The following is a 57,549-nucleotide window of genomic DNA, read 5'->3' as shown; positions in this document are numbered from 1 at the left end:
CTCGGCCCGGCCGTCGCGGATCGTCACGGGCGCCTCGGCGTCGGCGACCAGCAGCCGCGCGGTGGCCCCGCGCGCGCCGGGCGGCAGCGCGACCGTCACGGTCTGCGGGGGCAGCGGGAGGGTCTGCCTGATGGCGCCGCGCATGGCCATGGGGTTGGTGAGGTTCACGACGGTGACCGCCACGCCGTCCGCGTCGCGGCGTACGGCCAGGTCGGCCAGGCCGGGACCCGTCACCGTGGCCTCGGGCTCGCCGCCGAGTGCCCACCGCACCGCGTTCGCGATCAGCCGGCCGTGGTCGGCCTGCAACGCCTCCCAGAAGATCGCCCCGATGTCGAACGGGATGTAGACCACCCGCCCCGGCCCCTGCCGGACGACGACGGCCGGGGCGTCCGGGGCCCGGCGGGCGTACAGCTCCTCCATGGGCAGGTCGGGAAAGTCGGGCACGAACCGGAACGGCACCCGCGTGTCCGGCCTGGCCTCGATCCCGAGCAACCGGCTGCCGCCGATCACGCGCTTCGCGCCACCGAAGCCGTCGTTCACCGGATGGTCATCGGTCAGCGCGATGTAGTTGTTCTTCACCGGCCCTCTGACCGGCGTGACCAGGTCGGCGCCGAACACGTCTGCAAGGCCGAAGTTGGCGCGCGGGCCGCCGTGCTCGTCGTACAGGGAGGACTGGTGCGCGGCCACCAGGCCGCCGCCGGCGGCCACGAACCGCCGGATCGCCTCGCACTGCTCGTCACTGAGCTGCTCCGCGTTGGCCAGGACCAGCACCTTGTACGGCCGCAGCCGCTCGGCCGACACCACCTGGTCGGCGATGAACTCGAACGGGATCCGCGCCTCCACCAGCGCCTGGTAGAACCCGTCCTCGTCGGGGAAGGCGTGCGCCGCCCCGCTGCGCATCTGCCCGGCCCTGCTCGGGTCCACCAGCGCGATCTCGGCGGTGACCGGCAACTTCGACAACACCGGCTCCAGCCGCGCGTGCAGCTTGAACGCCTCCACCACGGCCGGCACCCAGCGGGGGTCGGAGACGGTGGCGTTGAACTTGGTGAACCACGGGAACGCGCCCTGGGCGAACCCGTCCACGATCCAGGTGCGCGTCTCCTCCGGCGGGGCCACCGAGTCCTTCCAGCGGTGCTGGTGGTGCTCGGGCCCGACGGAGGTGATGAGCCCGATCGGCCGGTCGGGGTAGAGCCCCCGGCTGCGCTTGGCCACCCGCCCCGCCGCCCAGGGGGCCTCGATGCCGGAACGGCCCTGCTTGTCCACCACGAACATCGGGTAGACCCGCCGTACCAGGTCGGGGTCCAGGTCACGGGCGGCGAAGGCGCCGAGGTTGGGAATGAAACGGGCGTGCGGGCGCAGGTCCTTGACCGCCGCGTCCCAGATCGAGACCAGCTCGCTGAGCCTGCGCCGCCGCCAGGCCACGTACGCCGGCCAGGCCGGGTCGCCGCCGTCGTGCTCGCGCTTGGGCAGCTCGAACCCCGTGTCGTCGCGGAACGAGCGGCGCGCGGCCTCGCTGTAAGAGATGCCGTAGTAGCCCTCCCAGCGGTTGGCGAAGATCGCGTCCACGTCGTACTCCCGCACGATCTCGCGGGCCACCTCCGTGATGAACTCCCGGTGGTAGCCGGTGAACGCGCAGGTCAGCCAGATGTCGGGATAGGACCAGTGCGGGATGGGCGCCCCCTCCTCATCGCACGCCAGCCACTCGGGATGCGCCCGCGCCGCGTCGGCGTGCACGGCGTGCGGGTCCACCCGGGCCATGACGTGCATGCCCAGCCCTCTGGCCGCCTCGACGAGCGCGCCGAACGGGTCGGTGCCGCCGAGGTGCACGCTGCGGTGGTGGTACGGGATGCGGGTCGGGTAGTAGGCGATGTAGCCGCCGGCGCTGAGGCAGACCGCGTTCGACCTGCTCTCCCGCATCACCTCGGTCCAGAAGCCGACGTCGAGATGGGCCGGGTCGTCCTCGGCCAGGGTCAGTTGCGTCCAGCGGGTCGCCGTTCTTGGCCAGTCGGGAGTTCGCATCGTGACACACCTCTCGTCAGGCAACTTGTCAGACTTGCCAAATTGTCTAACAAGAGTGCAAGACGTACAAGAGTCGGGTGTGTCGGATGGGCAACATGAAGTCGTGGCGGGTCTATGATGTTGGAAAGTAAAGCGGCGGGGAGGTCGGGCATGGAGATGTCTGTGTGGGCGCGCGACACGTTCGGCGAGCGTGCTCCCCTGATCAGACAGGCCGTGGCCGAGGCGTTGTCGGTGGCGCTGGACAACGCCCGCGACGCGCAGAAGGTGGCGCGGACCGACCATCTGCACCCGTTCGGGTTCACCCTCATGTCGCGCAAGTTCGAGGCACTGGCCTCGGCGTTCAGGGACCGGGGCGAGGACCTGGGCGAAGTGAGCGTCGTCAAGCCAGGCGGCTCGCAGAACGAGCTGGTGGTGCTCGACGGCAAGCTGCTGTTCCCGTTCCGCTACGCCAAGGACCATTCGGTCAGCGTGATGAGCGCGCGCATCGGCGAGGGCAAGCCGTCCGTGCTGATGCAGGCGCTGTTCAACCGGTTCGGGCCCGAGCCGCGCATGCGGCAGCTCGCGCTGCACGACGTCTCGCCACAGGCGGTGCCCGGCCTGGAGACGGTCGCCGAGGCGCTCGGCGACCTGCCGGAGGACACCAGGCTGGTGCTGATCGCGTACGCCTGCAACGCGCACGCCGGGCTGCTGGACACCTGGTGGGGTGAGGCCGAGCTGCTCGACCGCGCCGGCAGCCTGCGCTGGCACCACTGCGAGAAGATCCCGCTGGCCCAGGAGACGTCCGTGGCAGCCGGGGGCGACGAGGGCGCGGCGGCCTTCGACCAGGGCGTGCTGCCCGCCCCCGAGCTCAACCCGCGCACCGCGGCCGCCCGCCTGACCACCCCGGCCAGCGAGCCTTCCCCGATCCGCCCGCAGACCGCCGACGGTGCGTGACAGCCAGCCGGACAAACCGGCTCCGCGAGGTGCCACAACGGACACTCCGGCTCCGGCTCCGGGCGGCTCCGGGACGCTCAGTCCTGTCAGGGGCGGCGGGCCCGGGAGCAGCGGGCCCGGCGGAAAGGGCGGACTCGCGAAGGACGACGGGGCCGAGAGTGGTGGGCTCGCGAAGGACGGCAGGGCTGAAAGTGGCGGGCGCGAGAGTGGCGAGGTTGTGAGGGGTGGGGGGCCGAGTCCGCAGGCTGTGGCTGATGCGTTCGACGCCACCCGGCTCACCCAGGCGCGTCATCTGGCCGCGCTCACCAAGAAGGAGGTCGCCGAGCATCTCGGTGTCTCTCCCGCCGCGGTCGGGCAGTACGAGGCCGGGGTCACCCGTCCCCGGCCCGACCTGCTTCCCCGGCTGGCCGAGGTGTTGTCGGTGCCGATGGCGTTCTTCCTGCCCGGCCGGCCGCACGGCAAGCTCGACGGCTCCATGGCCCACTTCCGCAGCCTGCGCTCCACCCGCGCCTACCAGCGGGCCAAGGCCGTGGCGTTCGTCGAGCAGGTCTGGGAGCTGACCTACGCCCTGGAGAAACGCGTCCAGCTGCCGTTGGTCGACCTGCCGGGCTTCGCGGGTGGCGAGATGCACTCCGCGCTGCCCCGCGACCCCGCCGGCGCGGCCCGCGCGCTCCGCGCCCACTGGGGGCTGGGCACCGGCCCGATCAGCCATCTCGTACGCCGGATGGAGTCCCACGGCATCGTCGTGGCCTTCCCGCGCCACGACCCCGACGCGGTCACCGTGGACGCCTTCTCCACCTCCAGCCTGCCGCGGCCGATCGTGGTGCTGACGCCCAACAGGTTCGACGACATCTACCGCCACCGCTTCACCGCGGCCCACGAGCTGGGGCACCTCGTCCTGCACGGTGACACCGCGGCGGGCGATTCCCAGCAGGAGCGCGAGGCCGACGCCTTCGCCGCCGAGTTCCTCACGCCCCGCGACAGCATCCTGCCCCAGCTCCCGCTCCGCGCCGACCTGCGCAAGCTGGCCGAGCTGCGGCAGCGGTGGGGAGTGTCGGTCGACTCGCTGCTCTACCGGTGCAGGGAGACCGGGTTGTTGTCCGACTCCGCCGCCGGCCGCGCCTATCAGCGGCTGGCCGCGCTGCGTGACCAGCCGGGCTTCACCAACGAGCCTGTTTCCGGTTATCCGGGCGAGCAACCCGTGTTGCTGGCCCACGCCTTCGAGCTGGCCGCCGCCGAGAGCGATCTGAGCGCGGCCACGCTGGCCCAGGAGTTGGCCTGGCCGATCGCCCGCGTACGCGAGCTGATGGGCCTGCCCGACCAGCGCCCCTCCCTGAAACTCGTGCCCTGACCTCAGCACGCCCCGACCTCAGCGTGGCCTGACCTCGGCGCGCCCCGGCCTCAGCGTGCCCCGACCTCACGGTGCCCTGGCCTCACGGTGCCCTGGCCTCACGGTGCCCTGGCCTCAGCCGGGCTCGGACCTCAGCCGGGCTCGGGGCGAGGGGTGGCCGGGAGGGTGAGGCTGGCCGGTAGGCAGGCCACGGCCTCGCGGAAGCGGGTGGCCAGTTCCGGTACGCCCGGCGGGTCCCCGGCCGTGGCCGCCCAGCCGGCCACCGCGTGCCGCCAGGCGGCGACCATGATGTCGCCCAGGAGGGCAGGGCGCGGATCGCCGGGGAGGTCGAGTCTGCGGTGCAGGACCTCCAGCACGGAGCCCATGGTGGTCTCGCAGAAGTGCAGGCTCTGCGCGTTCACCGACGGAGTGACCTGCGACAGGCGGTAGCTCACCAGGGCCCGGCCCGCCCACGCCTCGTCCGCCACCTGGTCCAGCGCGGTCAGCAGGGTGTCCTGCATCAGCTCCAGCAGCGGCCTGCCGTCGGCCGGGGCGGTCTCCAGTTCGACGAGGAAGGCCCGCCACATGTCCTGCAGCGGCGCCATCGCCACGTCTTCCTTGCTGCCGAAGTAGCGGAAGAAGGTGCGCTTGGAGACCTCGACCTCCTCGCAGAGCTCGTCGAGGGTGACCCCGCCGAAGCCCCGGCTGCCGAACAGGTCCAGCGCGGCATCGACCAGCGCCTGGCGGGTGCGCTGTTTCTTGCGTTCGCGCAGCGGCTTCCTGTCTTCTCCCAGCGGCGGTGCGGTGGTCATGGAGGCCAGTGTATCCGAGCGGCGAACGCCACTTGCGCGCTTATGCCACTGAGTGGCATAAAGTGTCAGTTGTTCCCTTCCTGAAAGGTGCCGCTGATGCGAGCCCTGCTCATCGACCACTCGACCGTCTCCGGCCTGCGCCTCGATGCGGCCGCCGACCCCGTACCCGGGCCACACCAGGCGCTCGTCAGGGTGAGCGCCACCTCACTCAACTACGGCGAGGTCAGGCACGGCATCCCGAACGCCCCCGACGGCGCCGTGCTGGGCTGGGACGCCTCGGGCGTGGTCGAGCGCGCCGCCGCCGACGGGTCGGGACCGCCCACCGGCACCCCGGTGATCACGATCGGCCTCGACGGCGCGTGGGCCGAGCTGCGGGCCGTGGACACCACGCTGCTGGGCGTGGTTCCCGCCGGGGCCGATATGGGGGCGATCAGCACGATCCCGGTGGCGGGTGCCAGCGCCCTGCGTGCGCTGCGCAGGATCGGGCCGATGCTGGGCAAGCGGGTCCTGGTGACGGGGGCCACCGGGGGCGTGGGCCGGTACGCCGTACAACTTGCCCGGCTTGGCGGGGCACGGGTCGTCGCGTCCACCAGCGACCCGGCGGGGCACGGCGACGCGCTGCGGGCGCTGGGCGCTCATGAGGTGGTCTCCCACCCGGAGAAGACCGAGGGCCTGGTGGACGGGGTGGTGGACAACGTCGGCGGCGGGCAACTCGTCGCGGCGTTCGACAAGCTGGCCCCGCACGGCACGCTGATCTCCGTCGGTCACGGTACGGGCGAGCCGGACGCCTTCCCGTTCGGCGCCCTGTTCGGTGACAGCGGGCGGCACGATCGTTCCCTGGTCACGTTCTACCTGCTGGACGGTTCTGACCTGCGCCCCGACCTGACCTGGCTGGCCGCCCGCGTCGCCGCCGGCGAACTGGATCCCGGGATCTCGTGGCGGGGTGGCTACCGGCAGGCCGACGAGGCCGTCGCCGCCCTGCTGGAAGGCCGCCTGCACGGCAAGGCCGTACTCAGCACCGCCTCCTGACCGCGACACCGGCCCCTGACCTCGGCGCCAGCGGGCGTTGGCGGGCGTTAGTGGGCGCGGGTGAAGCGGGATCCCCACTTGTGGATCTGGTCGAGCAGTTCGGGGGGTTCGATGACGTGGAAGTCGGCGTCGAGCGCGCCCATGGCCATGATCGCCCACTCCAGGGAGTCGACGGTCATCCGTACCCGGCAGTGCCCGGCGTCGATCTCCTCGACGGTGCACCACCTGCCGATGCGCTCGCGTACGAGGGCGGCGGGCGCGTCGGCCACCACCTCCACCCGCTGCGACCACGGCACGCTGTCCAGCCGGGCGCGGACGAACTCGGCCGCGTCGGCGGCGGGCAGGTCACGGGGCCGGAAGCGCACTCCGGTGGCCTGCGGCTCGGACAGCCGGTCCACCCGGAAGCTGCGCCAGTCGTGGCGGGTGAGGTCGTAGGCGACCAGGTACCAGCGGCGGCCGAGACAGACCAGGCGAAGCGGCTCGGCCTGCCGTTCGCTGTGGCGTCCGTCGGCGGCGGTGTAGGAGAAGCGGAGCTGTTCGTTGTCCCGGCAGGCCAGCGCGATCACGGTGAGCACGCCGGGGTCCACGCCGGCCTGGGACGTGCCTCCCCATCCGGCGGGCACGGTCATGGAGCGCAGCGCGTCGATCCGGCGCCGCAGCCGTACCGGCATCACCTGCACCACCTTGGCCAGCACCCGTACCGAGGACTCGGCGAGACCCTCCACCGCACCCTGCGCGGCGGCCTGTAGCCCCACGGCCAGGGCGACGGCCTCGTCGTCGTCGATCACCAGCGGCGGCAGTGCCGCGCCGGCGGCGAGTTGGTAACCGCCGTCCACGCCGCGCTGTGCCTGGACCGGATAGCCCAGCTCGCGCAGCCGGTCGATGTCCCGCCGCAGCGTACGGGCCGATACGTCGAGCCGCTCGGCCAGTTCGGCGCCCGGCCAGTAGCGGTGGGTCTGCAGGAGGGACAGCAACCGAAGCGTCCGCGTGCTGGTGTTGGCCATGTTCCCGATTCTCCCCGCAATTCAGGCCAGAAAGTGACCGGTATGCCTGTCAGAGTGGTCCTTGACCGGCAAGACGAGCGGAAGGAACCGATCATGACCACTCCTGGAAGCGTCACCGGCGAGCGCGCCGACCTGATCGCGGCACTGGGGCAGGCCCGGCACTTCCTGCGGGTGCCCACCCAGGGCCTGACCGACGAGCAGGCCCGGCAGCGCACTACCGTCAGCGAGTTGTGCCTGGGCGGCCTGATCAAGCACGTCACGGAGATGGAGCGGAGCTGGACGGAGTTCATCCGGAGCGGCCCGTCCGCGATGCCCGACTTCGACGCGATGGCCGAGGACGACTACGCGGAGTTCGCCAACGGGTTCCGGCTGCTGGACGGCGAGACGCTGGATGGCGTGCTGAAGGAGTACGCCGAGGTGGCCCAGCGGACCGACGACCTGATCGCCACCCTGCCCGACCTCGGCGTCGACCACCCGCTGCCCAAGGCCCCGTGGTTCGAGCCCGGCGCGCGCTGGTCGGCCCGCCGGGTGCTGGCGCAGATCATCGCCGAGACCGCCCAGCACGCGGGCCACGCCGACATCCTGCGCGAGTCCCTGGACGGCACCAAGAGCATGGGTTGACCTCAAGCATAGTTGAGGTAGCAGGCTTGCAGGACGGACTGACCACGACCTTTCGGAGAGTCATCATGCATGCCGTCGTCCTGCGCTCCTTCGGCCCCGCCGAGAACTTCAGCTACGAAAGCGTCCCTGACCCCGAGCCCGGCCCCGGTCAGGTGCGCGTCGCCGTCAAGGCGGCCGGCGTGCACTTCGTCGAGACGGTGATGCGGGCCGGCCTGGGCGGCCCGACCTCACCGCCGCTGCCCGAGCTGCCGACGATCTTCGGCGGCGAGGTGTCGGGCCGCGTGGACGCCGTGGGCCCCGATGTCGATGCCGCCTGGCTCGGCGCGGACGTGGTGACGTCCGGCGGCAGTCCCGGTGGTTACGCCGAGCTGGCGGTGGCCGAGGTGACGAACCTGCACCGGGTGCCGCCCGGAGTGAGCCACGAGACCGCCGTCGCCATGATCGTCACCGGCTGCACCACGCTGCAGTTCCTGGACACCGCCGAGCTGACCTCCTCCGACATCGTGCTGGTGACCTCGGCGGCGGGCGGGATCGGCCGGTTGATCATCCAGTACGCGCGCCGCCTCGGCGCCACGGTGATCGGCGCGGCGGGCGGCCCCGCCAAGGTGGCGGCCGTCCGCGAGCTGGGCGCGGACCTGGCTGTCGACTACGACCGGCCCTCCTGGGAGCGCGAGGTCCGGGACTGGCTCGGCGGCGACACGGTCACGGCCCTGCTCGACGGGGTGGGCGGCGACAAGGCGCGGGCGGGTTTCGACCTCCTGGCGGCCGGCGGCCGGTACCTCACCATCGGCGGCTCCTCCCAGCAGGAGTTCACCCCGGACCCCGAGACGCTGAAGGAGCGGGACCTGACCGTGACCAACGCCCTGCTGGTCCTGCTCGGCCGGCCGGAGACCCGCCTCGAGTACGAGGCCAGGGCGCTGGCCGCGGCGGCCGACGGGTCGCTCGTACCGGCCGTGCAGTCCTTCCCCCTCGCGCAGACCGCCCGGGCGCACGCCGCGCTGGAGTCCCGGCGCACCACCGGCAAGGTCATCCTCGTGCCGTGATCCGGTTGGCCAACCGAAGAACGGGATACACCGGCCGCTAATGTGCGATACATGGCAGATGGGATCATGGCGCCGGGAACCCCCGATTGCCGCAGCGCCGGACGGTACCTGTGGTGGCTGGTCACCCAGCAGCGCGGCCGGACGGCGCTGGGCGCGTGCCTGGGCACGGCCTGGATGGTGTGCCTGACCCTGCCGCCGTACTTCCTGTCCCGCGCCATCGACGACGGGCTGACCAAGGGCAGCTATCCGGCGCTGGCCGGCTGGGCCGCGGCGGTGCTCGGCGCCGGGGTGCTGCTCGCGTGGCTGGCCATCATGCGTCACCGCACGATGACGAAGGTGCGCATGGACGCCATGTTCCGGTCCGTACAGGTGGTGATGCTGCACACCACCCGCCTCGGCGCGGCGCTGCGGCGCAAGACGTCCACCGGCGAGGTCGTCACGATCGGGTTCGGCGACGCCGCCATCATGGCCAACGTGCTGACCATCACCGGCCCCGGCGTGGGCGCGGTGTTGTCCTACATCGTCGTGGCCGGGCTGCTGCTGGCCGTCTCGCCGCTGCTCGCGGCCGTGGTCCTGCTCGGCGTGCCCCTGATCGTCGTGCTGCTCGGCCCGCTGCTGGGCCGGCTGCGCGGCGTGGAGACCGCCTATCGGGTACGGCAGGGCGAGCTGGCCGCGCGGTTCGTGGACATCGCGGGCGGGCTGCGGGTGCTGAACGGCATCGGCGGCAAGGACGTCTACGCCGACCGCTACCGGCAGGGCTCGCAGGCACTCCGGCGGCAGGGCTACCGGGTCGGGACGGTGACGAGCTGGATCCGCTCGCTCGGCGTCGGCCTGCCCACGCTGTTCCTGGGCGCGGTGACGTGGCTGGCCGCCCGGATGGCCGTCCAGGGGGACATCACGGTCGGGGAGTTGGTGGCGGTGTACGGGTACGCCGCCGTGCTGGTGGTGCCCGTGTCGTTCTTCGTCGAAGGCGCGTACGACATCAGCCGTGGTCTCGTCGCCGCCCGCAGGACCGTGCACTTCCTGACCCTCAAGCCCGACAAGAGCGACGGCGGCCTCGACGCTCCCGGCTCGCCGGCCCCCTTGTGCGACCCGGACTCCGGCGTCGAGATCGCGCCCGGCAGGCTGACCGCCCTGGTCAGCGCCCGTCCCGCGGAGGCGGCGGCGGTGCTCGAACGGCTGGGCGGGTTCACCGCGTCGGCCGTGGCCTGGGGCGGGGTCCGGCTCGGTGACATCGATCCGGCACGCGTACGCGAGCACATCCTGCTCGCCGACAACGAGGCCGACCTGTTCGCGGGCCCGCTCCGCGACATCGTCGCGGGCCGCATGGCCGCCTTCAACCCTGCCGCCTCCGACCCTGCCGCCATCGACCCTGCCGTCGAGCGTGCCGTGCATGCGGCCATGGCCGACGACATCGTGCAGGCGCTTCCTCACGGGCTGGACTCACGCATCGCCGCCCAGGGCCGCAACCTGTCCGGAGGCCAGCGGCAGCGCGTGCGCCTGGCCCGCGCCCTGCTGGCCGACCCGGAGATCCTCCTGGCGGCCGAGCCCACCTCGGCCCTGGACGCCCACACCGAGGCGAACGTGGCCGATCGGCTGTGCGCCACGCGGACCGGGCGGACCACGGTGGTGACCACCACCTCACCTCTCGTCCTGGACCGCGCCGACACCGTCTACTACCTGGTCGACGGAACGGTGGCGGCCACGGGCGACCACCACGACCTGTTACGCGACAATCCGGGCTACCGCGACCTCGTATCCCGGGGTGACGACTGATGACCGGCACACCCCGTACGCCCCCGCTCGCCCCGGCACGAGAACCGTTGACCGGCACGCCCCGCATGACCCCGCTCGTCCCCCGAGGTGAGGACCGATGACCAGCCCGCCCCCGGTGGCCGGTTCCGGTCAGTTGCCGATCGCCGAGCCCGCGCAGGCCCGCCGCGCCGCACTGCGGCTCATCCGCGTCGACGGGCGCGCCTTCGCCGGCATGCTGGCGCTCAACGCCCTGGCCGCGGGCGCGGGCCTGGCCGCGCCGTGGTTACTGGGCCGCATCATCGACGAGGTCAAGGCGGGCTCGGAGCTGGCCACCGTGGACCGGCTGGCCCTGATCATCCTGCTCTGCGCCGTGGCCCAGTTCCTGCTGTCCCGGTACGCGAACTACGTCGGCCACCGTTTCGGCGAACGTACGCTGGCCCGCATCCGCGAGCAGTTCACCGAGCGCGCGCTCGCCCTGCCCTCCTCGGCGGTCGAGCGCGCCGGCATCGGCGACCTGACCACCAGGGGCACCACCGACGTGGCCACGGTCGGGGTCATGCTGCGCGACGCGGGTCCCGACGTGGCCATCGCCTCGGTCCAGGCCCTGTTCATCCTGGGCGCGGTCTTCGTGCTCAATCCGCTGCTGGGGGCGTGCGGGCTGCTCGGGCTGGCGGGCATCTGGTTCGGCTCCCGGTGGTATCTGCGCCGGGCGGTGACCGCGTACCTGGCCGAGGGCGCCGCCGGTTCGGCGCTGGCCGAGGAGCTGGCCTCCACCACCTCGGGGGCCCGCACGATGGAGGCGCTCCGGCTCGAACAGCTCCGCATCGCCGCCGGTCAGAGGGCGATCGAGGAGAGCCGCCGCACCAGGCTCAAGACCCTGTTCCTGCGCACGGTGCTCTTCCCGATCGTGGACGTCTCCTACACCATCCCGGTGGTCGCGGTCCTGCTGATCGGCGGCGCGCTGATGATGCGGGACCCGAACGCCATGACGCTGGGCACGGTCGTCGCCGCGGCCCTCTACCTGCGCCAGCTCGCCGAGCCGATGAACACCATCCTGGAGCAGCTGGAGCGCCTGCAGGCCAGCACCGCCTCCTTCACCCGCGTCGAGGGCCTGGCCGCGGCCCCCGGCAACGGCACCGCGTTGGCCGCCCCGGTCCCGGCCGACGACCGGATCGAGGTCAGCGGCGCGTACTTCGCCTACGACGGCGGCCGCGACGTCCTGCACGGGGTGGATCTGCGGGTACGCCCCGGCGAACGCCTGGCCATCGTCGGCCCGTCGGGCGCGGGCAAGACGACGCTGGGCAGGCTGCTGGCCGGCATGGACGTCCCCAGGAGCGGCTCGGTCACCGTCGGCGGGGTCCCCGTGGCCGACCTCGACCCCGCCCTGCTGCGCGAACGGGTCATCCTGGTCACCCAGGAGATCCACGTGTTCCTCGGCACGATCAGGGACAACCTCCAGATCGCCGCCCCCGCCGCCACGGACGCCGACCTGCGCGCGGCCCTGGCGGCGGTGGGCGCGGACTGGTTCGACGACCTGCCCGACGGCCTGGACACCGACCTGGGCCACGGGGCGCACCGCCCGGACGGCGCGCAGGCCCAGCAACTGGCGCTGGCCCGCGTGGTCCTGGCCGACCCGCACACGCTGATCCTGGACGAGGCCACCGCCCTGCTGGACCCGGGCACGGCCCGCCACACGGAACGCGCCCTGGCCGCCGTACTGAAGGGCCGCACGGTCATCGCCATCGCCCATCGCCTGCAGACGGCTCATGACGCGGACCGGGTGGCGGTGATGCAGGACGGGCGGGTCACGGAGCTGGGGACGCATGAGGAGCTGGTCGCGGCGGAGGGCGCGTACGCGGCCCTGTGGCACTCCTGGCACGGCGAACGGTGAGGGTGCCACAAAGGATGAAAATTGTCTTCGCAAAGATCTCGCTTGCGAAGGAAACTGTTGAGACGCTGTTCTGGCACCAAGCACCCCCAGTCCCGAGGAGTGATCCATGCGCAGACTACTGGCGATCTCGCTCGTCGCCGTCCTGCCGTTAAGCAATGTAAGCGCGGCTCACGCCCAGGAACCGGCCGACCGCCAGCAGGCGTTCGCGGCGGCGGCGCAGGAGTACCAGGTTCCGCAGAGCGTGTTGCTGGGCGTCTCCTACCTGCAGTCCCGGTGGGATGCCCACGCCGGGCAGCCCTCCAGCGACGCCGGGTTCGGGCCCATGCACCTGACGGACGCGGCCGCGTACACCAACGCCAACCACCACCACGAGGGGGCGGAGGACTCGCGCGGCGACGACGGCAGGCCGCTGCCCCCCGCCGAGGCGCCCGCGCCGGCGGAGGTTCCCGCCTCGTTGCGGACCATGGAGCGGGCCGCCGCGCTCACCGGTGAGAGTCACGAGAAGCTGCGTAGCGACGATGCCGCCAACATTCGCGGTGGTGCGGCGCTGCTGGCCGACTATCAGAAGGCGCTCGGCGCGCCGCTGAGTGAGGACCCGGGTCAGTGGTACGGCGCGGTCGCCAAGTACTCGGGGGCCGGGGAGTCGGGGGCGGCCAAGTTCTTCGCCGACGAGGTGTTCTCGGTCATCAGGGAAGGGGCCGAGCGTAAGACCGACGACGGCGGGACCGTCAGGCTGCCCGCCGTACCCGGTCTGACGGCGATCGCGAAGTGGCTGGACAAGCTCGGCCTGCGGCACACCCGGCCCGACGGCGTGGAGTGCCCGGCCTCCATCTCGTGCGAGTGGATCCCGGCCGCCTACCAGGAGCTGCCGGACAACGACTACGGGCACTACGACCTGGCGAACCGGCCGTTCAGCCAGAAGGTCGACTACATCATCATTCACGACATGGAGGGATATTTCCTGCCCTCCATCCGCCTCAACCAGGACCCCAACTACGGCGCGAGCTGGCACTACTCCATCCGCTCCTCCGACGGCCACATCGCCCAGCACATCAAGACCAAGGACGTCGGCTGGCAGGCCGGCAACTGGTACATCAACGCCAAGTCCATCGGGCTCGAACACGAGGGCTTCCTGGCCGAGGGCGGCACCTGGTACACCGAGGCGATGTACCGGTCGAGCGCCCGGCTGGTCCGCTACCTGGCCCTCAAGCACGGCGTGCCGCTGGACCGCGCGCACATCCTGGGCCACGACAACGTGCCCGGCACCCTGCCGACCACCGTGCGCGGCATGCACGAGGACCCGGGACCGTTCTGGGACTGGGCGCACTACTTCCAGCTCATGGGCGCGCCGCTGCGCGGGTTCGGCGGGCCGTCGTCGGGCTCCGTCATGATCAAGCCGGACTTCGCCACGAACAAGCCGTACTTCTACGGCTGCGACCGCAAGAACCCCGAGGCCGCCTGCCCGCCGCTGCCCGCGCACACCGTCTGGCTGCGCACCGAGCCGCGAGCGGACGCGCCGCTGGTCAAGGACATCGGCAAACACCCGACCGGCGAGTCCCTCTACAGCGTGTACGACCACAGCGCCCGCGCCAGCACCGGCCAGCGCTACGCCGTGGCCGGACGCCAGGGCGACTGGACGGCCATCTGGTACCTGGGCCAGAAGGCGTGGTTCCACAACCCGGCGAGCGCGCCGACCGCGGTGCCGTCCAAGGGGCTCGTGGTCACGCCGAAGCCGGGCAAGGCGACCGTCCCGGTGTACGGCAGGGCCTACCCGGAGCAGGAGGCGTACCCGGAGGGCATCCCGTACCAGGCGGTGACCCCGCTGCAGTACACGTTCTCGGCCGGCGAGAAGTACACGCTCGCGGGCGCGGCCCCCGCCGAGTACTACCGCGCGGTGACCTTCAACCTGGAGGACCACAAGGTCGTGCGGGGCAAGACGAAGTACCTGGAGATCCAGTACGGCCACCGCGTGATGTACGTCAAGGCTGACGACGTGCGGGTGACGTTCTCCGGGTGAACTCCTTGACCGCTCGCCTGGTGCTCGCCAACGCCTCCTGGGAGGAGTCGAACGTGCGCTGGGCGACGGCCACGAACACGCAGTCCACGACGAGGAGCTGGCTGATCCGGCTGGCCAGGGCGCCGGGGCGGAACTCCGTCTCGCGCCCGGCGGAGATCAGCACGTGCTCGGCCAGCTCCGCGATGGACGAGCGCGGGTTGTTGGTGATCGCGACCGTGGTGGCCCCGGCCTCCTTGGCCCGGCTCAGCGGCTCGATCACGTCGGGCGTCTCGCCGGAGGTGCTGATGCCGATGGCGACGTCGCCCGGCTTCAGCAGCACCGCGCTCGGCAGCGCCAGGTGCACGTCCTGGAAGGCGTGGCTGGACAGGCCGATGCGCAGCAACTTCTGCGCGATGTCCTCGGCCACCAGCCCGGAGGCGCTCACCCCGTAGGCGTCGATCCGCCGGGCCCCGACGATGGCGTCCACCACCAGGCCCAGGCGCTCGGAGGTGAGCTGGGCGACGGTGTCGTTGATCGCCTCGGACTCGGCCCTGGCGACCTTGTGGATGACCTCCGACAGCGGGTCGTCGGGGGCCAGGTCGCCGGGCACCAGCCGGTCGGGCTGCGCCGCTGCCGCCGCCAGGGCCAGTCTGAGCTGCGGATATCCGGCGAAACCGAGCAGCCTGGCGGTGCGTACGATGGTGGCCTCGCTGGTGCCGGAGGCGGCCGAGAGCTCGGTGATCGTGCTCTTGGCCACCGTCGCGGGGTCCTCCAGGATCAGGCGGGCGACGGTCTGGGCGGCAGGCGTCAGTGACGGCAGCACACCGCGAACCGTGGCCACCAGATTGTCGGCCCGCAGGCCAGTGTCATCCACCGTTTGAATTATGCCGCCTTTTTCCCATCTCTCCGCACCCCTTTGAAGACCACAAACCTGTTGGGAACCCCCACGGGCGGAGCGCCGACATGCGTGTCCGAGACCCGCTGCGCTCGCCGTAACTCACGCACCGGTTCCCGCCATGCGGTCCTCCCCCTTAGCGGAGGGTTCCGTTGGTCATGCCCGCCGGTTCCTCCGGCACGGCGATCAGGCCGAGTTCGGCCGGCGTGACCACCAGCGGATGGTGCGGCACCACCCGGACGGTGTAGCCGAAGGCCCCCGTACGGTCAAGCGGCACGGTGCCGGTGAAGTGCGCCCGCCCGTCGTCGTCCACCGACTGCGCGGACAACCTCGCATACGACGGGTGCACCAGCTCGTCGTGCGGCCCGACCTTGCCGTAGGCGGCCTCCACCTGCACGTCGTCCAGCTCCAGGTCGCCCAGCGCGATCGTGGCGCGCAGCTCGATGGCGTGACCCACCTCGGGGGTGTCACCCACGCCCGCCGCCTCGACGTGCTCGACCCGCACTCCGGGCCAGGCCCTGGTCACCCGCACCCGCCAGGCGGCGAACGCCTTGGCGGGGGCGTAGTGGTCGGCGCTGAGCGCGCGGGCCGAGGCGGCGGCCGGGTTGTAGAGGGTGACGACGTAGTCGCGCAACATCCGTCCGGCGAGCACCTTGGGACCGAGCGAGGTAAGCGTGTGCTTGACCATCTCCATCCAGCGGCGCGGCGGGCCGTCGAGCGCGCGGTCGTAGAACCGGTCGGACACCTCGTGCTCGATCAGGTCGTACAGGGCCGCGGCCTCCAGCTCGTCGCGCCGGTCGGTGTCGCTCACCCCGTCGGCGGTGGGGATCGCCCAGCCGTTGGTGCCGTCGTACCACTCGTCCCACCAGCCGTCGCGGATCGACAGGTTGAGCCCGCCGTTGAGCGCGGACTTCATCCCCGACGTGCCGGACGCCTCCAGCGGGCGCAGCGGGTTGTTCAGCCAGACGTCGCAGCCCTGCACCATGAGCTGCCCGAGCGCCATGTCGTAGTCGGGCAGGAAGACGATCCGGTGCCGGACGTTCTGCCGGTCGGCGAACTTGACGATCTGCTGGATCAGCTTCTTGCCGCCCTCGTCGGCGGGATGCGCCTTGCCGGCGATCACGATCTGCACCGGTTTGGCCGGGTCGAGCAGCAGTTCGGTCAGCCGTACGGGGTCACGGAGCATGAGCGTGAGCCGCTTGTACGACGGCACCCGCCGGGCGAACCCGATCGTCAGCACGTCGGGGTCGAGCGCGTCGTCGATCCACCCCAGCTCGGCGTCGGAGGCCCCGCGCTCGCGCCACGACCTGCGCAACCGCGCCCGCGCCCCATCGACCAGCCGCCGCCGCAACACGCCGCGGATCTGCCAGATGTCGTCGTCGGAGATCTTCTGGATGCCCTCCCAGCCGCGGGCCCGCTCCAGCAACGAGGGCACCTCGCGCTCGGCCAGCTCCATGAGCTCCCTGCCGACCCAGGTGGGAGCGTGCACGCCGTTGGTGATCGACCCGATCGGCACATCGTCCAGGTCGAATCCCGGCCAAAGATTTTTGAACATCTCCCGGCTGACCTCGCCGTGCAATTCGGACACACCGTTGACGCGCTGGGCCAGCCGCATGCCCATGACGGCCATGTTGAACCGCCCGGGGTCGGACTCGGCGCCCAGCGCGAGGATGCGCTCCACGGGCACGGTGGGCCAGGCGCCGTTGGAGCCGCCGAAGTGGCGCTCGATCATGTCCACCGGAAAGCGGTCGATGCCGGCGGGGACGGGCGTGTGCGTGGTGAACACCGTGCCGGCGCGCACCGCCTCCAGCGCCTCGTCGAACGACATCCGCGCCTCGGTCAGCTCGCGGATGCGCTCCAGGCCGAGGAATCCGGCGTGGCCCTCGTTGGTGTGGAAGACCTCGGGGTCGGCGTGGCCGGTGATCTTGCAGTACGCCCTGATCGCGCGTACGCCGCCGACGCCCAGCAGCAGCTCCTGCATGAGCCGGTGGTCGGTGCCGCCGCCGTAGAGGCGGTCGGTGATGTCCCTGGCGGCGGTGTCGTTGTCGGCCACGTCGGAGTCGAGCAGCAGCAGCGGCACCCGGCCCACCTGGGCCACCCACACCTGGGCGTGCAGCACGCGGTCGTCGGGCAGGGACAGGCGGATCTTGACGGGCGTGCCTTCGGAGTCCTTCAGCAGGCTCAGCGGCAGGCCGCCCGCGTCGAGCGAGGGGTAGTGCTCAAGTTGCCAGCCCTCGGGCGACAACGACTGTGTGAAGTAGCCGTGCCGGTAGAGCAGACCGACCGCGAGGATAGGCACGCCCAGATCGCTGGCGGCCTTGAGGTGGTCTCCGGCCAGGATGCCGAGACCGCCCGAGTACTGGGGCAACGCGGTGGCGATGCCGAACTCGGGCGAGAAGTAGGCGATGGCGCGCGCCCCTTCGGCCAGCGTCTGGTACCAGCGCGGCGCGGTCATGTATTCGCGCAGGTCGTCGGCGGCGTCGGCGAGGCGGCGCAGGAAGCGGCGGTCGGCGGCCAGCTCGGCCAGCCGGGCCGGGGTGACGGCGCCGAGCAGGGCGACGGGATCATGCCCGACCTGCTCCCAGAGCTCGGCGTCCACCTCGGCGAAGAGGTCCATCGTCTCCGGGTGCCAGGACCAGCGGAGATTGTGGACGAGCTCGCCGAGGGCGGCCAGCTCCGCGGGCAGGACGGTGCGGACGGTAAACCGGCGGATAGCTCTCACGTTTCTGCACCCTACGGGCTAGGAGGGACCTCTGAGTCCTTCACCCTCATGAAGGCCGTTCAAACCCCTTCCGGGAACAAGCATGAAGACGGACTATTGGGGCAACTTTCCAGGTTGTTGGACCTTCCCGCAGACACTCTCGGGGGGTCTATCCGCTGCTGTCCGCAATTTACATGCGAGGATCGAACTGCCAGGGAAAACCTCCGGCGGTACCGGGCGTACCGCCGCAAACTCTGAAATGCGATGATCGGACGAATTCCCATCTCGGACATCTCCCCCGTCGTCGACTGCGGGCAGTGGCCCGCCAAGGCGGTCGCCGGCGAGACCTTCCAGGTCTCGGCGACCGTGTTCAGAGAGGGCCACGACGCCGTGGCCGCGGGCGTGGTGCTCACTTCGCCCGACGGACAGCGCGGGCGCCTCAAACCGATGCGCGAGCTCGCCCCGGGCACGGACCGCTGGGGCGTGGACGTGAGCCTGCCCGCCGAGGGCGACTGGTTGTTCCGCGTCGAGGCGTGGAGCGACCCGATCAGCACCTGGCTGCACGACGCGGAGATCAAGATCCCGCGCGGCATGGACGTCGACCTCATGTGCGAGGAGGGCGCCCGGCTGTTCGAGCGGGCCGCCAAGGGCGTACGCGCGACCGGCTGCGCCTCGCAGAAGGAGCAGCCACAGAGGGACGGCGGCAACGGCGAGCCTGCCTGCGGGCATCGGGCGGCGCTGCTGTCGGTCTCGGCCACGCTGCGCGATGAGGATCTCGACCCGCGGGCGCGACTGTCGATCGCCCAGCTTCCCGAGACCGCCGCGCTGCTGGAGGCGCACCCGTTCCGGGAGCTGGTGACCAGGTCCAGGTCGCTCAAGATCAGGGTGGACCGGCGCAGGGCCCTGTACGGCTCCTGGTACGAGTTCTTCCCCAGGTCCGAGGGCGCGGTGGTCAACGAGCTGGGAGTGTCCAAGTCCGGAAATTTCCAGACTGCGGCCAAGCGGCTCCCCGCCATCGCCAAGATGGGCTTCGACATCGTCTACCTGCCGCCCATCCACCCCATCGGCACCACGTTCCGCAAGGGACGTAACAACACACTCAGCCCCGAGCCCGACGAACCGGGCTCGCCGTGGGCGATCGGCTCGGAGGACGGCGGCCACGACGCCGTCCACCCCGACCTCGGCACGATCGACGACTTCGACACGTTCGTCACCCGCGTCAGGGAGCTGGGCATGGAGGTCGCGCTCGACTTCGCCCTGCAGTGCTCCCCCGACCACCCATGGGTCAAGGAACACCCGGAGTGGTTCACGATCAGGGCGGACGGGTCGATCGCCTACGCCGAGAACCCGCCCAAGAAGTACCAGGACATCTACCCGCTCAACTTCGACAAGGATCCCGAGGGGATCTACATCGAGATCAGGCGGGTGCTGCGGCACTGGATGGACCACGGCGTACGCATCTTCCGGGTGGACAACCCGCACACCAAGCCGGTCGGTTTCTGGGAGCGGCTGCTGGCCGACATCCACCGGTCGGACCCCGACGTCGTCTTCCTGTCGGAGGCCTTCACCAGGCCGGCGATGATGCGCACCCTGGCCAAGACCGGCTTCCACCAGTCATATACGTACTACACCTGGAAGAACTCCAAGGAGGACGTGGAGACGTACCTCACGGAGCTCGCCCACGAGACCTCGTGTTACCTGCGGCCGAATCTCTTCGTGAACACGCCGGACATTTTGCACGAGTACCTTCAGCACGGCGGCATTCCCGCGTTCAAGATCAGGGCGGTGCTGGCCGCGCTCGCGTCGCCGGCCTGGGGCGTCTATTCGGGATACGAACTCTGCGAGAACGTACCCGTACGCCCGGGCAGCGAAGAATATCTGGACAGCGAGAAATACCAATACAAGCCTCGCGACTGGGTCGCGGCCGAACGCGAAGGATGGAGCCTGGCTCCCTTCATCACGCACCTGAATCTGTTCCGGAGAGCACATCCGGCGCTTCAGGAACTGCGTAACCTACGATTCCACCGGGTCGACCAGCCGGACATCGTCTGCTTCTCGAAGCGGCTTCCCGGCGCCTATGACGCGGCCACGCGAAGGCACGGGCTCGGCGACGTCGTTCTGGCGGTCATCAACCTGGATCCGCACCATACCCACGAGGCGACCGTTGACCTTGACCTGCCTGCCATCGGGCTCGACTGGAACGCAGAGTTCGTCGTGGACGACGAACTGTCCGGCGAATCCTACCGCTGGCGGCGGAGCAACTACGTGCGCCTCGACCCTCACATCCAGCCTGCCCACATTCTCACCGTTCGAGCCGCGCCACGGTAGAACAGATTTTCAGCGGGGAGTCTTCAACGTGTGTGACAGCGTCTCCCTCATAAGCCCTCCACGGAGCGGCTCATGAGCTCCACACCCATTCCCAACACCTTTGACGAGGAAAAGCCGCGCGATCCCTACTGGTACAAGCGCGCGGTTTTCTACGAGGTCCTGATCAGGGGTTTCGCCGACTCCAACGGTGACGGGACCGGTGACATCAGGGGCCTCATCAGCAAGCTCGACTACCTGCAGTGGCTGGGCGTCGACTGCCTCTGGTTGTTGCCGCTGTACGAATCGCCGCTGCGCGACGGCGGTTACGACATCGCCGACTTCATGAAGATCCTCCCCGAGTTCGGCGACCTCGGGGACTTCGTGAGGCTCGTGGACGAGGCGCACAAACGCGGCATGCGCGTCATCGCCGACCTCGTCATGAACCACACCAGCGACGCCCACCCATGGTTCCAGGCGTCCAGGCACGACCCCGAGGGTCCGTTCGGCGACTTCTACGTCTGGTCCTCCACCGATGAGAAGTACCAGGACGCCCGGATCATCTTCATCGACACCGAGACCTCCAACTGGACCTACGACCCCGTGCGCGGCCAGTACTACTGGCACCGCTTCTTCCACCACCAGCCGGACCTCAACTACGAGAACCCGGCCGTGCAGAAGGCGATGATCGAGGTGCTGCGGTTCTGGCTGGACCTGGGCATCGACGGGTTCCGGCTGGACGCGGTGCCCTACCTCTTCGAGGAGGAGGGCACCAACTGCGAGAACCTGCCCAGGACGCACGAGTACCTCAAGCGGATCAGGTCCGACGTGGACCGGCTCTACCCGGACCGGGTGCTGCTGGCCGAGGCCAACCAGTGGCCGACGGACGTGGTGGAGTACTTCGGCGACCCGGTCGGCGGCGGGGACGAGTGCCACATGGCCTTCCACTTCCCGCTGATGCCGCGCATCTTCATGGCCGTGCGCAGGGAGTCGCGCTACCCCATCTCCGAGATCCTGGCCCAGACGCCGAAGATCCCCGAGCACTGCCAGTGGGGGATCTTCCTGCGCAACCACGACGAGCTCACGCTTGAGATGGTCACGGACGAAGAGCGCGACTACATGTACACCGAGTACGCCAAGGATCCCCGCATGCGCGCCAACGTCGGCATCCGCCGCCGCCTGGCCCCGCTGCTGGAGAACGACCGCAACCAGATCGAGTTGTTCACCGCCCTGCTGCTGTCGCTGCCCGGCTCCCCGGTGCTCTACTACGGCGACGAGATCGGCATGGGCGACAACATCTGGCTCGGCGACCGCGACGGCGTGCGTACCCCCATGCAGTGGGACCCCGACCGCAACGCGGGCTTCTCCGACTGTGACCCCGGCCGGCTCTACCTGCCGGTCATCATGGACCCGATCTACGGCTACCAGGCCATCAACGTCGAGGCCATGCAGAAGAACGCCGGCTCGCTGCTGCACTGGACCAAGCGCATGATCGAGATCCGCAAGCGGCATCCGGTCTTCGGTCTGGGCGGCTATGCCGAGCTCAACTCCTCCAATCCCAGCGTGCTGGCCTTCGTCAGGGAGCTGGGCGACGACCGGATGTTGTGCGTGAACAACCTGTCACGCTTCCCGCAGCCGGTGGAGCTCGATCTGCGCAGGTTCGTCGGCGTCTCCCCCGTTGAAACCATGGGGGGCGTACCATTCCCGGCAATTGGCGAACTTCCGTATCTTTTGACGCTTCCCGGGCATGGGTTCTATTGGTTCACACTCCCGCCGGCCATCACCCAGGAGGAGTAGGACGTGCTTGACGAGCTCCTTGCCGCATGGATCGGCCGCCAGCGTTGGTTCGGCGGCAAGGGGCGCCCGATCGACGAGTTCTCGATCGACTCGGACGTCGAGCTGACGCCCGGTCTCAGGCATCTGATCGTCGCCGTCTGGCAGGAGGGCTCGCGCGACCGGTACCAGATCCTGCTCGGCGAGCGGGGTGTGCTGCCCAACCGGTTGTCCCATGCCCGCATCGGCGCCATCGGTCACACCTGTTTCTACGACGCCCTGCACGACGCGGACCGTACGAGCTGGCTGCTCGACGGCATGGCCAGGAACGAGACCCGCAGCGGCCTGCGCATGCGCCACGTCTCCGGCGTGCGCATCGACACCGCCCCGCGCAGCCTCGTCCTGGGGGCCGAGCAGTCCAACACCTCCCTGGTGTACGGCGACGCCTACATCTGCAAGCTCTTCCGCCGGCTCATCCCGGGTGTGAACCCCGAACTGGAGGTCGTCACCGCCCTGGCCGCCAGGGACGCGCCGCACATCGCGCAGCCGTACGGGTGGATCGAGGCCGACCTCGACGGCGTCAACACCACGCTCGCGATCATGCAGGAGTTCCTGACCCCCGCCAACGACGGCTGGGACCTGGCCCTGGCCAGCGTGCGCGACCTGTACGCCTCGCTCCCCCAGGTGACGGCGGCCGACGCGGGCGGCGACTTCGCGGCCGAGGCGCTGCGGCTGGGCGTGGCCACCGCCCGCGTGCACCACGAGCTGGCGAGCGCCTTCCCCACCGGCGTCGTGGAGTTGCACGAGGTCAAGCGCATGGCCGAGAACTTCAGGCGCCGGCTGGGCCGGGCCGTGGCCGAGGTGCCCGCGCTGCGCGAGCACGTGGCGGCCATCGAGGACGCCTACCACCGGGTGGAGCTGCTCACCGGCGAGGTGCCCGTGCAGCGGGTGCACGGCGACTACCACCTCGGCCAGGTGATGCGCACGCCGACGGACTGGGTGGTGCTGGACTTCGAGGGCGAGCCGGGACAACCGCTGGCCGAGCGCCGCGCCCTGTACTCGCCGCTGCGGGACGTGGCGGGCATGTTGCGCTCGTTCGACTACGCGGCCAGGCACCTGCTCGCCGACCATCCCCAGGCCGAGGAGCTGGAGCCCAGGGCCCAGGAGTGGGCCGACCGCAACCGGTCGGCCTTCCTCAGCGGCTACGCCGAGGGCGGCGGCGTCATCAGCGCGGCCGACGCGGCGTTGTTGCGGGCGTTCGAGTTGTCGAAGGCGGTGTACGAGGTCGTGTACGAGGCCCGCAACCGCCCCTCCTGGATATCGATCCCGCTGGCCGCCTTCCACCCACGCACCACCTAGACCTTCCCTGTGGCGGGTAGCCGGGGCCGGGTGTCGGTGGATGCATGTCTCGGACCTTCCTCGGAGGCGGCGCACCAGTATGTCGAGGCAAGGACCCGCAAAGGATGGATAGACCGTCTCGGCATCTTCTTGTGATAAACCCGGGATTTCGCACACCCGGTGATTGTCGCGGTGAAAGCGGGCAGTGCCTGGGATGGACGGTATTCATAGGGCAGTGTTGGGAGCATGCCGATGAGGACAGAGCTTGACCGCCTCGCGGGCGGCGCGCACCACGATCCCCACTCCGTACTCGGAGCGCACCCGGTCTCCGGCGGCGTGGTGTTCCGCACCCTGCGACCCATGGCCGAACGCGTCCGGGTGACGCTCGAAGACGGCTCTGCCCACACCATGAAACACCAGGCCCACGGGGTGTTCGAGGTGACCGTCCCCGGCCTGGACAAGGTGCCGGGCTACACCTTGGGCATCAAGTACGCGGGCGCGGAGCCGTACGAGGTGCAGGATCCCTACCGGCATTGGCCCACCCTCGGCGAGGTGGACCTGCACCTCATCGGCGAGGGGCGGCACGAGCGGCTGTGGGAGGCGCTCGGCGCGCGCGTGATGGAGCACCAGGACGTCCAGGGCACGGCGTTCGCCGTCTGGGCGCCGAACGCGCGCGGCATCAGGGTCGTCGGCGACTTCAACCACTGGGACGGCACCGCCTACCCGATGCGCTCGCTGGGCCGTTCCGGGGTGTGGGAGCTGTTCGTGCCCGGCCTCGGAGCCGGCCAGCGCTACAAGTACCAGGTGCTGGGCGCCGACGGGGTGTGGCGGGAGAAGGCCGACCCGATGGCCAGGCGGACCGAGGTGCCGCCGCTGACCGCTTCGGTGATCGACAAGTCCGACTACAGCTGGCAGGACGACGCCTGGCTGGTCGATCGGCGCGAGAAGCCGGCGCAGACCGGGCCGATGAGCATCTACGAGGTGCACCTGGGGTCGTGGCGGCCGGGGCTGTCGTACGTGGAACTGGCCGACGAGTTGTCGGCCTATGTCGCCGACATGGGCTTCACCCACGTGGAGCTGCTGCCGGTGGCCGAGCACCCGTTCGGCGGGTCGTGGGGCTACCAGGTGACCTCCTACTACGCGCCGACGGCCAGGTTCGGCACGCCCGACGAGTTCCGCCACTTCGTGGACCGCCTGCACCAGCGCGGCATCGGCGTGCTGCTCGACTGGGTGCCCGCGCACTTCCCGATGGATGAGTGGGCGCTGGCCCGCTTCGACGGCACGCCGCTGTACGAGCACGCCGACCCGGCCAGGGGCGAACACCCGGACTGGGGCACGTACGTGTTCGACTTCGGCCGCCGGGAGGTGCGTAACTTCCTGGTCGCCAACGCCCTGTTCTGGCTGAAGGAGTTCCACATCGACGGGCTGCGGGTGGACGCGGTGGCCTCGATGCTCTACCTGGACTACTCGCGGCGCGAGGGCGAGTGGACGCCCAACGTCTACGGCGGCAGGGAGAACCTCGACGCGGTCGAGTTCCTCAAGGAGATGAACACGGTCTGCTACCGGGAGGCGCCCGGCATCACCACCGTGGCCGAGGAATCTACGGCCTGGCCCGGGGTCTCGCGTCCTGTGCACCTGGGCGGGCTGGGGTTCGGGTTCAAGTGGAACATGGGCTGGATGCACGACACGCTCGAATACCTGCGGCACGAGCCGGTCTTCCGCCAGTACCACCACCACCAGATGACGTTCTCGCTGCTGTACGCCTACTCCGAGAACTACGTGCTGCCGCTGTCCCACGACGAGGTCGTGCACGGCAAGGGCTCGCTGCTGGGCAAGATGCCGGGCGACGAGTGGCAGCGCTTCGCACAGTTGCGGGCGCTGCTGGCGTTCATGTGGGCTCATCCGGGCAAGCAGCTGCTGTTCATGGGCGGCGAGTTCGGCCAGGGCTCGGAGTGGTCGGAGGGGCGCGGGCTGGACTGGTGGGTGCTGGAGTTCGACGGGCACCAGGGCGTGCAGAAGCTGGTACGCGACCTGAACCGGCTCTACCGCGACACCCCCGCGCTGTGGGAGCAGGACGCCAAGCCCGAGGGCTTCCGGTGGATCGACGCCGACGACGCCTCCGGTAACACGTTCTCGTTCGTCCGCTACGCGCAGGACGGGTCCGCGGTGGCGTGCGTGGTCAACTTCAGCGGCGGGCCGCACGAGAGCTACCGGCTCGGGCTCCCGTACGCGGGTCCGTGGACGGAGGCGGTCAACACCGACGCCTACACCTACTGGGGCAGCGGCGTGGGCAACATGGGGACGGTCGAGGCGGGCGACGAGCCGTGGCACGGGTTGCCGCACTCCGCGACGCTGCGGGTGCCGCCGCTCGGCGCGGTCTGGCTCACCCATGAGGGGAACACCCGCTGAAAGTTCGGTGAGAAACGGCACAGGGGCCTGTGCGTGTCGGGCAAATCGCCCTAAACTCCGAGATCATCCCCCTCGGAGGACGCGTGCGATTCCGCCCCCTGATCGTCAGCACGATCGCGCTGGCCCTGCTGCCGTTGTCGGGTCCCGCCTACGCGGACAACCCGACGCCGACTCCCACCCCGGGCGTGACGCAGACGCCATTACCCCAGGGATCCCCGACACCCACGCCTTCGGCGCCCCAGACGCCTGAGGACAAGGTGGAGGACGGCTTAGGCGTCGACGGGGGCACCGAGCGGGCCATCGTCGAGCTGACCGCCCCCGTCGAGAACGCGCCCGTGGCCACCCGGGCGGCGGCCGAGAGCGTGGAGGTGCTGCTCCAGCCGCAGAGCCAGTCGTTCATGGTCGTCGAAGGCACCGCCGAGGAGTTGGCCAAGCTCGCCGAGGATCCGCGGGTCTCCTCCATTCACCGGGACCGTACGTACGCGCCGTCGGAGATCACCCCGAACCTCTCCCTGATCGGCGCCGACCAGGCGCACGCCAAGGAATTCAGGGGCGCCGGCCAGGCCGTGGCCGTGCTCGACACCGGCATCGACCCCGACCACCCCTGGTTCGAGAACCGCATCGTGGCCCAGGCGTGTTTCTCCGCCACCGAGGATGCCGGCGTCGAGTCGCTCTGCCCGAACGGCCAGAGCTCGCAGACCGACGGCAACGCGGCCGACGCCACCTCGGCGAAGTGCCTGCTCGACGGCGTGAACCTGTGTGACCACGGCTCCCACGTCGCGGGCATCGCGGCCGGCACCGGAGGTGTGGCCCCGGGTGCGAACATCGTGGCGGTGCAGGTGTTCAGCCGGGTCAACGACGAGGACCTGTGCGGGGCGGCGGCGTGCCTGCTGGCGTACGAGTCGTCGCTGCGGCAGGCCATGAAGCACGTGGAACAGCTGAACCAGCCCATCGCGGCGGTCAACCTGAGCCTGGGCGGCTACCTGTCCGAGACGGACTGCGACGCCACCGAGGAGGGGACGGGCTTCAAACAGCAGATCGACGCGCTGCTGGCCAAGGGCATCGCGACCGTGGTGGCCGCGGGGAACGAGTCGTTCGCGGGCACCTCCCACCCGGCCTGCATCTCCACGGCGGTGGCCGTCGGGGCGAACGACAACGCCGACCGCATCGCCGACTTCTCCAACGTGGGGCCGACGGTGGACCTGTTCGCGCCGGGGGTGGACATCGAGTCCGCGGTGCCGGACAACACGACCGCCGTCTACAGCGGCACCTCGATGGCGACCCCGCACGTGGCGGGCGCGCTGGCGCTGCTGAAGGCGGCCTCGCCACAGACCCCGATGGCGGACCTGATCAACCAGTTGAAGACGACCGGCAGGCCGTACGTGTACGACCTCAACGGCACCCAGGTCACCACGCCGCGCCTGGACCTGGCGGCGGCCGTGGCCGGGGCGGGCGTGCAGCCGCCGGTCTCGCAGAGCCCGAACCCGGTCGATGTCGGCGACGACCCGCAGCCGGAACCGGGTGACAGCAGCGGCCCCAGCCCTGAGCCGGTGGACGATACGCCGGATCCCGAGCCCACCACCAGCCCGATCCCGCTGCCGGCCGTGACGGTTACGGTGACGGTGACCCAGACCGCCCCGCCGGTGCAGGCCCCGGCCACGGCCGCGGTCTGCAAGCGCGGCACGGTCAAGACGAAGCTGCAGGCCAAGGCGTGGGGCGTGGAGGTGCACCGGGGCAGCGGCTCGCTCTCGGACGAGACGCTCACCTGCTATCTGAAGCTGATCAGCAAGTCGAGCAAGGTGTTCTCCGAGCTGACGAAGGCGTCGTCGCTGGGCAAGGCGTACCGGGTGCTGAAGAGCGGCAAGACCGGCAAGGCCAAGCTGGACGGGGCGCTGCTGACGGCCTGGCTGAACTGGGCGCACGGGACGGACGGCACCAAGGCGCTGGCCGCGGCCGAGAAGGTCAGGCTCACCAGCAAGCCGTCAGCGGCGGCGCTGACGAAGGCCACGAAAAACATCCTCAAAACCGTCAAGTAACTAGATATCTGGAAAAGGCCGGTCACTTCAGACCGGCCTTTTCGCTTGTGGCGCTTTAAGGCAAAAATGCCTCCAACGTTTCTCTGGGTTACATACGTCACTGACATCACAGTTGTCGCAGGTGGGGAGGTTATCGGCTGTACTCAGCCGGGAGCCGGAACGCTTCACGGCTCCAGCCTCCGGGAGGAAAAAGTGAGGCTACGCCCTCTGCTGGCCGGCGCGACCACGCTGGCCGTGACAACCGCCGCGCTCTGCGCCGGTCCGTCGCTCCATGCCGACACCACCGACACCGGTGATCCGATCATCAGCCCCGCGCTGATCACCGAGATCCAGGAGAAGACCAAGGTCCGCTCCATCATCCAGATCAAGCCCGGCCAGAGCGTCGCGGCCGTGGCCGCCGACTTCGAACAGGCCTCGGAGAGCAGCCGGGTCCTGGAGTCGGCCAAGTCGCCCAACTTCTTCGTCGCCGAAGTCGACGGCATGACGCTGGACAAGCTCAAGCAGGACCCGCGCGTACAGTCCGTCTACAAGGACGAGCTGAGCATGCCCTTTCTCGACGTCAGCACCACGGTGATCCGCTCGGACCGGGCCAACGCGGCCGGCTGGAACGGCACGGGCACCACGGTCGCCATCCTCGACACGGGCATCGACCGCGACCACCCCTTCTTCACGGGCCGGATCGCGGACGAGGCGTGCTTCTCCTCCCCGGACGCCTCCGCGGGCACGGTCTCGCTCTGCCCGAACAACCAGCCGAGCCAGACGGGCGCGGGAGCGGCCGACGCCGAGACGGCGCAGTGCGTCGTGGGCGGGCAGAACGCCTGCTCGCACGGCTCGCACGTGGCGGGCATCTCCGCCGGCAAGATGGTGGCGGGCGCGTCGGCCAACGGCGTCGCACCCGAGGCCCGGCTGCTGCCGATCCAGGTGTTCACCCGCGTGGACAACCCGCTGACCTGCGCGATCGGCGGCAGCGCGGCTCCCTGCTTCCTCAGCTACACCTCTGACCAGAAGCTGGCGCTGGAGTACGTGGCGCGCGTGGTCAGGACGCACAACATCGCCGCCGTGAACATGAGCCTGGGCGGCGGCAGGGGCTTCACCGAGGCGTGCGACAACGACACGACCGCCGCAGCGGTCAAGCCGGAGTTCGACGCGCTGGTGGGCCTGGGGGTGGCCCCGGTGGTCGCCGCCGGCAACAGCGGCCTGCCGAACGCGGTCTCCTCCCCGGCCTGCATCTCGACGGCCATCGCGGTCGGGGCCACCAACGACACCGACGCGCTGGCCTCGTTCAGCAACCGCGGCCAGCTGCTCGACCTGTTCGCGCCGGGCGTGACCATCAACTCGGCGGTGCCCGGCAACGTGTATGGGGACAAGAGCGGCACCTCGATGTCCGCGCCGCACGTGGCGGGGGCGTACGCGATCATGCGCCAGGCGTACCCGGACTTCACGGTCGCGCAGAGCACTCAGCGGCTGCAGGGCACCGGCACACCGATCCAGTACGACTCGTCGGGCACTCCGGTGATCACCCCGAGAATCGACATGGAGCGAGCCACCACCGCCACCACCACAGCCGTGGACCCCCGCGCCTGACTTGCGGGGTTCGAGAAGAGGCCGGGCGATGCATCCTCACGCCCGGCCTCTCCTTTTCGCCATCCCCTCTCACCCTCCCCATCCCCTCTCACCCTCCCCCATCCCCTCTCACCCTCCCCCATCCGCCTTCCTCCCTCATCCGCCTTCCTCCCTCATCCGCCTTCCTCCCTCATCCGCCTTCCTTCCTCCTCCGCCTTCCTCCCTCCTCCGCCTTCCTCCCTCCTCCGCCTTCCTCCCTCCAGAACAAGAAGTGATAACGGAACCCATCCGCCTCTCTGACATCAGTTGTCCGATTACTACACTTCTATCGATTAATGCCCCTCAATACCCAACCCCCCGGAGGAGCAGTTGAGACTCCCGTCTCTGCTGGCCGGCGCCATCGCGTTAGCCGCCACCTCGGCCGCACTGGTCGCCACCCCCGCCCTCGCCGATCCCGAGACCAAGATCGATCCTGCGATCAGCGCGAGCGGCGAGCACCGAGCCATCGTCCGCGTACAGCAGCCCTCCCAGGTCGCCTCCGTACTGGCCGGCGCGGAGGAGGTCAGGCGGGACAACAAGAACATCACGGCGGAGCCGCCCGCCGAGGTGGCCGGCAAGCTGGACTTCTTCGTCTACCGCGGCACCCGCGCCGAACTCGAGCAGATCGCCCAGCAGTCCGGCGTGGTCTCCATCCGCAAGGACAAGCTCAACGAGGCCTCGCTCGTGGAGAGCATCCCGCTGATCGGCGCGGACAAGGCCCACCGGTTCGGCTTCACCGGCAAGGGCACCGGCGTGGCGATCCTGGACTCGGGCATCGACAACGACCACCCGGCCTTCGGCGACCGCATCGTGGCCCAGGCCTGCTTCTCGGCCACCGACACCGTGGACGGCTCCAAGTCGCTGTGCCCGAACGGCAGCCAGTTCCAGATCGGTGACGGCGCGGCGAACGCGGAGTCTGAGGCGTGCATGACCGGCGCCCCGCAGCCTCAGTACGGCCTGTGCTACCACGGCACGCACGTCGCGGGCATCGCGGCCGGTCAGAAGACGGCCGACTTCGCCGCCAACGGCGTCGCCCCCAAGGCGAAGATCATCCCCGTGCAGGTCTTCAGCCGCTTCGACAACTCCCCGTACTGCGGCACCCGCCCCACCTGCATCCTGGCCTACGACTCCTCCATCCTGACCGGCATGGCCTACGTCGACCTGCTGGCCGACCAGCACAACATCGCCTCGGTGAACCTGAGCCTGGGCGGCGGCCAGTACAACACGGCCTGCGACACGGGCGACGGCGCCGACTTCAAGGCCGAGGTCGACAAGCTCCTGGCCAAGGGCACGGCGACGGTGGTGGCCTCCGGCAACAACGGCTTCGACGCTTCGGTGTCCTGGCCGGCGTGCGTCTCGAACACGATCGCGGTGGGCGCCACGGACAAGCAGGACGCGGTGGCGACCTTCTCCAACCGCGGAACCCTGCTGGACGTGTACGCCCCCGGCGTCGCGATCACCGCCGCCATCACCGGCAACACCTCCGCCACCCTGAACGGCACCTCCATGGCCTCCCCGCACGTCGCAGGCGCCTTCGCCGTCCTCCACCAGAAGCGCAAGCACGCCACGGTGGACCAACTCCTCAACACCTTGAAGCGCACGGGCAAGCCCATCACCTACCCCAGCGCCGGCACAGAGATCACCACCCCCCGAATCAACCTCTGGTCCGCCCTCCACAAGTACTAGGCCCCGTCCCATAAAGGGACATCACCGGAGACGCACGCGCACACAACTCAGACGCTTAAATCAGGCGCCTCCGGCACCAATCGGCCCACCCGCTGCCCCATCACCGGGTGGGCCGTCTAACGCCCGCCCCAAAGGACTTCACCAGAAAGCCCTCCGCGCACTCAGCTCAGACGCCTTGCCCCAGGTGCCTACGGCGCACCCCCGCGCCTCCGGCACCAATCGGCCCGCCCTGACCGACTCCTAACCCCGACCACGCGCAGCCCTGCAACGTCAAAGAGCCACCTCCAGCCGTGCAGCGCTCCTAAATCGTTGTGCGCCCCTTTGGAGCAACTCTGGTGCAACCCAGGATCAAAGAAGCCGTCCAGTCCGGTGAAGGTCATCAAAGATGATCTGATCAACCGGCGACACGCGGTCGCGATCGGCATAGGTCAGCCAGACGACTTCCTCGATCTCACTGCTGGGCGTCGGCACCCCGTGGTACTCGGCGCTGTAGCAACTCATCCGCACAATGACACCGTCAGCGTGGCCGTGCGCTTGGGCGTGATAGGTGCCCACATGACTGGCCGTACTGGGAACGATGGCAACGGATAGCTCCTCATCAATCTCACGAACAAGAGTATCGAGGTCGGTTTCGCCGGGTTCGCGCTTGCCACCGGGGATGTAGTACGCGTTCTTACCCCGCGAACGGGTGCTGAGGATCTTGCCGCTGTCCAGATGGATCCAGGCGATCTTGTCGATGGTGTCGTTCACCGTGTGCTCCGGTTGTCGAGTCGCGGGAGGCCGTCAGAGGCGTTCGAGCAGTCTGCCACGGGTGAAGACCGCTCCGGCACGAGCACCAAGGTGAGGTGCGTTGAATGCAGCACCGGAAAGCATCCGCTCACCAATGACACTAAAGCGGGATAATTCGACTTTAGCATCTGGCGCAATGGTGAGGCCCGAGCGTTCTGATGCCTTACCTTTTCTATGATCGCGCCCTACGCGAGCTACCACACAGACCAAACACACTCACGTCGCATCAGATTTCGGGTAAATATTGAGCGTCATTTTCTCCACAGAGAGAGGTCGACGTGACGACCGACCAACGCGCACGACCCTGGGGAATGAGCCGGGCGACCGGGCAGCTTCCGGAGGAGGCCCTCCCCTGGGTCACGACGAAGCTGGACCCCGAAACGCAGACCACGGTCTTCTACGACGCGCAGGGAACCATTATCGACATAACCGGCGGCAAGAAGGACAGCTCCAGCAGGGTCTACGCGACGATCTCCATGTCCCGGCCCCACGACGGCGAAACGAACGCCCCGCAGCGGCCCGACGACTCCGACAACGACCGGGAAACGGACTAAGCGGCGTGATGTCCACCCGAGGCACCGTCATGGTAATCACCTGTGAAGAGGATGTTACGGCCGATATGGTCATCGCCGCGCTCAATGAACGTGGGGTTACTGTCGCGCGGGTGGACCCGGCCGATATTGGCCCCGATCTGACGGTCAGCGCGCAAATCGGGGCCAATCGTGCGTACTGGACCGGGCGGTTGCGCACAGCCAGCCGGAACATCGCCCTTAATGAGGTGCGTGCGGTTTACCACCGTCGCCCCTCCCGCTGGAACTTCGCCCAGCTAGAGCCGCAGGCACAGAAATTCGCTGCCGCCGAAGCGCGGCAGGGCTTGAAAGGCTTGCTCGCCAGCCTGCCGAAGTGCCGTTATGTCAATCACCCTGACCATAACGACCGAAGTGAGTTCAAGCCTGCACAGTTGCAGGCGGCCGCACAGGTAGGGCTCGTAGTGCCGGCGACTCTAATAACCAATGACCTCAAGGCTGTCAACGAGTTCGCGCTGGAGCACGGTCCGATCATCTACAAGTCTTTTCGCGGCATGCCCACGGCTCCCGGCGGCGAGGTGGCAACCATCTGGACCCAGGAAGTTGATCCATCGGACGTAGACGAAACCGTGAACATCACCACTCACCTCTTTCAGGCGAAAGTTCCCAAACACAGCGATGCCCGAGTGACCGTCGTGGGCTCCCACGTGTTCGCCAGCGAGATCACCAGCCCAGACGGAGCGCTCGACTGGCGGCGCGGCGACTGGGGCGCGCTCGTCCACAGCCCCATCCGTGTACCCTCACCAGTTGTCGCCTCGCTGCACGCGTACCTCGATCACTTCGGGCTCGCATTCGGATGTTTCGACTTCGGCCTAGAGATTCAGGAAAACGGCAATGACACATATCGGTGGACATTTCTCGAATGCAATCCGAATGGGCAGTGGGGCTGGCTTCCCGAGGCGGACGAGATAGCCGACGCTCTCGCGGAGACCCTGTTGGAGGGATGGTTCAGGTGAGCCTGGCAGCGGAATTGCGGCATGCGTTGGCGGCCTCGATCGACTCGCCGCGCTGGTGCAGGGCTCTGGAAACGGTGCCCCGAGAGCTGTTCCTCGGGCAGGCTGTCTACAGCTACGAGCCCGAACGCGGCTGGGTTCCGGTGCGGCGCTCCGATCTGAGTGCCGAGGACTGGCTTCGCATGGCCTACACCGATGAGACGTGGGTGACTCAGATCAACGGCGTGATGGCGGAAGACGCCGATGCGCCGGTCACGATCCTGCGGCCTACATCGTCATCGACGCTTCCCAGGCTGGTTGTGCGGATGCTGGAAGCCGCAGAGATCGAAGAGGGTGACAAGATCCTCGAGGTCGGCACCGGGACCGGCTATTCCACGGCGCTGACGTGCTGCCGGCTGGGCAGCGAAGCGGTCACTTCCGTGGAGTTCGATCCTGCGATTGCTTCCCGCGCGAAGGCCGCCATTGCTGAGGCCGGCTATGCACCCACGCTCGTACAAGGTGATGGGCTACTCGGATATGAGGCGAACGCCCTCTATGATCGGCTGATCGCTACCTGCGCGGTGCGCTCGATCCCATTGGCGTGGGTGCAGCAGATCCGCCAAGGCGGGACGATCACCGCTCCTATGCTGGGATGGACGGGCGGGGTTGCGTTCGCGCATCTCCGGGTTGCCGGCAATGACACGGCAAGCGGCCGCTTCCTCAGCGACGACGTGTATTTCATGCCTGCCCGGGCGCATGCTGCGCCGCCACGCGCTGCTCTGGAGATGGGTCTCGGGGATATCAGCCACAGCACGATGGATCCGTTGCTCTTGAAGGACGACACTGCCCTCTTCGTCGCCCAGCTCGCGATCCCGCACGCACAACACGGATGGGCGGAAGACATCCTGGTGCTCCACGATTCGAAGACGGGGTCCCAGGCCGACGTCAGACCAGCCGGCAGCGGATGGCTGGTTCACCAGCAAGGACCGGTCCGGCTGTGGGATGAAGTCGAAAAAGTCATCGAGACGTGGCAGCGAGCCGGTCAGCCGCATCAATCCGGCTTCGGGCTTACTGTGGCACGCGAGCGGCAATGGGTGTGGCTCGGCAGCCCTGATGGGCCGAGTTGGGACTTGCCCGCGTAACGATCGAGTACGCCAACGGAAGGACCACCGAGGTACGGGCCAGATCGTCATCCGTACCTCGCTGCCGACCCTAGAAGTCGAACTCACCCTTCTTCACACCATCGACGAACGCCTCCCAGACAGCACCACAAACCACAAACGGCGCCTTCTCCGGCTCCTCCGAATCCCGAATACCCACACGCCCACCAGACAGCACCGCAACCTCAAGGCAGTCTCCGCCGTTCGAGCCGGACTTGGTCGCCTTGTGCCAGGAGGCTCGCCCCAGTTCGTCCGCCAGCTCGTCTCTCATTTCCCATACCTCTCTACGGTCTCGCGGATCAGGTTCTCGGTGATGTGCAGGGGGTGAGCCCATGCACGGATAGCGTCATATCTCAGGCTAATTGCCCGAACCTCGTCCGCGCGATCGGTTACCTGACCATTTGAAGCTGACTCCAGGTAAGCCGTGTCGAGCCCATGCGAAAGCTGCGCAATGGAGAAGCCGCCCAAGAGCCCAGGCGTTGCCCCCACTTCAAGCGGGACAACCTGGATGGTGATCTTCGGATGTGTCATCAGGGTCAGAAGGTGTTCGAGCTGCTCCCGCATGACCTTTCGCCCGCCGACCGGGCGATGCAGGATCCCCTCGTCCATGACGGCGGCATACATCGGCGGCACGACCCGCTGAAAGATCGACTGCCGCTCCAATCGCGCACGCACCATCTCCTTCACCTGCTCGTCCATCGCCCCCGGCTCGGCCCGAAGCAACGCACCCGCGTACGCCTCGGTCTGGAGCAGGCCCGGCATCACGAGAGGCTGCCAGGTCCGTATGGCCACGGCTGCCTTCTCGATCTTCGGCCACTGCCTGAACCACTTCGGTGTGTGTTTCGGATTGATCTCCTTCCAGAGTGCCGCCAGCTCGCCGTCGAGCCCCAGCGCCCCTTCGGCAGTGGCGACGAACGTCTCCGGCACGGGACGCTTCGCGAGCTCGAAGTAGCCGACCATCGTCCCCGAGTACCCGACCCTGGCTCCGAGCGCCTCCAGCGTCCACCCCTCGGCCAGACGCAGCCTGCGCAACTCCCGGCCGAACGCGACTTCCGGTGGCGCTTCTGCAGGAGTGGTCGGCTCGGTCGGCATGTCGCCTCCGCTCGGTGGGGGAACAGAACAGGAGTTGCGCAAGGCCACAACACAGCCGCAGCAGGATTGCGTGAGGGTGTTATAGCGCTTCCGTACAGAAAATAACCCGGCAAGGGCATTCTTGGAAATGCCTGCGGAGAAAACTCCGGGAGTTCCAGTGCGACATAACTGGACAACTCCATGCAGGTTGGACGTCGACGGAAGAAAGACAAGTGCCGACCGAATATGTTGCCCCGGCGAACCAGGGAGAGCAGGACACCTACCTCTTGGAGCTCCTCCAGATCGCACTTTCACCCTTGAATGTCGCCGCCACTGTCATCGAAATGATCCACCTGAATATGCATCCGGGGAATCTTGTCTACCTTCACCACCATCCCCCGGTGCTGGAGGTACGAGACAAACGCGGTGAACTGCGGGTGCGGGCGCGGGTCCAGGTCGTGGACGGCGTCGGCGGGCAGGCCTACGCCGTCCACTCATTCGGACGCGTCGCAGACCTCAGTTTCCCGCTCGGCTCCCATGAGGAGGCGGCGATTCGCATCCACGGCCTCGTACGGGGATGGCGAGTCTTGTGACGGCAGCCGCCCGTTTTCCCGGATGGGAAGTAATGGAAGGCGCCGGCGGGGGCTACATCGCGTACCGCGTCGTCCTGATGCCCCCTCGGTCTGGCCTCTCCAACGTACGCTGTGGCGCGACGCTGGAGGAGTTGCACGCTCACCTGGAGCAGGAGATCCGCCGCGAGAACCAATCGGGCCGCAGAGCACCTCACCCGGCAAAGGCGCACAGCACAGGTTAACGACCCCAGCAGTTCGTTCAGGGCCAGGAAGGGTCTCGATGGGTTGTCCGGCTGACAAGCCGTCCGACTGTGGGTGAAGTATGCAGCGGGTATAGAAGCGGCCGCCCACAGCCCCAAAATGTTGACAACGAAGTCGGCACGCTGACGAAATGGGCGTCCTCTCCTTGGAAGGAAGCTCGTGCGTCTCATTCGTCCTCTCACCGCCGCCGTGCTCGTGGCAGCGGTCTTATCCGTCCCGCAGTCTGCGCAGGCCGCCGCTGCGTTCAAGCACCCGGGCGTACTGGTCAGCCGTGCTCAGCTCGACTTCGTCCGGGCCAATCTCGGCAACGAGCCGTGGAAGTCCGCCTGGAACGACCTGCAGAAGAGTTCGTACGCCTCGCTGTCCTACACGGCCAAGCCCCGCGCCGTCGTGGAGTGCGGGCCGACGTCGAATCCGGACCATGGCTGCTCGGACGAGCGTAAGGACGCCATGGCGGCATATACGCACGCGCTGCGCTGGTACCTGACCAAGGACTCCCGTTATGCCGAGAAGGCGATCCAGATCATGGACGCCTGGTCGGCTGTGATCAGCAAGCACACCGGGGACAACGCGCCGCTGCAGACCGGCTGGGCGGGCGCCAACTTCTCCCGTGCCGCCGAGCTCATCAAGCACACCTACACCGGCTGGAGCCAGGCCGGTCGGTTCGCGGGCAAGCTGCGTACCGTCTATCTTCCGACCCTGATCGCCGGGCGGCCGAACAACAACGGCAACTGGGAACTGATCATGACCGATGCCGCCATCGGCATCGCCGTGCACCTGGACGACCGGGCGTCCTTCGACCGGGCGGTGGCGACCTGGCGCGGCAGGCTGCCCGCCTACATCTACCTCGCGACGGACGGCTCGCTGCCCAAAGCGCCGCCGGGCAGCAAGTACAACACCAAGGCCGAGATCATCGACTACTGGCACGGGCAGAGCAAGTTCGTGGACGGCCTCACGCAGGAGACCTGCCGCGACTTCTGGCACACGGGATGGGGGCTGGCGGCCATCTCCCACGTCGCGGAGACGGCCGGGCATCAAGGTGTGGACCTGTACGCCACGGCCAAGCACCGGCTGCGTTTCGCGATGGATTTCCACGCCCGCCTGCAACTGGGTGGGAAGGTGCCGTCGTGGTTGTGCGGCGGGAAGGTCACCCGCGACCTCGGTGAGCATTTCGAGGTCGGCTTCAACGCGCTGCACCATCGTCTGGGATATGACGACGTTCCCTATGCCGAGCAGTGGGTCGAGCAGAGCCGTCCCGCCGGTGTGTCACACTTCCTGGCTTGGGAGACACTCACCCACGCGCAGAACCCGCAGCGCGCCGGGATGGGAAAGTCGGCCACGCCCGACTTTGACTCCGATGGCGTGGGAGACCTCTTCTCCGCTGCTAAGGGAACGCTGACCATCTGGAATGGCGAAGGCGACAACACGTTCGGGCCTGCCATCGCGATCGACTCGGACTGGGGCGCGTTCACGCGGCCGATCGCCGGCGATTTCAATGGGGACGGGATCAGCGACCTGATCGCGGTCCAGAAGGACGGCAACACGCTGCACGTCTGGAACGGCAAAGGCGCCAACAATTTTGCCGAGGCCGTCGAACTTGGACCGGGTTGGGGTCCGTACGCCGACACGTTGATGTCACTGGGCGACATCAACGAAGACGGCAACACCGACATCGGCGCCGTCCACAACGACACCGGAATCCTGTACATCTGGAACGGCAGGAATGCCAACAAGTTCGGCCCCGGGACCCGGGTCGGCTCAGGCTGGACCGCTTTTACCCGGCCGATCGCCGGCGATTTCAACGGTGACGGCATCGGTGACCTGATGGCGGTTCAGAAGGACGGCAACAAGCTGCACGTCTGGAACGGCAGGGGCGCGAACAAGTTCACCGGGGCCGTCGAACTGGGGCCAGGTTGGGATCCGTACGCCGACACGTTGATGTCACTGGGCGACGTCAACGAAGACGGCAACACCGACATCGGCGCCGTCCACAACAAGACCGGAATCCTGTACATCTGGAACGGCAGGAATGCCAACAAGTTCGGCCCCGGCACCGCGATCGGCTCCGGCTGGGCACCCTATTTCTGAGAGCCGGTTCTACAGCTCCTCGAACAGGTCGAACGGGGTCAGGTTGTGTTCGGCCCAGATGCGCCTCGCGGTCTCGTGCGCGTACGGCGCCGTGGTGGGGGTCGCGGAGAAGGTGTGGGTGAGCCGTTCGCCGGAGCGGTAGGCGGGCCGGCCGGGGATTGCCGGTGGCACCGGCACGTCGAGGCTGTGGCAGGCGCCCAGCACCCCGCCAGGGGGTCGGGGAGGTGCGCAGCCGGGTCGCCAGCGCGGCGGTGACGTCGGGCCGCGAGGGCGGGGTGCAGGAGGCGCCGGGTACGGAGTGGGCGATCGACCTGGTGAACGGTCCCTTGGCGCGGCATGGTCAGCAGCGCGGCGATCGAGTCCGCTCCCGCTGCCCCCACGCGCCCCGCCCAGGTGGTCAGGCGGGAGGCGAGGCCGTCCAGGAGGGCTCGCAGGCCGTAGGCGAAGCGGTCGGTCGGCGCTGATTTGGTCGACGTCGGCAGTGCCGTGCAGGTGGGCGGCGGGCAGTGGATGGTGCTCAGCGACGCCACGCAGGTAGTCGGCCCCAGCCTCCGGGTCGCCGGCCAGGCTCGCGGTCTCGCGCCAGGACAACTGGGCCGGTACGGCGCCCAGGATGCGGTCGTGCACGGCGCCCAGGATGCGGTCGTGCACGGCGGCCAGGACCGAGGCCGGTTCGCCGTCGGGGAACCCAGCGCCCGGGAAGAGCCGATGTGAAGGGCGGGAATGCAGGGATCCATGCTTTTGATCAGCGGCAATACCAAGCCTGAAAACAAGCGGCCGAGCGCGTATTAGTACATGGAGCGGAATTAATCGGCTTCCTATCGTGAGACTCACCATCACGAAAGGAAAGGGTTCATGCGAAAGCTTATCGCGAGTGGCGTCCTCGTCGCTTCGATGGCCCTCGGCGGCCTGGCCACCGCCGCACCCGCACAGGCGAGCACCAGCACCTCCACCGCGGGGACCACGATCAGCGAAACGACCCAGAAGTGCCCCAAGGGCTACTACTGGCACAAGCACTACTACAAGAAGTGGTACAAGAAGGGCCACTACTGGAAGGGCCACTACCACAAGAAGGGCCACTGGCACTACACGTACAAGTGGCACTGCCACAAGCGCTAGATAGATAGCTGAGAGGGCCCGCCGAGATTCATTCGGCGGGCTTTTTCGCGTGGGCGCGACTTGGCGGAGATCGTCTCGTACCATGATGTCCGTGCAGGGCCTTCTCCGCTCGTTGTGGGATGAGCCCCGTCCGCCCCGCCCCCCGCGCCGGGTGTGGCGCGACTGGGTGCTCGTCGGGGTGTTCGCCGTGGCCATCGTGCTCGAAGGGGTCCTGCGGACGGACCTCCAGTGGCGGCCGCTGTCGATGATCTACGCCTTGGTGATGCTGCCGACGCTGTTATGGCGCCGTACGAGTCCGCTGCTCGCCCTGGCGATACCCGTCACCACCTCGACCCTGATCGGGCTCGTCACCGGCATGAACCCGTCGGAGATGAACTCGGCCGCCTACCCGGTGATCCTGCTGTACGCGCTGTCCCGCTGGGGCTCCGGCCGCGAGACCGCCGCCGGGCTGGCGCTGGTCGCCACCGCGATCCTCACCTCCGACCTCGCGCTCCCCGGCGACCTCGTCGGCGCGTTCGCGGTCGTGTTCGCCGCGATCGCCGTGGGCGGCACCTTCCGCTACCGCAACCGGGCCAGGATGCGCGAACTCGACCAGGTCAAGCTGCTCGAACGCGAGCAACTGGCCCGCGACCTGCACGACACCGTCGCCCACCACGTCTCGGCGATGGCCATCAGGGCCCAGGCGGGCATCGCGACCGCCGCCTCCGACCCGGACGCCGCCGTGGACGCGCTGCGCGTGATCGAGGCGGAGGCGTCACGTACGCTCGCGGAAATGCGCGCCATGGTACGGGTCCTGCGCCGCGCCCAGCCCTCCGACCTGCCGGAACTGGCGCCGAACCCACACCTCGCCGACCTCGTCCAGCTCGCGGGCCGGCCCAGGGTCGGGCCGTCGGTGGAGGTGAAGATCGACGGTGACCTCGACGGCGTGCCCGCCTCCGTCGGAGCCGCGATCTACCGCATCGCCCAGGAGTCGGTCACCAACGCCCGGCGCCATGCCCGGCACGCCACCCGGATCGAGGTCGCCGTGGCGGCCGACGACACCTCGGTGCACCTGCGCGTGAGCGACGACGGCGACAGCACCGCGGGCCGTCCCATCCTGGCGCCCGGCAAGGCCACGTCCTCGGGCAATTACGGGCTGCTCGGCATGATCGAACGGGCCGACCTGCTCGGCGGCACCTGCGAAGCGGGACCCAACCCGGGACGCGGTTGGACCGTGACCGCCGTACTACCTCGAACGGGAGCGGCCACATGACCACGAACGCATCCGAGGCGATCCGGGTGATCGTCGCCGACGACCAGGAGATCGCCCGTACGGGGCTGCGCATGATCCTCGACGCGCAGCCGGGCATAGAGGTGGTGGCAGAGGCCGCCGACGGGTTACGGGCGGTGGAACTGGCCAGGCGGCTGCGCCCCGACGTGTGCCTGTTCGACATCCGCATGCCCCGCTGCGACGGCATCGAGGCCACCGCCCGCCTGGCCGGCCCCGAGGTGGCCGACCCGATCGCGGTCGTCGTCATCACCACGTTCGACCTGGACGAGTACGTCTACGCGGCGCTGCGGGCGGGAGCGCGCGGTTTCCTGCTCAAGGACGCGGGCCCCGCCCTGCTGGCCCAGGCGGTACGCGCCGCGGCGGCCGGTGACGCGCTCATCGCCCCGAGCATCACCGCCCGCCTGCTGTCCACCTTCGCCGGCACCGGTCCCGCCCAGCCGCGGGTCCAGCCGATCGAGGCGCTGACGGAGCGGGAGGAGGAGATCCTGCTGACCGTGGCTCGCGGCCGTACCAACGGTGAGATCGCCAAGGAGTTGCACATCTCGCTGAGCACGGTGAAAAGTCACATCGCGAGCCTGATGACCAAGCTCGGGGTCCGCAACAGGGTCGAGATCGCCATGTGGGCGTACGAGACGGACCGCGTCAAACCCTGACCCGCCTCCGGGACGCCCGCCAGATGAGCCATTCGGCCACCGCGGCGTTGATCGCCCAGGCCGCGCCCAGGAGCAGCGCCCGGGTGAACTCGTCCGGCACCCCGACGAACCCCAGCCACAGGGCCTGGGTCACCGCCTGCGTGCCGGCGCCGAGCCCCAGGGCGTACCCGCGCATCATCCAGGCGCGGTGGCGGCGGATGTCGCGGCGCAGCACGGCGGCCAGGCCGAGTGCGATCGAGACGAACATGCCCGTCCCCGCCACCAGCCGGAACACCGCCAGCAGGCCCGCGTCGCCGTGCGGCAGGTCGGAGAACAGTGTCAGCCACAGTCCCGACAGCGCCGCCACGAGCCCGGCACCGACCAGCAGCCGCCCCGACCTGCGGTGCCACGCGGGCCTGCGCCGCCGGAAACGGGGCGCGAACTGGAAGGCCCCCAGGAAGGTGTAGAGGCTGACCGCCACGATGTGCGCCACGACGGGGGCGGGGGCGGCGAAGAACCGGGCGTTGGCCTCGGTGACCTGCGCGCCGGTGGCCAGCTCGGTCAGGCGGAAGGCGCCCGCGAGCAGCGGGACGAAGCTCAGGGCGATCAGCCCGGTGGGGATGAGCCGGCTGCTCTTGGAAGGTTCGGTACGCATGCCCAGATGGTGGCCGCCGCATCCCCGCCGGCTCATCGCTCCAAAGGCCCGACTCGGATGAGCCGAACGGCCGGTCGCAACGTCGTACTTTCGGCTGTTACGCCGTCCGCGTCCCGCTCACACACTGAGGGCCATGAGCACAGCCCACCAGACGAATCAGGAGACTGCGATGAAGGCGTTCGTCCTGCGCGAGTACGGCTCCCCCGACGCCCTCGAACTCAAGCACATCGACCGGCCCACCCCAGGTCCCGACGAGGTCCTGATCCGGGTGCGCGCCACCTCGGTCCAGCCCTGGGACTGGCACTTCATGCGCGGCGAGCCGTACATCTCGCGGCTGATGCCCGGCATGCTCGGGCTGCGCAAGCCCTCGGTCAGCATTCTCGGCGCGGACCTGGCCGGCGAGGTCGTGTCGGTCGGGAACAAGGTGACGGAGTTCGGCCCCGGCGACGAGGTGTTCGCGATGCCGCAGCGCGGCGGCGGGTTCGCCGAGTACGCCTGCGTGCCGGTGACCGAGGTGGCGCCGAAGCCGGCGACGCTGTCGTTCGAGGAGGCGGCGGCGGTGCCGCTGGCCGCCGCCACGGCCCTGCTGGCGGTACGCGACCAGGGGCGGATCGGGCCGGGGCAGCGGGTGCTGGTCAACGGGGCGTCCGGCGGGGTGGGCACGTTCGCGGTGCAGCTCGCCAAGGCGTACGGGGCGCACGTCACGGGCGTGTGCAGCACCCGCAACCTGGACCTGGTGCGCTCACTCGGCGCGGACGAGGTCATCGACTACACCAAGCAGGACTTCACCCGTGAGGGCGGCCCCTACGACGTGATCCTTTACATCGCGGGCCGCCGCTCGTTCCTGGAGTGCCGCAAGGTGCTGAAGCCCAAGGGCGTCTGCGTCATGATCGGCGGCGCGGCCGACCGCTGGCTGCAACCGGCCGGTCTGGTCTTCTCCGCGCTGATCGTGTCGCGCTTCACCTCGCAGAAGGCGGTGCTGGCCGACGTGGTCGGCGACAAGGAGACCAGGCGGAACCTCCTGGAACTGTCCGCGCTCATCGCCGCCGACAAGCTCACCCCGGTGATCGACCGCGTCTACCCGTTCGAGGAACTCCCGGCGGCGGTCAGGTACCAGGAGGAGGGCCACGCCCCCGGCAAGGTAATCGTCACGCTCTGAGCAGTCAGTAAAGGTCCTCGATGCCGACCAGCCGGACATCCCCGGGGATGTCCTCCTGGAAGCTGGCGCCGCTGTAGCAGGCGAGCACGGTGCCGCTGGTGTCGTACCCCTTGACCGACAGCAGGTCCCGCGCCCGGCGCAACCGCTCCACATGCGCGGCGGTCACCATCTTGTCCCACTTGACCTCGCCCAGCGACAGAATGCGACGCGGCCGCCCGTGCTCCTCCCGCGCCAGCACCGCGACGTCCACCTCGATCTGCGTGCGGTTGTGCGGATCGGCCACCGTACCCGCCGCCACCTCACCGGGCAGTTCGCCGAAGACCTCGGCGTCGGCGAACATCGCCCATTCCCGGCAGATGCCCTCGAAGTGGGGCCCGACCACCTGGGACAGGAAAGTGGCGTGGGAGTCGCGCCACGCGGCCTCCTGCTGACCGCGCTCAAGCCGCGTCCACTCGCGCCGCATCACGGCTTCGTAGAAGGCGATCAACGGCTCGCAGATGCGGAAGACCGATTTCCCCTTTTTGAACGCGTCCGCCTCACGTGCGATCAGGCGAGAGTCCTCCAGCACCGCCAGCGGATGCCCGATGTCCGGAGATTTCCGGCCGATGTGGCCCGCGATGCCGCCACGCGTGGCGTTTCCCGAGGCGATGGCGCCGAGCACGGCGTGATAGAGGGCCTGGTCGCGGATGTCCGCCTCCTCCGCCAGAAGGTAGCGGGCCTCCCGGAAGAGCGGGATCTGCGGGTTCAGCACGGTACGCAGCACCCAGTCGTCGAAGTCGTCCATCGAGGCGGGAACGTCGTTCGCGACGAACTCCCGCCGGTAGGCCGGAGTGCCGCCCACTATGGAGTGGACCAGCACCGCAAGATGTGGATCGTCGATACCCCAGAACTTGGCGGAGGCCCGGTAGTCCAGCGGGTTGACCACCAGTTCCAGGCTCGCCCGCCCGCGCAGTGGCGCGTTGCCCGCCAGGAGACGACCCATCACACTGAGGGCCGAGCCGCACAGGAGCGTTCGTGCCCTCGATGTCCTCGCATAACCACGGGGATCGAAGGCCATCTGGAACAGCGAGGGCAATGAGGGGGAAACCTTGCTCAGGTAGGGGAACTCGTCGATCACGATGAGCCCGTCGGGAACGTCGATGTACAGCCGTTCCAGCGCCTCGTCCCAGTTGTCGAACGCATACCGCCCGCCTCCGGTCCGCACAGCCAGGGCGCGGCTGAACCTGGCCAGCGCCTCGGTCTCCGTCTCCTCCAAGGCGGTGAAGAAGAATCCGCCCACCTCCTCGACCAGGGCATCGAGCAGAAACGTCTTACCCTGCCTGCGTCTGCCGCTGACGACGCCGAGCCGCACGTCAGGGCTCGGCGAAGTGGCAAACCGGACCAGGCCCGCCCATTCACGATCACGGTCGAAGACATGCGCGGGTTTCGGTATCTCACTCACAGTAGAACCATACTCCTTAGGTGTATGCACCTAAGGAGTATGGTTCTAAGCACATTTCGAATTGTGTCGCTTAGGGTGGCTCTATGGACGCAGGCAAGGCGATCTTCGAAACCGTTGACAAGCTTCGCCAGCGGCGCACGGCCCCGCTGGTCCTGGAGCTCGACCTCACAGAGGGCCTCACCGAGGGCCCGCCGGCGGATCCGCTCGCCGCGCTGCTGTCCATGCGCAAGACGCGTCTGGCCGACGTGCTGTCCGGGCTCAAGCGGGCCAGACAGGACCCCAGGGTCAAGGCGCTCATCGTGAAGATCGGCAACCAGCCGCTGGGCCTGGGCATGATGCAGGAGCTACGCCAGGCCGTGGTGCACTTCCGGGCCTCGGGCAAGCTGACCGTCGCCTTCGCCGAGACGTTCGGCGAGTTCGGCGGCGGGACGGTGCCCTACTACCTGGCCACCGCCTTCGAGAAGCTCTACCTGCAGCCCAGCGGCGACGTCGGGCTGACCGGGGTGGCGCTGGAGCAGCGGTTCGTCAAGGGCGCGCTGGGCAAGCTGGGCGTCGGGTACGAGGTCGGCCAGCGCCACGAGTACAAGACCGCGGCCAACACCTTCACCCAGGACCACATGACCGAGCCGCACCGCGAGTCCATGGCCCGCATCGTGGAGTCGGTCACCGAGACCATGGTCGCGGGCATCGCCGACGGCCGGCGCCTCGACCCGGGCAAGGTGCGCGAGCTGATCGACCGCGGCCCGTTCACCGCCCCCGAGGCGCAGGAGGCCGGGCTGGTCGACCAGCTCGCCTACCGGGACGAGGTCTACGAGGAGGTCAAGCGGGCCGCGGGCGAGGAATCCCACCTCCTGTACGTCTCCCGCTACGCCAAGGGCGCGGCCGTACGCAAGCTGCCGCACCCGACGGCCGACGGGATCGCCCTCATCCACGGCCTCGGCGCGATCAGGTCGGGGCGCAGCGGCCGCAGCCCGCTCGGCGGGGGTGGCGCGATGGGCTCCGACACGATCAGCGCCGCGCTCCGCGCCGCCAGGCGTGACGAGCACGTCAAGGCCGTGGTGTTCCGGGTGGACAGCCCCGGCGGCTCGTACGTGGCCAGCGACACCGTCTGGCGCGAGGTGACGCTGACCCGCAAGGTCAAGCCGGTGATCGTGTCCATGGGCGACCTGGCGGCCTCCGGCGGCTACTTCATCTCGATGGCCGCCGACGTGATCGTGGCCCAGCCGGGCACGCTGACCGGCTCGATCGGCGTGTACGGCGGCAAGCCCGTCGTCTCCGACCTGATGGCGAAGATCGGCGTCAGCACCGAGATGGTGGCCGAGGGCGCGAACGCCGGCATGTTCTCCACCTCGCGCGGCTTCTCCCCCGAGCAGTGGGAGCGGGTGAACGCCTGGCTCGACCGCATCTACGACGACTTCGTGAACAAGGTGGCCAAGAGCCGCGACCTGTCCCGCGAACGCACCCACGAGCTGGCCCGCGGCCGCGTCTGGACCGGTGCCGACGCGCACGCCGGCGGCCTGGTGGACGAGTTGGGCGGCCTGGAGGACGCGCTGGCCCTGGCCAGGAAGCGGGCCGGCCTGGCCGACGACGCGCCGGTGCGCACCTATCCCCGGCTCAACCCGCTCGAACGCCTGCGCGGCCCCGAGTCGAGCGAGGACAAGTCGGCGGCCCTGGCCAGGATCCGGCTGGACGCGTGGGGCCCGCTGGCCCGCCTGTCGGCCGAGCTGGGCCTGCCCGCCGCCGGGCCGCTCCTCCTGCCCGACTGGTACGTCATCCGCTGAGCCGACTCCCGATGACGGCGCCGGACGGTGTCCGCTGAGCCCTACTCCTGACGGCGGTGCCAGACGGTGCCGCGGCGCTCGTACTCAAGGACTTCCTCGGCCAGCAGCGCCGCCTGCGGGCCGTGGAAGCGTTCGGTCAGCCACAGGCCCAGGTCGAGGCCGGAGGTGACGCCGCCGGAGGTGACCAGGTCGCCGTCGTCGACGACCCGGGCCCTGACGAGGTCGCCGCCCAGCGCCCGCACGTCGTCCAGGGCGATGTGGTGGGTGGTGCAGGGGCGGCCCTTGGTGAGCCCGGCCGCGGCGAGCAGCAGCGTGCCGGTGCACACGGCGGCGAGGACGAGGCCGGGCCGGACGGCCTCGGCCAGCGCCTGCGGCAGCGTGCCCCGGGCGATCTGGCACTCCACGCCGGATCCCTCGCCATAGCCGCCACCGGGCACCAGGATCAGGTCCGCGGAGCCGGGTGACCAGGGGGCGCGGACGGTGATCTCGGCGCCGGACGCGGTGGTGACCGTCCTGGGGCCCTCAGCGGTGACGTAGGTGTGCCGTACGCCTTCCAGCACGCCGAAAACCGTGATCGGCCCGATGAAGTCCTGGTCCTCGGCGTCGTCGTACAGGACGGTGTGCACGTGCAGGTGATCCTCCATGACGGGGAGTCTGCCGGTGTACGACCTGGGCGAACAGTGGCTCGCATGCCGGGTATGCGTAAGATCTGGCCACATGCATGTCGTCGCCGTCCTGGCCTTCGAGGGCACGGTCGCCTTCGACCTGGCGATCCCGTGCCAGGTCTTCGCCGCCGCCCGCCAACCGGACCTGAGCCCCGCCTACGAGGTACGCGTGTGCGCCGCCCGCCCGGTCACGGCGACGGCCTGGGACCAGGAACTCTTCTGCCTGAATCCCACGCACGGCCTCGCGGACGCCCTCGACGCGGACACCGTGATCGTTCCCGGCGGCGACCCGGAACGGCCGCCCGCCCCGGAGGTGCTGCGGGTGGTGCGCGCGGTCGCGGAAAGGGGCGGCCGGGTGGCCTCCATCTGCACGGGCGCGTTCGTGCTCGCGGCGGCCGGCCTGCTCGACGGCCGCCGCGCGACCACCCACTGGCGCCTGGCCGACCGGCTGGCGCGCGACTTCCCCGAGATCGAGGTGGACCCGTCGGTCCTGTACGTGGACGAGGGCGACGTCCTGACCTCCGCCGGGGTCGCCGCCGGGCTGGACCTGTGCCTGCACCTGGTGCGCCGCGACCTCGGCGCGGCCACCGCGTCCGGCACCGCCCGCGCGATCGTCATGCCGCCACAGCGCTCCGGCGGCCAGGCGCAGTTCATCGAGTACCGCGACCCCGACGGCGACCCCGACGACCTCGCACCTACCCTGCGCTGGATGCAGGACCACCTCGGCGAGCCGCTGACCCTGGCCGGCATCGCCGCACACGCCGCCATGAGCACCCGCAGCCTGTCGCGCCGCTTCCGCGCCCGGATGGGCCTGACCCCGTTGCAGTGGCTGCTGGAGCAGCGCGTGCAGCGCGTCAGGGAGTTGCTCGAAACGACGGACCTGCCGGTGGAGCGGATCGCGCGGACGACGGGGTTCGGCTCGGTGGAGGCCCTGCGGCACCATTTCGCCAAGCAGGTCGGCACCACCCCGAGGGCCTACCGGACGACCTTCCGCGACCCCTGACCGCCGCCGGCTCAGGAGACGGTCGAGCGGTAGCGGCCGCGCAGGCGTACCAGAGGCTGGTGGGCGGGGTTCACGTAGTCGACGGCCAGGACGGTGGCGATGAAGAGCGTGTGGTCGCCGGCCGGGACCACCTTGGTGGTCTCAGCCTCGATCGCGGCCACCCCGCCCTCGACCACGAGCGCCTCCGTGTGCGGGCCCCGGTGGTGCGGGGTGCCCGCCACCAGCAGGCGGGCGCTGGGGCGGCCGGCGGCGGCGAAGCGGCTGGCGATGGCCGCCTGGCCCGAGGAGAGCAGGGAGGCGGCCCACCGGTCCTGGCGGAGCAGGACCTCGTTGAGGTAGCCGCTGCTCGCCAGGCTCACCAGGACCAGCGGGGGCTCCAGGGAGACGGACATGAGCGCCGACACCGTGGCGCCGAGGTCGTCGCGCCCGTCCCTGACGGTCACGACGGCCACGCCGCCCGCGAGTTGCGCCATCGCCTCCGTGAACAACTCGCTCATCGCGAGGGCCCCCGGGAGGAGGCCCTCGCCCGAGCGTCCCTCATCAGCCGAGGCCGTTGGTGGTCAGCCATTCCTTGGCCACGGTCGCGGGCTCGTCCTTGTTGACGGAGATCTTCTGCATCATCTCCAGCAGCGACTCGGTCGTCAGCTTCGCGGAGATGCCGTTCAGCGTCGTCCTGATCGTGTCGTTGGCGGAGGACTTGTGCAGCAGCGGGATCACGTTCTGGGCGGCGAAGACGTTCTTGGTGTCCTGCAGCGCCACCAGGTTGTTCGCCGTCATCTTGGGGTCGGTGGTGAAGATGTTGCCGACCTGGATGGAGCCGTCCTTCAGCGCGTCGGCCGTGGTCGGTCCCGTCGGCTTCCACTCCTTGAACTCCAGGCCGTAGACCTCCTTGAAGCGCGCCTCCCACCGCTTCTTGAACTCGGGCGGAGCGCCCAGGATCATGTTCTTGGAGACCTTGGCCAGGTCCTCGATGGAGTTCAGCGACTGCTTGGTCTGGGTGTCCTTGGTGACCGACAGGCTGTCCTTGTCCTCGGCGGGCGAGGCGTCGAGCACTTCCAGTTCGGCGGGCAGCTTCGACTTCAGCGCCGTGTTCACCTCGTCGGTGGTCACGGAGGTGTCCTTCTGGTCGATGAAGGCCAGCAGGTTGCCGTTGTACTCGGGCACGATGGTCAGGCCGCCGCTCTTGACCTGGTCGTAGACGACCTCGCGGCTGCCGATGCGCGGCTTCTCCTCCACCTGTACGCCCTTGGCCTCCAGCGCCTGGGCGTAGATCGAGCCGAGCAGCACACTCTCGTCGAAGTCGAAGGAGCCGATGACGGCCTTGCCTCCGGCGCCCGAGGCCGAGCCGGTGGGGGCCGCGCTCGTCGTGTCGAGCGGGTTGCCCCCGGTGCTGCCGCCGCCACCGCACGCGGACAGCGCGAACACCGCCGAGAGGAGCACCCCCGCGATGCCGTACTTGCGTTTCATCTTGCTTTTCCCTTCTAACCGGGAGGTAATACAGGAGATTATCGGACCTTCAGGCGCCGGCTCACCCCCGGCGAGACCGTCACCCACTGCAGCAGGGTGAACAGCACCTGCACCACGAGCGCGAACAGCACAATCAGTACAGAACCTCCTACGACGCTCGCGTAATCCTTGGTCGCGAAACCGTCGATGACGTACCGGCCGAGGCCGCCGAGCCCGGTGTAGGAGGCGACCGTGGTGGTGGCCACGACCTGGATCGCCGACAGGCGGCAGCCGAGCAGGATCAGCGGCAGCGCCACCGGCACCAGCGCCCGGCCGAGCACCTGGCCGCCGCGCAGGCCCATCCCGTACGCGGCGTCGCGCAACTCGGGATCGACCCCCTTGATCCCCTCATAGGTGTTGACCAGGATCGGCGGCACCGACAACAACACCAGCGGGATGATCACCGGCCAGATCGAGGACGTGCCCAGCAGCAGCACGAACAGCACCAGCAGCCCCAGCGTGGGCAGTGCCCTGGCCAGGTTCGCGGAGACGACCACGATCACCTCGCCCCTGCCGGTGTGCCCGATCGCCAGGCCGAGCGGCACCGCGATCAGCACCGCCAGCAACAACGCCAGCGCCGAGAACTCCAGGTGCTCCAGCAGCCGCATGGGGATGCCGCCGGTGCCCGACCAGTTCGCGCCGTTGCCGAAGAACTCGACCAGCCAGCCGAAGAACGAGGTCAGCCAGTTCACGACGCCGTCCCCTTCCGTGCGCGTACCCAGGGGGTGAGCAGCCGCTGCGCCAGGACCAGCAGGGCGTCGGCGACCAGGGCCAGCACCACGATGAGCACGATGCCGACGATCACCGGTGGCATGAACGGGTTCTGGTAGGCCCGCGTGAACAGCCCGCCGAGGCCGCCCTGCCCGATCAGCGCGCCCACGCTGACCAGGCTGATGCTGGAGACCGCGACCACCCGCAGCCCCGCGAGCACCACCGGCACCGCGATCGGCAACTCGACCTGCAGCAGCCGGCGCAGCGGGGTGAAGCCCATGGCGACGGCCGACTGGCGTACGTGGTCGGGCACCGAGTTCAGCCCGTCCACCACGGCCGGGATCAGCACGGCCATGCCGTAGAAGGCCAGCGGGATGATCACCGTGGTCTGCGACAACCCGGTCACCGAGATCAGCAACATGAAGACCGGCAGCGACGGGAGCGCGTACACGATGTTCATGAAGCCCGAGGTGGGCTGGTAGAGCCAGCGCCAGCGCACGCACGCCAGGCCCAGCGGCAGCGCCACGACCAGCGCGAACAGGATCGGCACGAACGACATCACGAGGTGGTCGGTGAGCAGGTTGCTGATGCTGTCCACCCGGCCGGTGTCCCAGTTGCGCCCGATCCACTCCCAGATGGACGGAGGGCCGTCACCCATCTGCGGCCTCCGCCAGCGCCTCGTCGAGTGCCTCCCTGGTGGCCACGCCCATGACCTTGCCGTCGTCGTCCACGGCCACCGCGCAGCCGGACGGCGACAGCAGGGCCGCGTCGAGGGCCGAGCGCATGCTGTCGCGGCCGTGCAGATACGTCCCGTACGGCTCCAGCTCGCCCGGCCGCTCGGCCGACCGCCAGCCCAGGGGCCGGCCGTCGTCGTCCGTGACCAGCGCCCACGGCTCCTCCGCGCCGGTCAGGTCCGTACGCAGCCGCAGCCCCCCGGTGGAGACGAACTGCAGCCGCCTGATCCCCCTGTCGTGCCCGAGGAACTCGCGCACGAAGTCGTCGGCCGGCTCGGAAAGCAGCGTCTTGGGGTCGGCGAGCTGGGCCAGCGTGCCGCCCACCCGCAGCACCGCCACCCGGTCGCCGAGCTTGATGGCCTCGTCGATGTCGTGGGTGACGAACACGATGGTCTTGTTCAGCTCGCTCTGCAGCCGCAACAACTCATCCTGCAGGCTCGTGCGGACGATGGGGTCCACCGCGCTGAACGGCTCGTCCATGAGCAGCACGGGTGGGTCGGCGGCCAGCGCCCTGGCCACGCCCACGCGCTGCTGTTGCCCGCCGGAGAGCTGGAAGGGGTAGCGCCCGGCCAGCGCGGAGTCGAGGCCGACGCGTTCGAGCAGCTCCATGGCCCTGGCGCGGGCCTTCTTCTTGTCCCAGCCGAGCAGGTACGGGACGGTGGCGATGTTGTCGACGATCTTCCGGTGCGGGAAGAGGCCGGCCTGCTGGATGACGTAACCGATGCCGCGCCGCAGCGTCGGCGGGTCGATGCCCTGCACCGGCTTCCCGTCGAGGAGGATCTGACCCTCCGAGGCGTCGATCATCCGGTTGATCATCCTCAGGGACGTCGTCTTCCCGCAGCCGGATGGGCCGACGAGCACGGTGATCTCGCCGGTGGGCGCCTCAAGGCTGAGGTGGTCCACGGCGACCGTTCCGTCCGGATAGCGTTTGGTGACAGAGTCGAATGTGATCACGCGCGAACTCTCGCTTCGGGCTCCTGTGGCAGGGCCGCAGCCCCCCTGCCACGGCCTCCGCATGATCTCTTGACCCCACACCCTACGGCGGTGAATACCGCTCTGTCCTCTCGGGTTTCCCTGAAACGCTTCACTTGACCAGGGAGATTCACAACTAAATGTGGATCTGGTAGTGCGCCGGACCGAGGTGAGTTGGCATGATAACCCTCACAATTCCTGACGCATCAGCCCACAAACTCCTGACGCGCCCCTCACATCCCCTACAGCGTCCGCACCCAGCAAGAGGATCCGGCCACGTGTCTCAGTCGCTCACCGATCAGCGCCTACGCGCAGAACTGATCGCAGAGCTCTACGACCTCCATGCCGCCGGGCTGTTCGCGTACTGCGCTGACCAGCTCGGCGACCTCGGCTCGGCGTCCGACGTCCTGGTGGCCGTGCTCGGCAGCGTCCCTGCCGTCCCGCCGCCCCGCGCCGCGCTCTACGCCTTCGCCCGCCGCGAGATCCACCGGCGGGACATCGTCTACTCTCCCCCCACCGTCGATCCCCTGATCGACCCGGCCACCGCGCTCGTCGAACGTTCCCTGCGCGAGCTGCGCCCCCACCAGCGCGAGGTGCTCGTGTTGTGCGGGGTGTGCGGGCTGAGCAACGCCGAGCTCGCGTGGGTGCTGGACGTCGCACCCGACACCGCCGACGAGCTGACGGTGGGCGCGGCGCACCGCCTGCGGCAGTCGCTTCAGACGGCGCTGTCCTCGGCCGGGATCCGCGTGCCCAAGCCGGTGGCCGACATCTACGGCGCGCTCGGGGTCGCCCCGCTGCGCGACGTGCTCGGCCGCCTGCCCTGGCCGCAGCCGCCGGGGGCGCTGCGCATCCACTTCGCGGGCTCCCGTACGGCGCCGCCCGCGCCGCTGTTCGTCAAGCCGCGCTGGCCGAGCCCGCCGGTCTGGCCGCAGCCGCCCGCCGACGCCGATCCGGCCACCAGTACGGTGATCTTCCCGGCCGAGTTGCTCACGCCGCCTTCTCCCGCCCGGGTGTCCGAGCATGAGGCGACCACGGCTCCGATGCCGAAATATCGTGACTCGTCCGTGCCGCCCCGGGACGTGCTCGATCCGGGGGTGCCGCTGCGGGATCCGCTGGGGTCCGCGCGGGCGCGCAGGGACGCGCGGGGGCCCGTGCCCGGGGACCGGCTGGTCGCGGGCGGGGATCACAAGGCGGGTGGGGATCACAGGGTCGCCGGGCCGCCGCCTCAGGAGCGGCCGTTCTTCATGGCGGCGCCCGAGGTCACCGGGGCCGATCCGTTCGCGACGGGTGACGTGATCCTGCCCAAGGACGCGCCGGATCCGTACATGACCGGCGACGTGCTCCTGCACCAGGGACCCGCGCGTCCCGTGACGCCCCCGCGCCCGGCTCCCGAGCGGCGGCAACCGCCGCCCGAGTCTCAGCCCGCGCCGGAGGAGTTCCGCCTGCCGCCCCAGCCACCGCCCGCACCCGCGCCCGCGTCGCGTCGGCGGACGTCGCGGGCCGAGGAGCCGGTTCGTGGACCTGCGGCTCCGCTCTTCAAGCCTCGCGACAGAGCTTCCGGCCGTACGGGCGAGAAGCCGAGCGACAGGACCCGCGAAGAGCCCCGTCAGAAGCCGGACGACAGGACCCGCGAAAAGCCCCGTCAGAAGCCGGGTGGCAAGCCCGTCGGCGAGCCGGTGTACCGCCTGCCGGAGACCCGCGAGGAGGAGGACCGGCCGGCGGACTCGGTGCTGGCGCCGCGCCCGGTGCGCGCCCGTCCCGCTCCCAAGCGGCGCCCGGAGGCCGTACGCCCCCCGAAGAAGGTCAAGCGCCGCAAGGACCGTCACTACGACTGGGTCTGGGAGCTGGTCGGTTTCCTGCTCTGCGTGGCGATCGCGATGATCGTGTTCTTCTCCATGCCGCTCTTCACCGGCCCCTGACCGCTCACCCCGCGGACAGGATCAGCCCGCTGGTCGGCACGCCGGTCCCGGCGGTCACGAGAACGTTCGTGACTGCCGGGAGCTGGTTGACGGCCGTGCCCCTGACCTGGCGCACGGCCTCGGCGATGCCGTTCATGCCGTGGATGTAGGCCTCCCCGAGTTGTCCGCCGTGCGGGTTGACGGGCAGGCGTCCGTCCAGTTCGATGCCGCCGTCCGCGAGGAAGCCGGGAGCCTCGCCGGGTCCGCAGAAGCCGAGTTCTTCGAGCTGGGTCAGGACGAACGGGGTGAAGTGGTCGTACAGGATGGCGGTCTGGATGTCGGCGGGCGACAGGCCCGAGGTCTCCCAGAGGCGGCGGCCGACGACGGACATCTCTGGAAGGCCCGTCATGTCGTCACGGTAGTAGCTGGTCATCATCATCTGCCCCGCCCCCGCGCCCTGAGCCGCGGCCGTGATCACCGCCGGGGATCGGCGCAGGTCGCGGGCCCGTTCCTCGGAGGTCACGACCAGGGCCACCGCCCCGTCGCTCTCCTGGCAGCAGTCGAGCAGCCGCAGCGGCTCCACGATCCACCGCGACGCCTGGTGCTCCTCCAGCGTGATGGGTCGCCGGTGGAACCAGGCGGCCGGGTTGGTGGCCGCGTGCCTGCGCATGGCCACCGCCACCCGGCCGAAGTCCTCGGAGGTGGCGTCGTAGGCATGCATGTAGCGCCGCGCGAACATGGCCACCCAGGCCGCCGGCGTCATCAGCCCGAACGGCACGTGCCAGCTCATCTCCAGGCCCTGGGAGGAGGGCTGGGCGGTCAGGCCCGCGTTCGGCCGGCCGAAACGGCGGCCGGAGCGCTCGTTGAAGGCCCGGTAGCAGACCACCGTACGGGCCGCGCCGGTGGCCACGGCCATGGCCGCGTGCGCGACGGTGCCGCAGGCCGCGCCGCCGCCGTACTCGACGCGGGAGAAGAAGGTCAGCTCGCCGATGCCGGTCTCCCTGGCCACGGCGATCTCCTGGTTGGCGTCCTGACTGAAGGTGACCAGGCCGTCCACGTCGCCGGGCGGCAGGCCCGCGTCGTCGAGCGCCGCCAGCACGGCCTCGGCCGCCAGGCGCAGCTCCGAACGTCCCGAGTCCTTGCTGAAGTCGGTCGCGCCGATGCCCGCGATGGCGGTGCGCATCAGCCCTCCCCGCGCAGGAAGGTGACGGTGCCGGTGGCGTGGTCGCCCAGGCTCACCGTGCCGCGCACCTCGATGGTCAGCCGGTCGCCGTCGCCCGCCACGACCTTGCCGGTGAAGGTCAGGCGGTCGCCGGCGTACGCGGGCACGCCCAGCTTGACGGCGATGCCCTCGATGACGGCAGTCGGTCCCGCCCAGTCGGTGACGTAGCGCTCGACCAGGCCCATGGTGGTCAGGATGTTGAGGAAGATGTCCTTCGAGCCCTGCGCGCGGGCCAGCGCCGTGTCGTGGTGCACCGGAGTGTGGTCCATGGTGGCCAGGGCCGTGGAGACGACCATGGTGGGGGTCAGCTCGACGGACAACTCGGGCAGTGCGGTGCCGATCACTCGGGCCTCCACATGGGCAGGACGAGCCGGTCGTCCATGGCGCGGTACGTCACGCGCAGCGGCATGCCGATCTCCACTTCCTCGATGGGGCAGTCCACGACGTTGCCCACGATCCGTACGCCCTCCGGCAGCTCCACCACGCCCACCACGAACGGCGTCTCCCGGCCCGGCACGGGCGGATGGTGGTGCACGACGTAGCTGAACAGGGTGCCCGTGCCGGTCGCGAGCGTGTAGGTGCGCTCGGCCGAGCGGCAGTGGGGGCAGAGCGGGCCGGGCGGATGGCGCAACTCGCCGCAGTCGGCGCAACACTGGATGCGCAACTCGCCGCGTTCCGCGCCCTCCCAGAAGAACGCCGTGTCCTGGTTGATCGCGGGCTGGAGGGGGTACGGCGGCAGGCTCTCCTTCTTGGCCGGGCGAAATTTCAGTATTCGGAAGAGCATGTCGGCGACCGGCTCGTCGTCCTCGGTGTACCAGGTGATGTGCCACGTGGCGAAGTAACCCACGCCCAGGGCCGTCCGCTTCGGACCCGCCAGGCCGGAGAACCTGGTCGCGGAGGTGAGACGCTCCCCCACCCGCAGGTAACGGCGGTAGGTCTGCTCGCAGTTCGTCGCCACCACGCCCGTGTAGCCGTTGTCGTCGAGCGCGGCGAGCATGTCGTCCACCGGCGAGCGGTCCTTCTCCCGTCTGGCCAGCCCCGGCATGGTCCAGACCTGGGCCATCGCGGGCGGGGCCAGGCCGCGTTCAAGATAGACGGGATTCGCGTCGCCCATGGCGGTCAGCCAGTGCCTGATCATGGGGACGTTCACGGGGTCGGCGGCCGGGACGCCGCGCACCTCGCCCAGCGCCGTCTGCTTGACCGCCAGCTCATGCAGCTCTTCGTCGGTCATCGTCTCGCGCTCGGTCATCGTCTCGCGCTCGGTCATCGCGGCGGCCTCGGCAGGTTCAGGCCGAGCATTGCGATCAGCTCGCGCTGCACCTCGTTCACGCCGCCGCCGAAGGTCAGCACCACGGCCCCCTTGACCCCGCGGTCCAGACGTTCGATGAACTCGGCCGTCTCGGGATCGGCCGGGTCGCCGTACCTGGCCAGGACGTCGCCGACGATCCTGCCGACCTCCTGCATGCGCTCGGAGCCGTAGATCTTGGTGGCGGAGGCGTCCGGCGCGCCCAGCCAGCCGAGATCCATGTTGGCCGCCACCTGCCAGTTCAGCAGTTCGTTGGTCCGGAAGGCCGCCCACACCCTGGCCAGCGCCCGCCGTACGTCCGGCTCGGCGTCCAGCCCCGTGCGGCGGGCCCAGGCGCGGAAACGGTCGTAGGTCTGGCCGAGGTTGCCGGCGGGGCCGAGCGTGACGCGTTCGTGGTTGAGCTGGTTGACGATCAGGTCCCAGCCGCGGTCCACCTCGCCGACCACCATGTCCACCGGGACGCGTACGTCGGAGTAGTAGGTGGCGTTGGTGTGGTGGCGGCCGTCCATGGTCATGATCGGGGTCCACGAGAAGCCGGGGTCCTCGGTGCCGGCGATCATCATCGTGATGCCCTTGTGCTTCTTGGCCTCGGGGTTGGTGCGCGCGGCCAGCCAGATGTACTGGGCGTAGTGCGCGCCGCTGGTGAAGACCTTCTGGCCGTTGACGACGTAGTGGTCGCCGTCGAGCACCGCCGTGGTACGCAGCGAGGCCAGGTCCGTGCCCGCCTCCGGCTCGCTGTAGCCGATCGCGAAGTGGCACTCGCCGGCCAGGATGCGCGGCAGGAAGAGCTCCTTCTGGCGCGGCGTCCCGTACTGCATGATCGTGGGGCCGACGGTCT

At 69.4% G+C, this 57,549-nt stretch carries 50 protein-coding genes (2 of these 50 running past the window's edge); 29 read left to right on the top strand and 21 right to left on the bottom strand.

The features are described from left to right. A protein-coding gene (locus AB0I81_RS48795; RefSeq protein ID WP_360673375.1) for a family 10 glycosylhydrolase crosses the window boundary here: on the bottom strand, positions 1-2,019 show its 5' portion. 60 nt of this gene lie to the left of the window's left edge; 2,019 of the gene's 2,079 nt are visible here — the first part of the coding sequence; it begins with the start codon at positions 2,017-2,019; its stop codon lies beyond the left edge, outside the window. 150 nt (positions 2,020-2,169) lie between these two features. On the opposite strand from AB0I81_RS48795, the gene AB0I81_RS48790 reads away from it, so the two are divergent. Both AB0I81_RS48790 and AB0I81_RS48785 read left to right on the top strand, forming a co-directional pair. Then, complete coding sequence (locus AB0I81_RS48790) at positions 2,170-2,952, top strand: hypothetical protein (RefSeq protein ID WP_360673372.1); 783 nt, start codon at positions 2,170-2,172, stop codon at positions 2,950-2,952. A gap of 247 nt (positions 2,953-3,199) precedes the next feature. Next, on the top strand, positions 3,200-4,303 hold the full coding sequence (locus AB0I81_RS48785; protein WP_360673370.1) for an XRE family transcriptional regulator: 1,104 nt from the start codon (positions 3,200-3,202) through the stop codon (positions 4,301-4,303). A 131-nt stretch (positions 4,304-4,434) separates the two neighbouring features. Here AB0I81_RS48785 and AB0I81_RS48780 read toward each other — a convergent pair whose 3' ends face one another. Further along, positions 4,435-5,094 (bottom strand): TetR/AcrR family transcriptional regulator, encoded by a 660-nt coding sequence (locus AB0I81_RS48780; RefSeq protein ID WP_360673367.1) that lies wholly within the window; start codon positions 5,092-5,094, stop codon positions 4,435-4,437. A gap of 96 nt (positions 5,095-5,190) precedes the next feature. Here AB0I81_RS48780 and AB0I81_RS48775 point away from each other — a divergent pair, with 96 nt between their 5' ends. After that, the gene (locus AB0I81_RS48775; protein WP_360673364.1) at positions 5,191-6,123 is read left to right on the top strand and encodes a zinc-binding dehydrogenase; all 933 of its coding nucleotides are present in this window, start codon (positions 5,191-5,193) and stop codon (positions 6,121-6,123) included. Positions 6,124-6,170: 47 nt separating this feature from the next. Here AB0I81_RS48775 and AB0I81_RS48770 read toward each other — a convergent pair whose 3' ends face one another. Further along, positions 6,171-7,127, bottom strand: coding sequence for a YafY family protein (locus AB0I81_RS48770; protein ID WP_360673361.1), 957 nt, complete (start codon positions 7,125-7,127; stop codon positions 6,171-6,173). Positions 7,128-7,220: 93 nt separating this feature from the next. Between AB0I81_RS48770 and AB0I81_RS48765 the strand changes: the two genes are divergently transcribed. From AB0I81_RS48765 to AB0I81_RS48745, 5 genes are all read left to right on the top strand, one after another. Beyond that, a complete protein-coding gene (locus AB0I81_RS48765; protein ID WP_360673358.1) occupies positions 7,221-7,748 on the top strand; it encodes a DinB family protein in 528 nt (175 codons plus the stop codon). Between the two features lie 65 nt (positions 7,749-7,813). Next, positions 7,814-8,791: a zinc-binding dehydrogenase gene (locus AB0I81_RS48760; protein WP_360673356.1), complete on the top strand. Its 978-nt coding sequence runs from the start codon at positions 7,814-7,816 to the stop codon at positions 8,789-8,791. 51 nt (positions 8,792-8,842) lie between these two features. Beyond that, positions 8,843-10,567, top strand: coding sequence for an ABC transporter ATP-binding protein (locus AB0I81_RS48755; RefSeq protein WP_360673354.1), 1,725 nt, complete (start codon positions 8,843-8,845; stop codon positions 10,565-10,567). Positions 10,568-10,664: 97 nt separating this feature from the next. Then, entirely contained in the window at positions 10,665-12,437 is a 1,773-nt protein-coding gene (locus tag AB0I81_RS48750) for an ABC transporter ATP-binding protein (RefSeq protein WP_360673351.1), read from the top strand. 106 nt (positions 12,438-12,543) lie between these two features. After that, positions 12,544-14,454: a peptidoglycan recognition family protein gene (locus tag AB0I81_RS48745; protein WP_360673349.1), complete on the top strand. Its 1,911-nt coding sequence runs from the start codon at positions 12,544-12,546 to the stop codon at positions 14,452-14,454. Here the strand turns inward: AB0I81_RS48745 and AB0I81_RS48740 are convergent. Then, the gene (locus tag AB0I81_RS48740) at positions 14,417-15,307 is read right to left on the bottom strand and encodes a MurR/RpiR family transcriptional regulator (protein WP_360673346.1); all 891 of its coding nucleotides are present in this window, start codon (positions 15,305-15,307) and stop codon (positions 14,417-14,419) included. The genes AB0I81_RS48745 and AB0I81_RS48740 overlap by 38 nt on opposite strands. Before the next feature lie 157 nt (positions 15,308-15,464). Continuing rightward, positions 15,465-18,050, bottom strand: coding sequence for an alpha-glucan family phosphorylase (glgP, locus tag AB0I81_RS48735; RefSeq protein ID WP_360673343.1), 2,586 nt, complete (start codon positions 18,048-18,050; stop codon positions 15,465-15,467). 243 nt (positions 18,051-18,293) lie between these two features. Here glgP and AB0I81_RS48730 point away from each other — a divergent pair, with 243 nt between their 5' ends. From AB0I81_RS48730 to AB0I81_RS48700, 7 genes are all read left to right on the top strand, one after another. Beyond that, entirely contained in the window at positions 18,294-20,357 is a 2,064-nt protein-coding gene (locus AB0I81_RS48730; protein ID WP_360673340.1) for an alpha-1,4-glucan--maltose-1-phosphate maltosyltransferase, read from the top strand. 72 nt (positions 20,358-20,429) lie between these two features. Next, entirely contained in the window at positions 20,430-22,130 is a 1,701-nt protein-coding gene (gene treS, locus AB0I81_RS48725) for a maltose alpha-D-glucosyltransferase (protein WP_360673337.1), read from the top strand. Between the two features lie 3 nt (positions 22,131-22,133). After that, positions 22,134-23,465: an aminoglycoside phosphotransferase gene (locus AB0I81_RS48720; RefSeq protein WP_360673334.1), complete on the top strand. Its 1,332-nt coding sequence runs from the start codon at positions 22,134-22,136 to the stop codon at positions 23,463-23,465. Positions 23,466-23,696: 231 nt separating this feature from the next. Beyond that, positions 23,697-25,853, top strand: coding sequence for a 1,4-alpha-glucan branching protein GlgB (gene glgB, locus AB0I81_RS48715; protein ID WP_360673332.1), 2,157 nt, complete (start codon positions 23,697-23,699; stop codon positions 25,851-25,853). Between the two features lie 83 nt (positions 25,854-25,936). Continuing rightward, the gene (locus tag AB0I81_RS48710) at positions 25,937-27,889 is read left to right on the top strand and encodes a S8 family serine peptidase (RefSeq protein WP_360673329.1); all 1,953 of its coding nucleotides are present in this window, start codon (positions 25,937-25,939) and stop codon (positions 27,887-27,889) included. 192 nt (positions 27,890-28,081) lie between these two features. Continuing rightward, a complete protein-coding gene (locus tag AB0I81_RS48705) occupies positions 28,082-29,473 on the top strand; it encodes a S8 family serine peptidase (RefSeq protein WP_360673326.1) in 1,392 nt (463 codons plus the stop codon). 348 nt (positions 29,474-29,821) lie between these two features. Further along, positions 29,822-31,177: a S8 family serine peptidase gene (locus AB0I81_RS48700; RefSeq protein WP_360673324.1), complete on the top strand. Its 1,356-nt coding sequence runs from the start codon at positions 29,822-29,824 to the stop codon at positions 31,175-31,177. Between the two features lie 348 nt (positions 31,178-31,525). Here AB0I81_RS48700 and AB0I81_RS48695 read toward each other — a convergent pair whose 3' ends face one another. Beyond that, positions 31,526-31,927, bottom strand: a complete 402-nt coding sequence (locus tag AB0I81_RS48695) for an NUDIX domain-containing protein (protein ID WP_360673322.1) — start codon at positions 31,925-31,927, stop codon at positions 31,526-31,528. A gap of 317 nt (positions 31,928-32,244) precedes the next feature. On the opposite strand from AB0I81_RS48695, the gene tgmA reads away from it, so the two are divergent. Genes tgmA through tgmC form a run of 3 tightly spaced genes read left to right on the top strand, consistent with a single transcriptional unit; the run spans position 32,245 to position 34,627 of the window. Next, positions 32,245-32,520 carry a putative ATP-grasp-modified RiPP gene (tgmA, locus tag AB0I81_RS48690; RefSeq protein ID WP_360673321.1) on the top strand — a complete coding sequence of 92 codons (276 nt, stop codon included), beginning with the start codon at positions 32,245-32,247 and terminating at the stop codon, positions 32,518-32,520. Between the two features lie 8 nt (positions 32,521-32,528). Continuing rightward, complete coding sequence (tgmB, locus tag AB0I81_RS48685) at positions 32,529-33,509, top strand: ATP-grasp ribosomal peptide maturase (protein WP_360673447.1); 981 nt, start codon at positions 32,529-32,531, stop codon at positions 33,507-33,509. Continuing rightward, complete coding sequence (tgmC, locus tag AB0I81_RS48680; RefSeq protein WP_360673319.1) at positions 33,506-34,627, top strand: ATP-grasp peptide maturase system methyltransferase; 1,122 nt, start codon at positions 33,506-33,508, stop codon at positions 34,625-34,627. Before tgmB ends, tgmC begins: the two co-directional genes overlap by 4 nt. A 70-nt stretch (positions 34,628-34,697) precedes the next feature. Here tgmC and AB0I81_RS48675 read toward each other — a convergent pair whose 3' ends face one another. Beyond that, positions 34,698-34,916 carry a DUF397 domain-containing protein gene (locus AB0I81_RS48675; protein WP_360673316.1) on the bottom strand — a complete coding sequence of 73 codons (219 nt, stop codon included), beginning with the start codon at positions 34,914-34,916 and terminating at the stop codon, positions 34,698-34,700. Next, positions 34,913-35,737: a helix-turn-helix transcriptional regulator gene (locus tag AB0I81_RS48670; protein ID WP_360673314.1), complete on the bottom strand. Its 825-nt coding sequence runs from the start codon at positions 35,735-35,737 to the stop codon at positions 34,913-34,915. Before AB0I81_RS48670 ends, AB0I81_RS48675 begins: the two co-directional genes overlap by 4 nt. 212 nt (positions 35,738-35,949) lie before the next feature. On the opposite strand from AB0I81_RS48670, the gene AB0I81_RS48665 reads away from it, so the two are divergent. Both AB0I81_RS48665 and AB0I81_RS48660 read left to right on the top strand, forming a co-directional pair. Continuing rightward, on the top strand, positions 35,950-36,309 hold the full coding sequence (locus AB0I81_RS48665; RefSeq protein ID WP_360673311.1) for a hypothetical protein: 360 nt from the start codon (positions 35,950-35,952) through the stop codon (positions 36,307-36,309). A gap of 399 nt (positions 36,310-36,708) precedes the next feature. Beyond that, positions 36,709-38,637: an FG-GAP-like repeat-containing protein gene (locus AB0I81_RS48660; protein WP_360673309.1), complete on the top strand. Its 1,929-nt coding sequence runs from the start codon at positions 36,709-36,711 to the stop codon at positions 38,635-38,637. A 9-nt stretch (positions 38,638-38,646) separates the two neighbouring features. Here AB0I81_RS48660 and AB0I81_RS48655 read toward each other — a convergent pair whose 3' ends face one another. Then, complete coding sequence (locus AB0I81_RS48655; RefSeq protein ID WP_360673306.1) at positions 38,647-38,841, bottom strand: hypothetical protein; 195 nt, start codon at positions 38,839-38,841, stop codon at positions 38,647-38,649. 20 nt (positions 38,842-38,861) lie between these two features. Here AB0I81_RS48655 and AB0I81_RS48650 point away from each other — a divergent pair, with 20 nt between their 5' ends. The 5 genes from AB0I81_RS48650 (at position 38,862) to AB0I81_RS48630 (ending at position 41,679) form a co-directional block, all read left to right on the top strand. Next, on the top strand, positions 38,862-39,101 hold the full coding sequence (locus tag AB0I81_RS48650; protein WP_360673305.1) for a hypothetical protein: 240 nt from the start codon (positions 38,862-38,864) through the stop codon (positions 39,099-39,101). A 1-nt stretch (position 39,102) separates the two neighbouring features. Continuing rightward, positions 39,103-39,351: a hypothetical protein gene (locus AB0I81_RS48645; RefSeq protein ID WP_360673303.1), complete on the top strand. Its 249-nt coding sequence runs from the start codon at positions 39,103-39,105 to the stop codon at positions 39,349-39,351. A gap of 141 nt (positions 39,352-39,492) precedes the next feature. Beyond that, positions 39,493-39,756, top strand: a complete 264-nt coding sequence (locus AB0I81_RS48640) for a hypothetical protein (RefSeq protein WP_360673300.1) — start codon at positions 39,493-39,495, stop codon at positions 39,754-39,756. Positions 39,757-39,847: 91 nt separating this feature from the next. Continuing rightward, a complete protein-coding gene (locus AB0I81_RS48635; RefSeq protein WP_360673298.1) occupies positions 39,848-41,008 on the top strand; it encodes a histidine kinase in 1,161 nt (386 codons plus the stop codon). After that, complete coding sequence (locus AB0I81_RS48630) at positions 41,005-41,679, top strand: response regulator transcription factor (protein WP_360673295.1); 675 nt, start codon at positions 41,005-41,007, stop codon at positions 41,677-41,679. The genes AB0I81_RS48635 and AB0I81_RS48630 overlap by 4 nt, the downstream gene beginning before the upstream one ends. On the opposite strand, the gene AB0I81_RS48625 is transcribed toward AB0I81_RS48630, so the two are convergent. Further along, positions 41,669-42,313 carry a DUF2306 domain-containing protein gene (locus AB0I81_RS48625; protein ID WP_360673293.1) on the bottom strand — a complete coding sequence of 215 codons (645 nt, stop codon included), beginning with the start codon at positions 42,311-42,313 and terminating at the stop codon, positions 41,669-41,671. The two genes, AB0I81_RS48630 and AB0I81_RS48625, sit on opposite strands and share 11 nt — an antisense overlap. 133 nt (positions 42,314-42,446) lie before the next feature. Here AB0I81_RS48625 and AB0I81_RS48620 point away from each other — a divergent pair, with 133 nt between their 5' ends. Further along, positions 42,447-43,472: an NAD(P)-dependent alcohol dehydrogenase gene (locus AB0I81_RS48620; RefSeq protein WP_360673291.1), complete on the top strand. Its 1,026-nt coding sequence runs from the start codon at positions 42,447-42,449 to the stop codon at positions 43,470-43,472. 4 nt (positions 43,473-43,476) lie between these two features. On the opposite strand, the gene AB0I81_RS48615 is transcribed toward AB0I81_RS48620, so the two are convergent. Beyond that, positions 43,477-44,913, bottom strand: a complete 1,437-nt coding sequence (locus tag AB0I81_RS48615; RefSeq protein WP_360673288.1) for an ATP-binding protein — start codon at positions 44,911-44,913, stop codon at positions 43,477-43,479. An 83-nt stretch (positions 44,914-44,996) separates the two neighbouring features. On the opposite strand from AB0I81_RS48615, the gene sppA reads away from it, so the two are divergent. Next, the gene (sppA, locus tag AB0I81_RS48610; protein WP_360673285.1) at positions 44,997-46,694 is read left to right on the top strand and encodes a signal peptide peptidase SppA; all 1,698 of its coding nucleotides are present in this window, start codon (positions 44,997-44,999) and stop codon (positions 46,692-46,694) included. Positions 46,695-46,735: 41 nt separating this feature from the next. On the opposite strand, the gene AB0I81_RS48605 is transcribed toward sppA, so the two are convergent. Continuing rightward, positions 46,736-47,338, bottom strand: a complete 603-nt coding sequence (locus tag AB0I81_RS48605) for a DJ-1/PfpI family protein (RefSeq protein WP_360673283.1) — start codon at positions 47,336-47,338, stop codon at positions 46,736-46,738. A gap of 73 nt (positions 47,339-47,411) precedes the next feature. On the opposite strand from AB0I81_RS48605, the gene AB0I81_RS48600 reads away from it, so the two are divergent. Then, positions 47,412-48,362: a helix-turn-helix domain-containing protein gene (locus tag AB0I81_RS48600; protein ID WP_360673280.1), complete on the top strand. Its 951-nt coding sequence runs from the start codon at positions 47,412-47,414 to the stop codon at positions 48,360-48,362. 11 nt (positions 48,363-48,373) lie between these two features. Here the strand turns inward: AB0I81_RS48600 and AB0I81_RS48595 are convergent, their stop codons facing one another. From AB0I81_RS48595 to AB0I81_RS48575, 5 genes are read right to left on the bottom strand one after another with little or no spacing between them, the layout of a single operon-like run. Then, positions 48,374-48,859 (bottom strand): flavin reductase family protein, encoded by a 486-nt coding sequence (locus AB0I81_RS48595; protein ID WP_360673278.1) that lies wholly within the window; start codon positions 48,857-48,859, stop codon positions 48,374-48,376. 43 nt (positions 48,860-48,902) lie between these two features. After that, positions 48,903-49,829 (bottom strand): ABC transporter substrate-binding protein, encoded by a 927-nt coding sequence (locus AB0I81_RS48590; protein ID WP_360673275.1) that lies wholly within the window; start codon positions 49,827-49,829, stop codon positions 48,903-48,905. 38 nt (positions 49,830-49,867) lie between these two features. Continuing rightward, positions 49,868-50,560, bottom strand: coding sequence for an ABC transporter permease subunit (locus AB0I81_RS48585; protein ID WP_360673273.1), 693 nt, complete (start codon positions 50,558-50,560; stop codon positions 49,868-49,870). Beyond that, positions 50,557-51,237 carry an ABC transporter permease subunit gene (locus AB0I81_RS48580; protein ID WP_360673270.1) on the bottom strand — a complete coding sequence of 227 codons (681 nt, stop codon included), beginning with the start codon at positions 51,235-51,237 and terminating at the stop codon, positions 50,557-50,559. Before AB0I81_RS48580 ends, AB0I81_RS48585 begins: the two co-directional genes overlap by 4 nt. After that, a complete protein-coding gene (locus AB0I81_RS48575) occupies positions 51,230-52,267 on the bottom strand; it encodes an ATP-binding cassette domain-containing protein (protein WP_360673267.1) in 1,038 nt (345 codons plus the stop codon). The genes AB0I81_RS48580 and AB0I81_RS48575 overlap by 8 nt, the downstream gene beginning before the upstream one ends. Positions 52,268-52,563: 296 nt before the next feature. On the opposite strand from AB0I81_RS48575, the gene AB0I81_RS48570 reads away from it, so the two are divergent. After that, the gene (locus AB0I81_RS48570; protein WP_360673264.1) at positions 52,564-54,204 is read left to right on the top strand and encodes a hypothetical protein; all 1,641 of its coding nucleotides are present in this window, start codon (positions 52,564-52,566) and stop codon (positions 54,202-54,204) included. Positions 54,205-54,208: 4 nt separating this feature from the next. Here the strand turns inward: AB0I81_RS48570 and AB0I81_RS48565 are convergent, their stop codons facing one another. The 4 genes in view from AB0I81_RS48565 to AB0I81_RS48550 are tightly spaced (each overlapping or abutting the next) and all read right to left on the bottom strand, a layout consistent with a single transcriptional unit that may run on beyond the window. Beyond that, the gene (locus AB0I81_RS48565) at positions 54,209-55,366 is read right to left on the bottom strand and encodes a lipid-transfer protein (protein ID WP_360673261.1); all 1,158 of its coding nucleotides are present in this window, start codon (positions 55,364-55,366) and stop codon (positions 54,209-54,211) included. Next, entirely contained in the window at positions 55,366-55,749 is a 384-nt protein-coding gene (locus AB0I81_RS48560; RefSeq protein ID WP_360673259.1) for a MaoC/PaaZ C-terminal domain-containing protein, read from the bottom strand. Before AB0I81_RS48560 ends, AB0I81_RS48565 begins: the two co-directional genes overlap by 1 nt. Then, positions 55,746-56,672 (bottom strand): bifunctional MaoC family dehydratase N-terminal/OB-fold nucleic acid binding domain-containing protein, encoded by a 927-nt coding sequence (locus tag AB0I81_RS48555; protein ID WP_360673256.1) that lies wholly within the window; start codon positions 56,670-56,672, stop codon positions 55,746-55,748. The genes AB0I81_RS48560 and AB0I81_RS48555 overlap by 4 nt, the downstream gene beginning before the upstream one ends. Continuing rightward, a protein-coding gene (locus AB0I81_RS48550) for an acyl-CoA dehydrogenase family protein (RefSeq protein WP_360673253.1) crosses the window boundary here: on the bottom strand, positions 56,669-57,549 show its 3' portion. It continues 274 nt past the right edge of the window; only the last 881 of its 1,155 coding nucleotides appear in the window; the start codon falls outside the window, past its right edge; the stop codon is at positions 56,669-56,671. Before AB0I81_RS48550 ends, AB0I81_RS48555 begins: the two co-directional genes overlap by 4 nt.

The organism is Nonomuraea sp. NPDC050404 (genome assembly GCF_040655495.1).
Taxonomy (GTDB): domain Bacteria; phylum Actinomycetota; class Actinomycetes; order Streptosporangiales; family Streptosporangiaceae; genus Nonomuraea.
Note: the sequence above shows the minus strand (reverse complement) of the source record. Positions and strands in the feature narration are given on the sequence as shown.

Excerpts from the sequence above, each read along its gene's own strand:
- AB0I81_RS48750 (WP_360673351.1), top strand. The coding sequence starts at position 10,665 with ATGACCAGCCCGCCCCCGGTGGCCGGTTCCGGTCAGTTGCCGATCGCC.
- treS (WP_360673337.1), top strand. The coding sequence starts at position 20,430 with ATGAGCTCCACACCCATTCCCAACACCTTTGACGAGGAAAAGCCGCGC.
- AB0I81_RS48565 (WP_360673261.1), bottom strand. The coding sequence starts at position 55,366 with ATGCGCACCGCCATCGCGGGCATCGGCGCGACCGACTTCAGCAAGGAC.
- glgB (WP_360673332.1), top strand. The coding sequence starts at position 23,697 with ATGAGGACAGAGCTTGACCGCCTCGCGGGCGGCGCGCACCACGATCCC.
- AB0I81_RS48625 (WP_360673293.1), bottom strand. The coding sequence starts at position 42,313 with ATGCGTACCGAACCTTCCAAGAGCAGCCGGCTCATCCCCACCGGGCTG.
- AB0I81_RS48675 (WP_360673316.1), bottom strand. The coding sequence starts at position 34,916 with ATGAGAGACGAGCTGGCGGACGAACTGGGGCGAGCCTCCTGGCACAAG.
- AB0I81_RS48770 (WP_360673361.1), bottom strand. The coding sequence starts at position 7,127 with ATGGCCAACACCAGCACGCGGACGCTTCGGTTGCTGTCCCTCCTGCAG.
- AB0I81_RS48745 (WP_360673349.1), top strand. The coding sequence starts at position 12,544 with ATGCGCAGACTACTGGCGATCTCGCTCGTCGCCGTCCTGCCGTTAAGC.
- AB0I81_RS48775 (WP_360673364.1), top strand. The coding sequence starts at position 5,191 with ATGCGAGCCCTGCTCATCGACCACTCGACCGTCTCCGGCCTGCGCCTC.
- AB0I81_RS48670 (WP_360673314.1), bottom strand. The coding sequence starts at position 35,737 with ATGCCGACCGAGCCGACCACTCCTGCAGAAGCGCCACCGGAAGTCGCG.
- AB0I81_RS48590 (WP_360673275.1), bottom strand. The coding sequence starts at position 49,829 with ATGAAACGCAAGTACGGCATCGCGGGGGTGCTCCTCTCGGCGGTGTTC.
- AB0I81_RS48555 (WP_360673256.1), bottom strand. The coding sequence starts at position 56,672 with ATGACCGAGCGCGAGACGATGACCGAGCGCGAGACGATGACCGACGAA.
- AB0I81_RS48605 (WP_360673283.1), bottom strand. The coding sequence starts at position 47,338 with ATGGAGGATCACCTGCACGTGCACACCGTCCTGTACGACGACGCCGAG.
- AB0I81_RS48600 (WP_360673280.1), top strand. The coding sequence starts at position 47,412 with ATGCATGTCGTCGCCGTCCTGGCCTTCGAGGGCACGGTCGCCTTCGAC.
- AB0I81_RS48730 (WP_360673340.1), top strand. The coding sequence starts at position 18,294 with ATGATCGGACGAATTCCCATCTCGGACATCTCCCCCGTCGTCGACTGC.
- AB0I81_RS48780 (WP_360673367.1), bottom strand. The coding sequence starts at position 5,094 with ATGACCACCGCACCGCCGCTGGGAGAAGACAGGAAGCCGCTGCGCGAA.
- sppA (WP_360673285.1), top strand. The coding sequence starts at position 44,997 with ATGGACGCAGGCAAGGCGATCTTCGAAACCGTTGACAAGCTTCGCCAG.
- tgmB (WP_360673447.1), top strand. The coding sequence starts at position 32,529 with ATGTCCACCCGAGGCACCGTCATGGTAATCACCTGTGAAGAGGATGTT.
- AB0I81_RS48790 (WP_360673372.1), top strand. The coding sequence starts at position 2,170 with ATGGAGATGTCTGTGTGGGCGCGCGACACGTTCGGCGAGCGTGCTCCC.
- AB0I81_RS48580 (WP_360673270.1), bottom strand. The coding sequence starts at position 51,237 with ATGGGTGACGGCCCTCCGTCCATCTGGGAGTGGATCGGGCGCAACTGG.
- AB0I81_RS48630 (WP_360673295.1), top strand. The coding sequence starts at position 41,005 with ATGACCACGAACGCATCCGAGGCGATCCGGGTGATCGTCGCCGACGAC.
- AB0I81_RS48760 (WP_360673356.1), top strand. The coding sequence starts at position 7,814 with ATGCATGCCGTCGTCCTGCGCTCCTTCGGCCCCGCCGAGAACTTCAGC.
- AB0I81_RS48765 (WP_360673358.1), top strand. The coding sequence starts at position 7,221 with ATGACCACTCCTGGAAGCGTCACCGGCGAGCGCGCCGACCTGATCGCG.
- AB0I81_RS48755 (WP_360673354.1), top strand. The coding sequence starts at position 8,843 with ATGGCAGATGGGATCATGGCGCCGGGAACCCCCGATTGCCGCAGCGCC.
- AB0I81_RS48620 (WP_360673291.1), top strand. The coding sequence starts at position 42,447 with ATGAGCACAGCCCACCAGACGAATCAGGAGACTGCGATGAAGGCGTTC.
- AB0I81_RS48640 (WP_360673300.1), top strand. The coding sequence starts at position 39,493 with ATGCGAAAGCTTATCGCGAGTGGCGTCCTCGTCGCTTCGATGGCCCTC.
- AB0I81_RS48595 (WP_360673278.1), bottom strand. The coding sequence starts at position 48,859 with ATGAGCGAGTTGTTCACGGAGGCGATGGCGCAACTCGCGGGCGGCGTG.